52 protein-coding genes (2 of these 52 cut by a window edge) are annotated in these 57671 nt (G+C 57.1%); 26 read left to right on the forward strand and 26 right to left on the reverse strand.

Annotation, left to right across the window (positions count from 1 at the left end; all coding sequences use genetic code 11):
• Positions 1-622 carry the 5' portion of an alpha/beta fold hydrolase gene (locus AO242_RS24330; RefSeq protein ID WP_099270692.1) on the reverse strand. The gene continues 200 nt to the left of window position 1, outside the view, so the window shows 622 of its 822 coding nt (coding positions 1-622); the start codon lies at positions 620-622; the stop codon falls past the left edge of the window.
• A gap of 179 nt (positions 623-801) precedes the next feature.
• Here AO242_RS24330 and AO242_RS24335 point away from each other — a divergent pair, with 179 nt between their 5' ends.
• Positions 802-1800 carry a diaminopimelate epimerase gene (locus tag AO242_RS24335; RefSeq protein WP_099270694.1) on the forward strand — a complete coding sequence of 333 codons (999 nt, stop codon included), beginning with the start codon at positions 802-804 and terminating at the stop codon, positions 1798-1800.
• 218 nt (positions 1801-2018) lie between these two features.
• Here the strand turns inward: AO242_RS24335 and AO242_RS24340 are convergent, their stop codons facing one another.
• The 5 genes from AO242_RS24340 to AO242_RS24360 all read right to left on the reverse strand — a co-directional run bounded on the left by AO242_RS24340 (position 2019) and on the right by AO242_RS24360 (position 5592).
• Positions 2019-2456, reverse strand: coding sequence for a nucleoside deaminase (locus tag AO242_RS24340; RefSeq protein WP_099270696.1), 438 nt, complete (start codon positions 2454-2456; stop codon positions 2019-2021).
• Between the two features lie 42 nt (positions 2457-2498).
• Positions 2499-2990 (reverse strand): hypothetical protein, encoded by a 492-nt coding sequence (locus AO242_RS24345; RefSeq protein ID WP_027901888.1) that lies wholly within the window; start codon positions 2988-2990, stop codon positions 2499-2501.
• Positions 2987-3526, reverse strand: coding sequence for a GNAT family N-acetyltransferase (locus tag AO242_RS24350; protein ID WP_099270697.1), 540 nt, complete (start codon positions 3524-3526; stop codon positions 2987-2989). Before AO242_RS24350 ends, AO242_RS24345 begins: the two co-directional genes overlap by 4 nt.
• Before the next feature lie 45 nt (positions 3527-3571).
• The gene (locus AO242_RS24355) at positions 3572-4585 is read right to left on the reverse strand and encodes an ABC transporter substrate-binding protein (protein WP_027901886.1); all 1014 of its coding nucleotides are present in this window, start codon (positions 4583-4585) and stop codon (positions 3572-3574) included.
• 215 nt (positions 4586-4800) lie between these two features.
• Positions 4801-5592 carry a phosphate/phosphite/phosphonate ABC transporter substrate-binding protein gene (locus AO242_RS24360; RefSeq protein ID WP_099270699.1) on the reverse strand — a complete coding sequence of 264 codons (792 nt, stop codon included), beginning with the start codon at positions 5590-5592 and terminating at the stop codon, positions 4801-4803.
• A gap of 438 nt (positions 5593-6030) precedes the next feature.
• Between AO242_RS24360 and AO242_RS24370 the strand changes: the two genes are divergently transcribed.
• Positions 6031-6441 carry a GNAT family N-acetyltransferase gene (locus AO242_RS24370; RefSeq protein ID WP_099270703.1) on the forward strand — a complete coding sequence of 137 codons (411 nt, stop codon included), beginning with the start codon at positions 6031-6033 and terminating at the stop codon, positions 6439-6441.
• Between the two features lie 374 nt (positions 6442-6815).
• On the opposite strand, the gene def is transcribed toward AO242_RS24370, so the two are convergent.
• From def to AO242_RS24385, 3 genes are all read right to left on the reverse strand, one after another.
• The gene (gene def / locus AO242_RS24375; protein WP_099270706.1) at positions 6816-7355 is read right to left on the reverse strand and encodes a peptide deformylase; all 540 of its coding nucleotides are present in this window, start codon (positions 7353-7355) and stop codon (positions 6816-6818) included.
• Between the two features lie 48 nt (positions 7356-7403).
• Positions 7404-8366 (reverse strand): YihY/virulence factor BrkB family protein, encoded by a 963-nt coding sequence (locus AO242_RS24380; protein WP_099270708.1) that lies wholly within the window; start codon positions 8364-8366, stop codon positions 7404-7406.
• A gap of 222 nt (positions 8367-8588) precedes the next feature.
• Positions 8589-8780 carry a CsbD family protein gene (locus AO242_RS24385; RefSeq protein WP_099270710.1) on the reverse strand — a complete coding sequence of 64 codons (192 nt, stop codon included), beginning with the start codon at positions 8778-8780 and terminating at the stop codon, positions 8589-8591.
• A 249-nt stretch (positions 8781-9029) separates the two neighbouring features.
• Here AO242_RS24385 and AO242_RS24395 point away from each other — a divergent pair, with 249 nt between their 5' ends.
• The gene (locus AO242_RS24395) at positions 9030-9410 is read left to right on the forward strand and encodes a hypothetical protein (protein ID WP_099270713.1); all 381 of its coding nucleotides are present in this window, start codon (positions 9030-9032) and stop codon (positions 9408-9410) included.
• A gap of 223 nt (positions 9411-9633) precedes the next feature.
• Here AO242_RS24395 and AO242_RS24400 read toward each other — a convergent pair whose 3' ends face one another.
• Complete coding sequence (locus AO242_RS24400; RefSeq protein WP_099270714.1) at positions 9634-10035, reverse strand: DUF2177 family protein; 402 nt, start codon at positions 10033-10035, stop codon at positions 9634-9636.
• Between the two features lie 118 nt (positions 10036-10153).
• On the reverse strand, positions 10154-10990 hold the full coding sequence (locus AO242_RS24405; RefSeq protein WP_099270716.1) for a CvfB family protein: 837 nt from the start codon (positions 10988-10990) through the stop codon (positions 10154-10156).
• A gap of 362 nt (positions 10991-11352) precedes the next feature.
• Between AO242_RS24405 and AO242_RS24410 the strand changes: the two genes are divergently transcribed.
• The 4 genes from AO242_RS24410 to AO242_RS24425 all read left to right on the forward strand — a co-directional run bounded on the left by AO242_RS24410 (position 11353) and on the right by AO242_RS24425 (position 14028).
• Positions 11353-11541: a hypothetical protein gene (locus AO242_RS24410; RefSeq protein ID WP_027898056.1), complete on the forward strand. Its 189-nt coding sequence runs from the start codon at positions 11353-11355 to the stop codon at positions 11539-11541.
• 171 nt (positions 11542-11712) lie between these two features.
• Positions 11713-12225 (forward strand): hypothetical protein, encoded by a 513-nt coding sequence (locus AO242_RS24415; protein ID WP_099270718.1) that lies wholly within the window; start codon positions 11713-11715, stop codon positions 12223-12225.
• A 144-nt stretch (positions 12226-12369) separates the two neighbouring features.
• The gene (locus AO242_RS24420; protein WP_099270719.1) at positions 12370-13095 is read left to right on the forward strand and encodes a TorF family putative porin; all 726 of its coding nucleotides are present in this window, start codon (positions 12370-12372) and stop codon (positions 13093-13095) included.
• 63 nt (positions 13096-13158) lie between these two features.
• A complete protein-coding gene (locus tag AO242_RS24425) occupies positions 13159-14028 on the forward strand; it encodes a DUF6279 family lipoprotein (RefSeq protein WP_099270721.1) in 870 nt (289 codons plus the stop codon).
• Between the two features lie 178 nt (positions 14029-14206).
• On the opposite strand, the gene AO242_RS24430 is transcribed toward AO242_RS24425, so the two are convergent.
• On the reverse strand, positions 14207-14602 hold the full coding sequence (locus AO242_RS24430) for a transcriptional regulator (RefSeq protein ID WP_099270723.1): 396 nt from the start codon (positions 14600-14602) through the stop codon (positions 14207-14209).
• Between the two features lie 191 nt (positions 14603-14793).
• Positions 14794-16140: a DEAD/DEAH box helicase gene (locus AO242_RS24435; RefSeq protein WP_027898061.1), complete on the reverse strand. Its 1347-nt coding sequence runs from the start codon at positions 16138-16140 to the stop codon at positions 14794-14796.
• Between the two features lie 181 nt (positions 16141-16321).
• Between AO242_RS24435 and AO242_RS24440 the strand changes: the two genes are divergently transcribed.
• From AO242_RS24440 to AO242_RS24450, 3 genes are all read left to right on the forward strand, one after another.
• The gene (locus AO242_RS24440; RefSeq protein WP_099270724.1) at positions 16322-17575 is read left to right on the forward strand and encodes a mechanosensitive ion channel family protein; all 1254 of its coding nucleotides are present in this window, start codon (positions 16322-16324) and stop codon (positions 17573-17575) included.
• 91 nt (positions 17576-17666) lie between these two features.
• On the forward strand, positions 17667-17939 hold the full coding sequence (locus tag AO242_RS24445; protein WP_099270726.1) for a hypothetical protein: 273 nt from the start codon (positions 17667-17669) through the stop codon (positions 17937-17939).
• Positions 17936-18721: a Fic family protein gene (locus AO242_RS24450; RefSeq protein WP_099270727.1), complete on the forward strand. Its 786-nt coding sequence runs from the start codon at positions 17936-17938 to the stop codon at positions 18719-18721. The genes AO242_RS24445 and AO242_RS24450 overlap by 4 nt, the downstream gene beginning before the upstream one ends.
• A 53-nt stretch (positions 18722-18774) precedes the next feature.
• Here AO242_RS24450 and AO242_RS24455 read toward each other — a convergent pair whose 3' ends face one another.
• The 4 genes from AO242_RS24455 to AO242_RS24470 form a co-directional block, all read right to left on the reverse strand.
• Positions 18775-19641 carry an EamA family transporter gene (locus AO242_RS24455; RefSeq protein WP_099270729.1) on the reverse strand — a complete coding sequence of 289 codons (867 nt, stop codon included), beginning with the start codon at positions 19639-19641 and terminating at the stop codon, positions 18775-18777.
• A gap of 324 nt (positions 19642-19965) precedes the next feature.
• Positions 19966-21180, reverse strand: a complete 1215-nt coding sequence (locus tag AO242_RS24460) for an aldose 1-epimerase family protein (RefSeq protein WP_099270730.1) — start codon at positions 21178-21180, stop codon at positions 19966-19968.
• 255 nt (positions 21181-21435) lie between these two features.
• Complete coding sequence (locus tag AO242_RS24465; RefSeq protein ID WP_099270732.1) at positions 21436-22035, reverse strand: FMN-dependent NADH-azoreductase; 600 nt, start codon at positions 22033-22035, stop codon at positions 21436-21438.
• Positions 22036-22317: 282 nt separating this feature from the next.
• Positions 22318-22632 (reverse strand): 3-phosphoglycerate kinase, encoded by a 315-nt coding sequence (locus AO242_RS24470; RefSeq protein WP_099270733.1) that lies wholly within the window; start codon positions 22630-22632, stop codon positions 22318-22320.
• 59 nt (positions 22633-22691) lie between these two features.
• Between AO242_RS24470 and AO242_RS24475 the strand changes: the two genes are divergently transcribed.
• The 4 genes from AO242_RS24475 (at position 22692) to AO242_RS24490 (ending at position 27055) form a co-directional block, all read left to right on the forward strand.
• Positions 22692-23615, forward strand: coding sequence for a LysR family transcriptional regulator (locus AO242_RS24475; protein WP_027902948.1), 924 nt, complete (start codon positions 22692-22694; stop codon positions 23613-23615).
• A gap of 13 nt (positions 23616-23628) precedes the next feature.
• Positions 23629-24429 carry an alpha/beta fold hydrolase gene (locus AO242_RS24480; RefSeq protein WP_099270735.1) on the forward strand — a complete coding sequence of 267 codons (801 nt, stop codon included), beginning with the start codon at positions 23629-23631 and terminating at the stop codon, positions 24427-24429.
• A gap of 114 nt (positions 24430-24543) precedes the next feature.
• Positions 24544-25110, forward strand: coding sequence for a peptidylprolyl isomerase (locus tag AO242_RS24485; protein ID WP_027902946.1), 567 nt, complete (start codon positions 24544-24546; stop codon positions 25108-25110).
• Positions 25111-25222: 112 nt separating this feature from the next.
• Positions 25223-27055 (forward strand): ABC transporter ATP-binding protein, encoded by a 1833-nt coding sequence (locus tag AO242_RS24490; RefSeq protein WP_099270737.1) that lies wholly within the window; start codon positions 25223-25225, stop codon positions 27053-27055.
• A 209-nt stretch (positions 27056-27264) separates the two neighbouring features.
• Here the strand turns inward: AO242_RS24490 and AO242_RS24495 are convergent, their stop codons facing one another.
• A complete protein-coding gene (locus AO242_RS24495) occupies positions 27265-28386 on the reverse strand; it encodes a GNAT family N-acetyltransferase (RefSeq protein WP_099270738.1) in 1122 nt (373 codons plus the stop codon).
• A gap of 271 nt (positions 28387-28657) precedes the next feature.
• Between AO242_RS24495 and AO242_RS24500 the strand changes: the two genes are divergently transcribed.
• A complete protein-coding gene (locus AO242_RS24500; RefSeq protein ID WP_099270863.1) occupies positions 28658-29932 on the forward strand; it encodes a putative porin in 1275 nt (424 codons plus the stop codon).
• A gap of 217 nt (positions 29933-30149) precedes the next feature.
• Here AO242_RS24500 and AO242_RS24505 read toward each other — a convergent pair whose 3' ends face one another.
• Together AO242_RS24505 and hrpA are read right to left on the reverse strand one after the other, a co-directional pair.
• Positions 30150-31271: a beta-ketoacyl-ACP synthase III gene (locus AO242_RS24505; protein WP_099270740.1), complete on the reverse strand. Its 1122-nt coding sequence runs from the start codon at positions 31269-31271 to the stop codon at positions 30150-30152.
• 508 nt (positions 31272-31779) lie between these two features.
• Entirely contained in the window at positions 31780-35691 is a 3912-nt protein-coding gene (gene hrpA, locus AO242_RS24510) for an ATP-dependent RNA helicase HrpA (protein ID WP_099270742.1), read from the reverse strand.
• A 174-nt stretch (positions 35692-35865) separates the two neighbouring features.
• Between hrpA and AO242_RS24515 the strand changes: the two genes are divergently transcribed.
• Together AO242_RS24515 and AO242_RS24520 are read left to right on the forward strand one after the other, a co-directional pair.
• Positions 35866-36111: a type II toxin-antitoxin system Phd/YefM family antitoxin gene (locus AO242_RS24515; protein ID WP_027900067.1), complete on the forward strand. Its 246-nt coding sequence runs from the start codon at positions 35866-35868 to the stop codon at positions 36109-36111.
• Positions 36101-36382: a type II toxin-antitoxin system RelE family toxin gene (locus tag AO242_RS24520; protein WP_027900068.1), complete on the forward strand. Its 282-nt coding sequence runs from the start codon at positions 36101-36103 to the stop codon at positions 36380-36382. The genes AO242_RS24515 and AO242_RS24520 overlap by 11 nt, the downstream gene beginning before the upstream one ends.
• A 226-nt stretch (positions 36383-36608) precedes the next feature.
• Here the strand turns inward: AO242_RS24520 and fadD1 are convergent, their stop codons facing one another.
• On the reverse strand, positions 36609-38300 hold the full coding sequence (gene fadD1, locus AO242_RS24525) for a long-chain-fatty-acid--CoA ligase FadD1 (RefSeq protein WP_099270743.1): 1692 nt from the start codon (positions 38298-38300) through the stop codon (positions 36609-36611).
• Positions 38301-38995: 695 nt separating this feature from the next.
• Positions 38996-40684 carry a long-chain-fatty-acid--CoA ligase FadD2 gene (gene fadD2 / locus AO242_RS24530; RefSeq protein WP_099270744.1) on the reverse strand — a complete coding sequence of 563 codons (1689 nt, stop codon included), beginning with the start codon at positions 40682-40684 and terminating at the stop codon, positions 38996-38998.
• A gap of 220 nt (positions 40685-40904) precedes the next feature.
• Here fadD2 and AO242_RS24535 point away from each other — a divergent pair, with 220 nt between their 5' ends.
• Positions 40905-41849 carry an alpha/beta hydrolase gene (locus tag AO242_RS24535; protein WP_099270745.1) on the forward strand — a complete coding sequence of 315 codons (945 nt, stop codon included), beginning with the start codon at positions 40905-40907 and terminating at the stop codon, positions 41847-41849.
• A 41-nt stretch (positions 41850-41890) separates the two neighbouring features.
• Positions 41891-42361, forward strand: a complete 471-nt coding sequence (locus AO242_RS24540; RefSeq protein WP_099270746.1) for a MaoC family dehydratase — start codon at positions 41891-41893, stop codon at positions 42359-42361.
• Between the two features lie 499 nt (positions 42362-42860).
• Here AO242_RS24540 and AO242_RS24550 read toward each other — a convergent pair whose 3' ends face one another.
• Positions 42861-43022 carry a hypothetical protein gene (locus AO242_RS24550; RefSeq protein ID WP_049827014.1) on the reverse strand — a complete coding sequence of 54 codons (162 nt, stop codon included), beginning with the start codon at positions 43020-43022 and terminating at the stop codon, positions 42861-42863.
• Positions 43023-43242: 220 nt separating this feature from the next.
• On the opposite strand from AO242_RS24550, the gene AO242_RS24555 reads away from it, so the two are divergent.
• The 3 genes from AO242_RS24555 to AO242_RS24565 all read left to right on the forward strand — a co-directional run bounded on the left by AO242_RS24555 (position 43243) and on the right by AO242_RS24565 (position 45899).
• A complete protein-coding gene (locus AO242_RS24555) occupies positions 43243-44127 on the forward strand; it encodes a LysR substrate-binding domain-containing protein (RefSeq protein ID WP_099270747.1) in 885 nt (294 codons plus the stop codon).
• A gap of 90 nt (positions 44128-44217) precedes the next feature.
• Complete coding sequence (locus AO242_RS24560; RefSeq protein ID WP_027900993.1) at positions 44218-44688, forward strand: RidA family protein; 471 nt, start codon at positions 44218-44220, stop codon at positions 44686-44688.
• Entirely contained in the window at positions 44685-45899 is a 1215-nt protein-coding gene (locus tag AO242_RS24565; protein ID WP_099270748.1) for an aminotransferase class V-fold PLP-dependent enzyme, read from the forward strand. The genes AO242_RS24560 and AO242_RS24565 overlap by 4 nt, the downstream gene beginning before the upstream one ends.
• On the opposite strand, the gene AO242_RS24570 is transcribed toward AO242_RS24565, so the two are convergent.
• Entirely contained in the window at positions 45896-46234 is a 339-nt protein-coding gene (locus AO242_RS24570; RefSeq protein ID WP_027900995.1) for a hypothetical protein, read from the reverse strand. The genes AO242_RS24565 and AO242_RS24570 overlap by 4 nt on opposite strands.
• A gap of 215 nt (positions 46235-46449) precedes the next feature.
• Between AO242_RS24570 and rapA the strand changes: the two genes are divergently transcribed.
• On the forward strand, positions 46450-49296 hold the full coding sequence (gene rapA, locus AO242_RS24575; protein WP_027900996.1) for an RNA polymerase-associated protein RapA: 2847 nt from the start codon (positions 46450-46452) through the stop codon (positions 49294-49296).
• A 1029-nt stretch (positions 49297-50325) separates the two neighbouring features.
• Here the strand turns inward: rapA and AO242_RS24580 are convergent.
• On the reverse strand, positions 50326-51720 hold the full coding sequence (locus AO242_RS24580) for a spinster family MFS transporter (RefSeq protein WP_099270749.1): 1395 nt from the start codon (positions 51718-51720) through the stop codon (positions 50326-50328).
• 283 nt (positions 51721-52003) lie between these two features.
• Here AO242_RS24580 and AO242_RS24585 point away from each other — a divergent pair, with 283 nt between their 5' ends.
• A complete protein-coding gene (locus AO242_RS24585) occupies positions 52004-54238 on the forward strand; it encodes a bifunctional diguanylate cyclase/phosphodiesterase (RefSeq protein WP_099270750.1) in 2235 nt (744 codons plus the stop codon).
• Between the two features lie 369 nt (positions 54239-54607).
• Positions 54608-56677: a hypothetical protein gene (locus AO242_RS24590; protein WP_373562258.1), complete on the forward strand. Its 2070-nt coding sequence runs from the start codon at positions 54608-54610 to the stop codon at positions 56675-56677.
• A gap of 287 nt (positions 56678-56964) precedes the next feature.
• Here the strand turns inward: AO242_RS24590 and AO242_RS24595 are convergent, their stop codons facing one another.
• A complete protein-coding gene (locus AO242_RS24595) occupies positions 56965-57270 on the reverse strand; it encodes a DUF2288 domain-containing protein (RefSeq protein WP_027898121.1) in 306 nt (101 codons plus the stop codon).
• A gap of 326 nt (positions 57271-57596) precedes the next feature.
• Here AO242_RS24595 and AO242_RS24600 point away from each other — a divergent pair, with 326 nt between their 5' ends.
• Positions 57597-57671, forward strand: the beginning of a protein-coding gene (locus tag AO242_RS24600; protein ID WP_099270752.1) for a branched-chain amino acid ABC transporter substrate-binding protein. 1053 nt of this gene lie beyond the right edge of the window; the window shows 75 of its 1128 coding nt (coding positions 1-75); its start codon is at positions 57597-57599; the stop codon falls past the right edge of the window.

Below are 57671 nucleotides of genomic sequence, written 5' to 3' on the forward strand. Positions count from 1 at the left end.
TGGTCGGCAACTGCGCTACATCCTTACGGTTATCCGCCGTGAACGTGACGCGGGCAAACTGCTGGGAAACTTCCGGGTTGGTGCGACAGAAACTATGGGTCAATTCCTCGCCCAGCTCGGGTTGATCGGGGGCACCCATAATGGCCGGAGCCATGGTACTGGCCCACCCAAAATAGTTAGCTGCCAGCGTGCTGAGCAGGGTAACGATGTCTTGCCGGGTGAAACCGCCCACGTAGTCACCGTCGTTGATGTAGCACGGCGACGGGCCGACCATGACTTGCGCCGCGAAGTGGCCGGGGTCGCGCAGGTCTGCGAGCACGCCAATCATTGAGCCGACCGAATGGCCAACATGGATCACCGGGCCCGGCCCGGCGAATTCCTTGACGACCTCGAGCAAGTCACTGGCGTAGCCATCCAGAGAGTCGTACTTGCGCTTGTAGTAGGCAGACAGATCCGACTGGCCGTTACCAACCAGGTCGTAGACCACCACCTTGAATCGCTCGGCGAAATACGGGGCCATGAATCGCCACATGTTCTGGTCGCAACCGAAGCCATGGGAAAACACGAGGGTTGCAGGCCCCTCTCCCGTGACCCTGACGTTATTGCGTAACTGCACCGACATCCGTATGCCTCCAACACTGACCCAAAAGGTGATCAGATTGCCACTAATGAATTAAACGAGATTAGCATCGTTCCAGACAGGAACCTCTCATACGAAAGCATCTGTTCCATGAAAAAGCTTGCTTCGGCGCTCGGGGCTGCTTCTCAATAGCTGTTTTTTAAACAAACTGTGAACCGTTCATGAGTCAGACTTACGACGCACGCGGCAATATCTATATCGTCTGCACGCCTCAGAACTTGCGCGAACGGGGCATCGCGATTGCTGATAACGCAGCCGATGCTGCCTTGAATAGAGAACAATGGGCCGCCGCCGCAGTGCATGCCTTGTGCAACTGGCCACAGGGCACGCGCCCGGCAGGAGCAAAGGCGCACCGTTCAGATGGATTATTGGTCGGTCCTTTTCAGCAGGCAGCGCCATTTGACCTATTGATCGTCAATACAGACGGTACGCTGGCCGAACGCAGCGGCAACGGCATGACCATTTTTGCCCGCTTCCTGACTGACTCTGCTTATGTTGCTTCGCAAGGCTTTGAGCTGCGGGTTCATCACGATAATCGCGACACAGCGACGCCGGTCAGCACTCGGGTTGAGCCGACTACAGTCAATGGCGAGCATGGTTTCTGGCTGGCACTCGGAAATCCGTCTTTCGGCCCGCAAGCGGTTGGCGCGCTTGGCGAAAGCCTGGAGCCCGCGCAGCTCAATGGTCGCGCGGTTAATCGGGTAAAGCCTTTGGCGCAGATTGATGCCCAATGGGACCACAGCGTTTTCGTGCGCATTGGCAACCCTCATTGCGTCACGCTGGTGAGTGATGAAGCGGACTTACCGTCTTTCGAGGCGTTGCAGGAGTCAGCATTGAACGCGGCGTTGACGCGTATCGCCTTTGCCAAAGGTGAATCCGGCACAGGCGAACCTTGCCCAGCCGGGGTGAATCTGCAATGGGCGTGGGTGCAATCCGCCAATCAAATCGTGGCCAGGGTCTTCGAACGCGGCGAAGGCCCCACGGCATCTTCAGGCACCAGCGCCTGCGCCGTGGCCAGCGCAGCCTGGCATGCAGGGTTGGTGGAAGCAGGATTGGTTCATGTCAGCATGCCGGGCGGAACGGCACCGGTGAGGCTGGAAGAGCACAACGGAGAATTGCGGGTTTCGTTGTTCGGGGTGGCGAAGGTAGCAGGCGAGTAAACACCACTTCCCTGCGGGACATCCCCCGTCGCACAGCAAACATGGACCTGTAGGAGTGAGCTTGCTCGCGATTCGATTTCATGGCCGACGAATTCATCGCATGAACTGACTCTATCGCGAGCAAGCTCACTCCTACAGGGAGCCACGTTTGCTGCGCGACAGCGGTATGTCAGGGAGACTGGGCGACCTTCTACAGGTAAATCTTGTACAGCTACGCCCTACTCCCCAATATCCTCATTCCACAGTTCTGGCTTGCTGACGATGAAGCCTTTCATCATGTCGACGCAGGCATGATTGTCGATCACTTCGACGTCCACACCACGTGAACGCAGCAGTGCTTCTTCGCCCATGAACGTCTGGTTCTCACCGACAATGACCTTGCGGATGCCGTACAGCAGAATCGCCCCGCTGCACATCGAGCAAGGTGACAGTGTGGTGTAGAGCACGGCGTCGCGATAAACGCTGGCAGGCTGGCGGCCCGCGTTTTCCAGCGCGTCCATTTCCCCGTGCTTGATAGCGCTGCCTTCCTGAACCCGACGGTTATGACCGCGGCCGATGATCTGACCGTCATGAACGATGACCGAACCGATGGGAATACCGCCCTCGGCCAGCCCCAGTTGAGCTTCGTCGATTGCGGCCTGCATGAATGGGTCCATGGTTCTACCTCGTTTCCTGAGTCTGAAGAAAAGTAATGTGCATCATTGTGGCAGCCTCGCCATAGCGCTGTTCAGCGCTTGCGAAACAAACTCTTTGAGCAGGTCGGCCGAGCGCGCCTTCATGTCGGTACCGACGTCATTCTGTTTGGCCCTGAGTTTGTTGGCCAGTTGCGGTTCTTTGTCGCCGCGGTTGAGTGCGCGCAATTCATCAGCGCTGAAGGACTGCGCATAGGCGGCAGCCATGTTGCGATCCCATTGCGACTGGAACTGCGGCTGCAAACGCTGCAACTCATCTTTGACCAGTTCCTGCGCCTGCGTCTTGCCAACCGACTCGACGATGCTGCCAAACGTGGCAGTACGCGAAGCAACCTGATAGCCCAGCCAGCCAAGGCTTTCGCCCAGGTGCCGGTCTTCGACATACGCCAAGGCGCTGTCATCAACCTCTGAAGCCTGGACACTCTGCTCAACGCTTGTCCAAAGGCCAAGCAGCAAGGCAAAAAACAAGTTGCCGGTCACTGACTTGTGCAGGGTCATGAAGTCTCCTCCGCCAACCACTCATCCCGGTTCAAACGATAGATTTTCACGCCTAACCGGTGGTACTGGCTGTAAACAAATGCATTGAAACCCACCTTCTGAATCACGCGCACGGAAGCAACATTGGCGGGCTGAACGATGGCGATGATCGAGCGCAGCCCCAAGTGTTCAAAGCCGTAAGCCAGCGTCGCACGGACAATCTCCGTGGCCAGGCCTCGCCCCCAGAATTGCGGCGCCAGGCGATAGCCGATCTCCACTTCTTCAGCGCCGTCGACGCTCTCACGATTCAGAGCACAAAACCCCAACAGGACACCGCTGGCTTTTTCGACCACCGCCCACGGCCCGAAGCCGTTGCGCGCATAAGATTGCATAGACCAGTCAATGAACTCCGCCGTTGCGCGCTCGCTGAGGACGCCCCGCACCGAATAACGCATCACCTCAGGATTACTGAGGATCTGCGCCATTGGCAGCACATCGGCGCTGCTTAACTGGCGCAGAATCATGCGCTGCGTCTCGAGTACAACGTCAGTGGTCATGGCTCAACCATCAGCCTTTCAGGGTTCTGCCGGGAGCGCAGAGACTCACAAGCCGTTGCTGACTTTCCCGGCCACGTCGGCGGGCACCCAGGCCTTCCAGACTTCAGGATGCTGCTTGAGGAACAACTGGGCAACCTCTTTGGGCTGCTGACGTTTTTCACTCATCTGCCCCAGGGTCTGGTTAAGCAGGTCAATCGGCAGGTCGACCTTTTCGAAAAACGCGACAAGGTCCGGATACTGTTTGTGGAATGCATCCGAGACGCCGATGCTCAGGCGCGGCTCCAGTGAACGAGTGCCTCGTGGGTTCGGGTTATTGGCGTCGGCCAGGGTTTTCCAGGCTTCGGCGTCGAACGGCGGCTCTTCCAGCTTGATCAGTTTGAAGCGGCCCAGCAGCGGAGTCGGCGACCAGTAGTAAAACAGCACAGGTTTGCCACGATGAATCGAAGAACTGACCTCTGCATCCAGCGCCGCGCCCGAACCGGTCCGGAAGTTCACGTAGCTGTCATTGAGCTTATAAGCCTTGAGTTTCTGCGTGTTGACGATTTCTGACGTCCAGCCAGTGGGGCTGTTGAGGAAACGGCCCTTGTCCGGCGACTCAGGATCTTTGAAGACGTCTTTGTAGCGAGGCAAGTCAGCCACCGACTTGAGGTCAGGGGCCAGCGGTTTGATGCCTTTGGCGGGATCGCCCTTGATCACGAACTCCGGCACCCACCAACCTTCGGTCGCGCCTTTGACGATATTGCCAAGCCCATGGACCTTGCCTTCGGCTTCGGCCTTGACCCAGGCAGGACTACGGCCGGCCCACTCCTCGCCGATGACCTGAATATCGTTTTTCGCCAATGCGGCTTCGAGGCTCACCGTGCTGCCCGGCAGCTTATCGGTGGGGTAGCCATAACCTTTCTCGACGATGGTGCGCAGGATCTCCGTGATCAAGCTGCCGCTTTCCCAGGTGATGTCGCCGAAGTTGATCGGTGCCGCCTTTTCCGCCGCCACTGCGGGTTGCCCCAACAGGCCAAGGGCCAGGAGTGAACAGCCGAGCAGGGTTCTGATTGATGTCATGGTCACCTCTGGATGGCCGGGCCCGGCCTGATTGGGAAATTCGTTGTTAGATAGACTTGAAAGGTATCGACATCGGCAGACGGCGATAAGTTGTACTCATGCATAGGCGGCCTGCTTCTGGAGCGACACGTCAGAGCCTTCGCAATGCACGGGCAGGAGCGCGAAGTGCTTGAAGAACCGCGTCAGCCCATCTCGCCAACAAGTTGCCTCCTGTCTTAAAAAGCTAATGAAGGCAGCCCTTGCTCGGCCGCCTGACGTTCATAGTCGAGCAGTATCTGATAATCGTCTTGGTGGGCGGCCAACACCTGACTGATCGCCAGCGCCTGTGCGACATCCGGCAAGTCCGACAGAGCCTGATTCATGGCATGACGGATGACCTCTGCCTGAGCGACATCGATGCTCAACGACGTGATGAAAGGCAGGCATGGGCCATGAGCAGTGCGCGCCAGAATACGCAAACCGCGGACCTCCTCGCTGGCATCCCGGGCCAGATAGTCGAAGGTCACGCTGTCGATGGCTGCGATATCACCGCGCCGCTCCTTGAGCCAGCGCAGGCTGTGACGATGGCCGCCGGTAAGGGATACCTGCGAGAAAAACCGCCCGTTTTGCTGCAGCGGTGCAACGGTATGCCGCAACAGGTTCATACCGGAGTTGGAGTCTTCGCTGTTGACGAGGCCGTGGCTGCCGAGAAAGTCCGCGACTGATCGACGAGGGTCATCAGCCCGGATCACCAGCAGGCTGCAATGCAGACCATCGGCGCTGTTGGGCAACTCGTAAGCAGGCCGCCCGATCAGGCGAACCTTGCCACGCAACAGCGTCATCAACGGATAACCGCAGGTCTGTGCGAGCAGTAACTGATTGGATAGCCAGAGTTCTGGCAGATCGAGCGCGCCTTGCAAACGTTGCGCGCCGAGCACTTCGACGATCCGCGCAAGCCACGTCTCACTGGCCTGCGCGACGCGCTCTGGTGCGGTGTACATCGATAATTCGGCGAAACCCTGAATCATGGCAAATCCGGTCAAAACGGTTGAGCCAACCATAGATGAAAAATGCGTAGCATGCGCAGGAGCCCGTAAGACTTCGCGCAAGGTACCAAGCGGCACTTGTGGGAGCGAATTCATTCGCGAATGCGGTGGGTCAGACCCGGATATTTTTCAGGAAGGCACCCTTCGCGAATAAATTCCCACAGTGAATCCTGTTTCAGCCCAAATGCCAGGCTCCCTGAGATCAATGCCCAAAAAGCCCCGTATCGGATTTCTTGGCTTTTTTGTCGGCGCGTTTTTCGTCGGCGGTCTTGGCGGGCTTTTTCTTCGCGGCTTTCTTTGAATCCATACCTTTGCTCATGATGCGTGCTCCAGGGTCAAGGATCTGTTCTCTCTTATACACCCATTCGACGCTATGATACCCGGCCATTCCTGCTGCCCTTCTGAAGTGCACCCTGCCTGATGTCCGAGACTGAATTCTGCCCTCTACCGTCGCTCTGCCAGCCCCTGCTGGACAAGTTCTACCGCGCCCATCGCTCGCCAATGCGCTCGTCCGGAGCGGCACAGATGTGGGTGGCACGGCAGCAGGAAATCATTGGCGCACTGAGTCTTATGCCGGTGGCTGACGGGTATTGGTTGACCGGGCTGTTCGTAGCGCCGCAGTGGCGAGGACGGACCATTGCAGGACGACTGATCGCCAGCGCGCTCAAGGATCTGAACGGGCCGGTCTGGCTGTTTTGCCACCCGGATCTCGTGAGGTTTTACGAACGGTCAGCCTTTGCACTCACAACAGATTTGCCGCCGATGCTGGCGGACAAGCTGGCGCGGTATCAGAAGACAAAAGCACTGCTGGCGATGCGCTGGGAGCGGTGATTGACCTGGAGGAGTGTAGCGGTCGTCCAGACGCTGCGCTGTCGCTCAGCAAACATTGACCCTGCAGGAGTGAGCTTGCTCGCGAAAGCATTAGATCTGTTAAGAAGATGTCGTCTGACCTGACGCAATCGCGAGCAATGTGGATCGCCACCCCGGTCACTCCTACAGAAAAAGCATTTGGATTCTGTTGGAGCGAGGCTTTCCCGCGGAGAACGATGACGCAGTGGGGCTGGATGTACCGCGTCGTCTTCTTCGCGGGCAAGCCTCGCTCCAACAGATCCGTGTTTGCTGCATGACAGCGCGGAGTCTCGACGACGGGAATCTCCTACAAGAATGCATTCCAGCTCAAAGCATAAATGCACTCTGCCTAGGCGTTACTCATCCGCATTCGGATCCATATCCGGGAACATCACGTCCATGAAGCCGAACTTGCTGAAGTCGGTAATACGCGAAGGATAAAGGCGTCCAATCAGGTGGTCGCATTCATGCTGCACCACGCGGGCATGAAAGCCGTGGGCGTCGCGCAGGACCGGCTGGCCGTCCGGATCGAAACCTTCGTAACGGATACTTTGAAAGCGGTTAACCGCGCCACGCAAACCCGGCACAGACAGGCAGCCTTCCCAACCTTCTTCAACGGCCGGATGCAACGGCGTGATCACAGGATTAAGCAATATCGTCTGAGGTACGGCTTCAGCATCCGGATAACGCTCGTTGCGTTCAAAACCGAAGATCACCAGTTGCAGGTCTACGCCAATCTGCGGAGCCGCCAAACCAACACCGCCGACGCTTTCCATGGTTTCAAACATGTCGGCGATCAGGGTCTTGAGCTCAGCGCTGCCGAACATCGATTGAGGCACAGGTGGGGCGATGCGCAACAGACGTTCATCGCCCATTTTCAGAATGGGGTGGATCATGCGGGACGGGCTCCTTAGCGAAAAAACCTCATCCTGCCACACTCCGGCTCAGGATTCCCCGGCCTTGGCAGGCAGCGGCAGAGAATGGTCACGCCCCAGACCGGAAACGTGCTGTTTCTCTGTGGACTCGATTGCGCCATCACCTTCTACTTTCTCGCCCTTGTCCTTGCCTTCAACCGACATATGCTCGACTACGGCGTTCATCTCGGCACCCAGCAATAGCACCGCTGCCGAGATGTAGAAATACAGAAGCAAGACAATGATTGCACCGATGCTGCCGTACATGGCGTTGTAGTCAGCGAACGTCTTGACGTAATAACCAAAGCCCAACGAGGCGATAATCCACACCACGACCGCCAGCACAGAGCCTGGCGTGATAAAGCGAAACTCCTGCTTCACGTCCGGCATGACGTAATAAATCAATGCCACAGCCACCATCAGCAGCATGACGATCAGCGGCCAGCGCAGGATGGTCCAGAGCGTGACGATGAAATCTTCCATTCCTATTTGCGCGGCAATCCAGTTCATGACTTGCGGCCCGGTGACCATCAACGCGGCCACCGCCAGCATCATCATGGCGATACCGATGGTGTAAGCCACAGACAGCGGAATGCGTTTCCAGACCGGACGGGCTTCAACCACGTCATAGGCGGCGTTCATCGCACTCATCATCAAGCGCACACCCGCGGAGGCAGTCCATAGAGCGATGACGATACCAATCGAGAGCAATCCGCCTTTGGATTGCTGCAGTTGATCAATTACCGGGTTGACCTGCTCCAGTGCCTGAGGCGGCAAGACAAGCTCTGACTGCAACCGGAGCCAGGAAAAGAAATCCGGCAGATGCAGAAAACCGATCAGGGCAATCAGAAACAGCAGGAAAGGAAACAACGAAAACAACATCTGGTAGGCCAACGCCGACGCATAGGTGGACATCTCGTCATCGAGAAATTCGCTAACCGTACGGACCATCACCTTGCCCAGTGGCAGTTGGCGCAATTCCGGGAAAATCATGGCGTCTCCTTCGCTACATAACTGACGCAGCTTACACATTCACATTGATGGGTACTGCGCCTCTCACACAAGCTGTTCGCAGATACTGGCGTTTTACCTTAATTCAGTGGACTGAACGGCCTGAAAAAGGTTTCAAAACCTTGGTTTCCAGACACCGAAAATGACAACGGCCATCCGAAGATGGCCGTTTCTTAATACCAGGATTACCCCGGATCCTCAGGCTTATGCCTTATCGACGCCTTTTTTCACGGCGTCTTTGGTCTTGCCTACGGCTTGCTGCGCTTCGCCTTTGAGTTCTTGCGCCTTGCCTTCAGCTTTCAGTTTGGAGTTGTCGGTTGCTTTACCCACGCCTTGCTTGACGTTACCGACTGCTTCGTTAGCCATGCCTTTAACTTTATCGCCAGTGCTGCTCATAGGTCTTACTCCGCAGAATCAATGAGAGGTCATCGCCTCGACGTAATGATTGACCTGCCCCTTTTGCGCAGAGTTTCAAGTATTTTCATGAACGTGACAGCCGTTCGTCTGCTGCTCATGAGCTTGATAAAACCGCTCGGTAAAACTTTGGCTTTAAGTTTGCGCAGCAACCCACGAGAATGCGCAACGCAATCCGGCTGCGTCGGGCCAATGCCCGTCGCGCTGAATACAACGATCCGCAGGAACATTATGAAACTCGATAAAAAGCAGGCCATCGCACGCCGGAACCAGGAACTGGGCGGTGCCGTGCTGGGTACCAACAACACCCACTTTGCAACCTTGAATACCAACAAGAACATCTGGTGGTTCGACTTGCCCGTACCGCGTCTGGCGGTGGGTCAATACGAATGGATGCATCTACTGCTTTACACGCCGAGCAGCGACCAATTACTGCATTTGAAGGTCACCACTGTATTCCTGCGTGATCACATGGAAGGTCTGGTGATTCGTAATAAAGGCCAGCGCAAGTCCACCGTCAGCCTGGAGCTGAGCGCGGACAAGGATTCTTATCTGAAGGATGTGAGGCCGCTGGGTGCGGGATTGAGCTTTGCGGATTTTCAGCAGCCCTGATGCTTTGAACTGCGCAACTCTGTCGCGCAGCAAACGCGGGACCCTGTAGGAGTGAGCTTGCTCGCGATTCGGTCATAGGGTCTACGAATTTATCGCCTGAACCGACGTCATCGCGAGCAAGCTCACTCCTACAGGTCTTGTGGCTTCTGCGTTAGTGGGGGGGCCTTGGAGACTGCGCCATCCATAGACAGGAAGGCGTTCCAATCGAGTTATGCGCCAAGTATCAAGCAACCCGTCGAGCAACCAGAAACGCCACCGTCCCCGCCACCGCCGACGCAAACGTTCCCCACGCCAGATCCACCAACGCCAGCTGCGCAGGCCAGCCCTGGAGGGTGGCCCAGTTGGTAAGGTCATAGGTGCCGTAAGCAACCAGCCCCAGCAGCGCACTGCGCTTGGCCGCGTGGCTGACGCTGTCGCGACGCAACCCTGATTGCACCGCCAGGACGAGCAAGCCAAAGGCGTACAGCAGGTAGAAAACCACGGGGGGCGCAACCACCGGTTTGTCGGCCATCAACGGCCAAAGCCACGCCCGATAGCTCGGCCCCATCAACAAGCCCAGCCAGATGCCGTCCAGGACCAAAAAGGTCAGCAAGATGCTGAAGTAAGCAGTGAGGTTTCTTTTCATGGAAGGCGTCCTTGTCTGAGTGGGTCCGCATTGCGCGGAGCGACCTTGATGAGCATTGACGGGTTGGACCCCATGCCTGGCAGGAACGATCCATCGTCCCTGCTTTAACCGATGAACGTCAGACCAGTTCGATGCGGTCTGCGTGGATCACGATCTGGCCTTGCTTGTACAACGCACCAATGGCTTTCTTGAAATTGCCTTTGCTGACGCCAAACAGGTTGCTGATGACTTGCGGATCGCTCTTGTCGCTGACCGGCAGTACGCCGTTGTTTTCCTTCAGCTTGCCGAGGATCTTGTTGTTCAGGCTGCTGGCGGCTTGCTCGCCCACCGGTTGCAGGCTCAGGCTGATGTTGCCATCGCTGCGGACTTCCTTGATGTAGCCCTTTTCCTGCTTGCCGGCGCGCATGAACTTGAAGACCTCATTCTTGTGAATCAGGCCCCAGTGTTTGTTGTTGATGATCGCCTTGAAGCCCATATCAGTCGCTTCAGCCACCAGCAGGTCGACTTCCTGACTCACGCTGTAACTGGCAGGCGTCTTGTCCAGATAGCGGTCCAGGCGTGCAGTCGCGGTGATGCGACGGGTGTGTTTGTCCAGATAGACATGCACCACGCAGTAATCACCGGCCTGTAACGTGCGCTTCTCTTCGGAGTAAGGCAGCAGCAGGTCCTTGGGCAGGCCCCAGTCAAGGAACACGCCAATGCTGTTGACTTCAACCACCTTCAGGCTGGCGAACTCACCGACCTGAACCTTGGGTTTTTCTGTGGTGGCCAGCAGCTTGTCTTCGCTGTCCAGATAAATGAAAACGTTGAGCCAGTCTTCATCTTCGCTGGGAATATCTTTGGGAATATAACGATTGGGCAGCAGAATTTCGCCGTCCGCCCCGCCATCCAGATAAAGACCGAAGTTAGTGTGTTTAACCACTTGCAAGCTGTTGTAACGCCCGATTAAAGCCATGTGCAAATACCCTCATTACGTGGGCGGCATTCTACCCGAGTTTGCGGGCCATGAGGCTGACGCAGAATGTCGCTGCACCCGACATTCAAAAAGGCCAAAAAAATCAAATATTTGCTTGATGGCGATGGGCCCGTCATCCGCTCCATTCGTCTGATGCACGGGCGCTATAAATGCTTGTATATCAGGCGCTGAAAAATAACTGATGAAATAACTTATCAGTTAAAACAAACGGTTAGCCCGATATTGTTAAATATTTAGCTCCCACGGCCAGATTATTTCCCACGGGTTTAAGAGGATATTTCCCAAGCAATTGTCAAGCCATTCGTGTACCATTGCTGGCCGTATCAAGTTTATATAGGTTAATGGCAGCCATGCGTGTAAAAGCATCCAACTCGAAAGCAAAGCCAGCTCCAGCCGTTGAAACGAGCGACTCGATCAACGCCCAGATTGCTGCTTTCCTCAAGTCCGGTGGCGAAATCCAGCAGATTGCCAAAGGCGTCAGCGGCCAGACTTTCGGCCCGTCCAAACAGATCACCCTCGGCAAAAAGTAATTCCCCTCGTTCCAGTTTTCGATCTCTATGCGTCTTGACTCTCAAGGCGCCAGAGCTTGCTAATCTTCGTTGCACATACCCGTTTCATCCTGACTGCAAGGCCGCCATTGCCTAGTCGCTCGACGACGGGCAGGATGATGTCTTGAAGCCAGCCTTTTGCGGAATGCACGAATGAAGAACTGGATGCTGTTCGGCGCACTGATCTACCTGACAGGTTGCGCGTCTCACAATTGCAACACGGTCCCTGATGACGGCCACGCTTCTGGCAGCGACTGTCGCGCAGAGCATTTGCTGTATCAGAACGACATGCTGCAAGCCAAGCTGTTGATCAGTGAAGCCGATCGTGAGAATTACGAACTTGCCGAAGCCATGCTGCGCCGTGCAGGTGTGAATGACGCCACGGGCGAAGCCGAGTTTTACCTGGCGGTGCTGTTGATTCGTCAACAATCAGATCAGCCCAGGGTAATCGAATTGCTTGAAGATGCCGCGAGACACAAACACCCGCTGGCAATCGCGCTGCTTTCCCAGCAGCTCAGCATGACCGATCAAAAGAAGTCCGAAGAATACCGTGCCGAGTACGCTGACCTGGATGTCGCCAAGAGTGGCTATCCGTCGTTTGATCAGGCGTTGGTGGTCATTCGCGGCTTGATTATCCCTCCGGCTCAAGCGACCGCTTCGAACTGATTCCCCTGTGGATCGACGAACGGTCTTCGCTCTACGACTTTCGTAGGTATGCTGCGAGGCTCTAGATCGCGGCTCCCCTGTTTTTCCCGTTGGGCCTTTGGCCATTTCAACCTGCCCCCTCCGTAACATGAAGGAGTGAGCACGATGCTCAATTTTCGCCATTACGCGCTTTCCATAAGCGCCCTGCTTGTTTGTCAGCATGCATCCGCCCAGGTAATTGAGCGGGAGTTGGGGGACTTCAGCCTGAAATTGGGTACATCGCCCACGCGCAGCATGGCGCAAGGCCTGGTAACCCAGAGCGGCTCGGGGTCATTCCATGGCGGGCTGGACCTGACCCACGACAGCGGCTTCTACTTCGGCCAGTGGACGCCCAATGTTGGCGTTACCGAGGACAGCACGCTGGAGCTGGACTCCTACATGGGGTTCAAAAAGCCGTTCGATCAGACCCTCGGCTACGAGCTGGGCATGATCCGCTACAGCTACCCGGACACCAGTCAGATCGATACACACGAGTTTTACGCTGGCCTGCGCATTCTCGACAGCCGCATTGGCGCAGCTTTCAGCAACGATGTAGGGCGTCGTGACAGTACCCTGATCGTCGATCTGGGCGGAGTCGAACAGTTGGGCCTGGGCGTGCGCATGCAGTACGCCAACCATCAGTACGATGCGCCACAGCAAATCTCGGATGGCAGCATGGTCACCAGTTTCAATGACTGGTCGCTGAATCTGTCGCGCCCCTGGCTTGGGCTCGACATGAACCTGATCTACAGCGGCTCAAGCCTGACCGGTGACGGTTGCAGCGCTTACAGCGGTCACAATCCGAATTGCGAAGGCACTCTTACCCTCAAGGCTGTGCGTTCATTCTTCTGATGCAGTGAACTGCTACTCTTTGGCCCGCTCTACACAAACAAGCAGGTCCATCGAGGAGTCGTTATGCGTACCCCGTTCAAAGCCTTCATTTCATTGTTGATGGCCGTGTTCATTCTTGGCGGTTGTACGCGCGTTGGGCTGGCGTACCGCAATCTCGACATCATCATTCCCTGGTCGCTCAGCGACTATCTGGAGATGAACTCAGCGCAAAAAGACTGGTTCGATGAGCGCCTCAAAGAGCATTTGAGCTGGCACTGCACGACTCAATTGCCGGGCTATCTGGGATGGCTGGACCGCCTGCAACGCATGGTCGAAACCAATCAGGTCACGGCCGATGAACTGCAGGCACGCACCGATGAGGCCAAGCTGGCGATCGGGCAGATATCACGGCAGATCACCCCGTCTGCCGTCGAGTTGCTCGCCCAGCTGGACGACAAGCAGGTGCAGGAGATGCAGAATGCCTTTGCCAAGGACCAGCGCAAGCGTGAGAACGAATACCTCAAAGAGCCCCTGCCCCAACAGATCAGCGACCGTGCCGAGCGTATGGAAAAACGCCTGACCCCGTGGATGGGCAAACTCAACGCCGCACAGCTGCAGCGCATTCAGAGCTGGTCGCAATCGCTTGGCGAACAGAATCGGGCATGGCTTGATAACCGGGCCAGTTGGCAGAAGCGCTTCGTTGCGACGGTACAGGATCGCAAAGCGCCAGACTTCCCCTCGAAGATTGCCAAATTGCTGCAGGATCGCGAGACGTTCTGGACGCCTGAATATCGCGAGGCCTACGACAGGACCGAACAGGCGGCCATCTCGTTGCTGGTGGACCTGATGGCCCAGAGCACGCCTGAGCAGCGCCAGCGCCTGCTGAGCAAGATCGCCGACACCAGAAAAGACTTTACGGATTTGAGCTGTTTGAAGGCGGCTCAAGCAAGCTGAATCTGTCGATCATGCAAGAGGGAGCATGCACTCTATTCGCCATACCTGGGCCCTGTAGGAGTGAGCTTGCTCGCGATCGCGTTCATGTGGTCACGAAATACATGACAGGCGAAGCGCTATCGCGAGCAAGCTCACTCCTACAGGGATGCATTTCAATTCAGCAGCCTGCAGGCATTCCTCAAGCAATCTGCGCTTTGGCCGCAACCTCTTCAAAGGTTGCCGGATCCAGCGCATCCTGTTGTTCATCCAGCACCTGACGCGGGTGGTCATTGCCGGGGATGCTGCTGTCGATCAACGCCAGCAATTGTGCGCCGCGCGGGGTCAGGACAAAGTTTTCACCGTTGCCGCCCTCTGCTTCCGGACGTGACTGGATAAACCCGCGGTCCAGCAGCAGCTTCTCGTATTCACTGGCAACGACCTTCAGGTGATCCAGATTTGCTACCGGCTCTCCCACTGCAGCTGACGCGGCGGCGTGGTCCTCTGCGTACTCGCGGGGTTTGAAAGTGTCGTCGGCACTGTTCTGTACTTCGTGCAACAGGCGCTCAACGAGGTCCCAGTCATAAGGTTTGTCCATTGTTATTACCTCCAGTCAACATGGGTGAATGGCCCGTGACATCTGGCCATCAGGCTTGCAGCTGAAAATTGTGACAGGTGCTGAAGCGCCCCGTTCAGCCGAAGCCGCCCGATGGTGATCGAATGGAGATGAATCAGAGCTCTCAGCGCAGGAGCGGCTTTAGCCGGTCCTACGAGAGAATTGCGGGCTACTTACTCAGCCGCAGGCGTTTCGGTCTTGCGCTTTTTCAGCGGGGCCATGCCGTCTTTGCTGACCAGCGACAAGGCGTCGGTCTTCGGCCGGTTAGCGATTTTGCGCTTGGTTGGGGCCTTGGCACCGGTTTTCTTCTTGTCGCCCTTGGCGTCGGTCTTTTTCTTCTTCACGCCAACGGCTTTGCCTGAAGCCTTGACCTTCTTCGGCCCGCCGTAGCTGCCTTTGACTTCCTTGATGGTACGACGCTCGAAGGTCTGCTTGAGGTAGCGCTCGACACTGGACATCAGGTTCCAGTCGCCGTGGCAGATCAACGAGATAGCCAGGCCTTCGGCACCCGCACGGCCGGTACGACCGATACGGTGAACATAGTCATCGCCACTGCGCGGCATGTCGAAGTTGATCACCAGATCCAGACCTTCAACGTCCAGGCCACGAGCGGCGACGTCAGTAGCAACCAGCACCTTGGTGCCGCCCTGCTTCAGACGGTCGATAGCGGCCTTGCGGTCTTTCTGATCCTTGTCGCCGTGCAACACAAAAGCTTTGTAGTCCAGCGCTACCAGACGGCCATAGAGGCGGTCGGCCAAGGCTTTGGTATTGGTGAAGATGATCGCCTTCTGATACGTCTCGTTAGCCAGCAGCCAGTGGACGATCTGCTCCTTGTGGCTGTTGTGGTCAGCGGTGATGATCTGCTGACGCGTACCGGAAGCCAGCTCGCTGACGCTGTTGACTTGCAGGTGCTGCGGATTATTCAGCACCTTGCCAATCATTTCGCGCAGACCGGCACCGCCGGTGGTAGCCGAGAACAACAAGGTCTGTTGGCGGTTGGCGCACTCATTGGCCAGACGCTCGACGTCTTCGGAGAAGCCCATGTCCAGCATGCGGTCAGCTTCGTCGAGGACCAGCACTTCAACGTTTTTCAGGTCCAGGTTGCCGGCGTTCAATTGCTCCAGCAAACGGCCTGGAGTGCCGATCAGGATATCCGGCACCTTGCGCAGCATGGCGGCCTGGACCTTGAAGTCTTCGCCGCCGGTGATCAAGCCGGACTTGATGAACGTGAACTGCGAGAAACGCTCGACTTCCTTGAGCGTCTGCTGCGCCAGTTCACGGGTCGGCAGCAGGATCACGGCACGAATGTCGACGCGAACCTTGGCCGGGCCCATCAGACGATTGAGGATCGGTAATACAAATGCAGCAGTCTTGCCGCTGCCGGTTTGCGCCGTCACCCGCAGATCACGCCCTTCCAGCGCCAGAGGTATGGCGGCAGCTTGCACTGGCGTCGGCTCGACGAATTTAAGCTCGGCCACGGCTTTTAGCAGGCGTTCATGCAGGGCGAATTGGGAAAACACGGGTGTTACCTCGACGAAATACAAAAATACGGCGCATAGCGTAACGGTTTCGGCCGCCCGAGCCGAGTTTCTTTACTACCAATGGCTGATTTTGTTACGCAATTTGCCAAGGTGTCCCCTTATCTGCGCCATGAATGTTCTAATTGCGGCGCTTTTCTCTACCGGATTTTTAAGATCATCTATGGATATTCAATCGTTATGGCGCCGCGCCCAGGATCTCTGGGCAGTTCTTGATCAACATCCCGTCCTGCATGCGAGCCTCGGCCTGTTGTTGCTGTTGGTCGTCGCGCTGGTCGCCGGGCGACTGGCGCGCTTTCTGATTCTGCACGCTACAAAAATACTGGGCCGTCAGCCCGCACTGCACTGGGTCAATGACTTACGCCACAACAAGGTCTTTCATCGGCTGGCGCAAATGGTCCCCTCACTGGTGATCCAGTTCGGCCTGAACCTGGTACCTGACCTCAGCAAAACCGGGCAGAACGTCATCGGCAACATCGCACTGGCGTTCACCATTCTGTTCATGACGCTGGCAATAGGGACGCTGCTGAACGCCCTGCTCGATATCTATGCCCGCACCACCCACGCCCGTACCCGCTCGATCAAAGGCTATGTACAGCTGGCGAAGATGATTCTGTATATCTTTGCCGCGATCATCATCGTCGCCACCTTGATCGACCGCTCGCCGTTACTGCTGCTTTCGGGTCTGGGTGCCATGTCGGCGGTGATTCTGTTGGTCTACAAGGACACCCTGCTCTCGTTCGTGGCCAGCGTGCAACTGACCAGCAATGACATGCTGCGGGTGGGCGACTGGATCGAAATGCCACAGGTCGGCGCCGACGGCGATGTCGTCGACATCACGCTGCACACGGTCAAGGTGCAGAACTTTGATAAGACGATTGTATCCATTCCAACTTGGCGCCTGATGTCAGAGTCGTTCAGAAACTGGCGTGGCATGCAGCAATCCGGCGGACGACGCATCAAGCGCAGCCTGTTCATCGACGCCAGCGGCGTGCGTTTCGTGCGTGACGATGAAGAGTTGCAGCTCAGCCAGGTGCACCTGCTGACCGACTATATCAGCCGTAAACAGGCGGAATTGCTCGCCTGGAATGAGGCTCAGGGCAACGTCGCAGCGCTATCCGCCAACCGCCGACGCATGACCAACATCGGCACCTTCCGTGCCTATGCGCTGGCCTACCTGAAAAGCCACCCCGACATTCACTTGGACATGACCTGCATGGTCCGCCAACTGGAAGCCACGTCCCAAGGCGTGCCGCTGGAAATCTACTGCTTCACCCGCACCACCGTATGGGCCGACTACGAGCGCATTCAGGGCGATGTTTTCGATTACCTGCTGGCCGTGCTGCCGGAGTTCGGGCTTGGGGTTTATCAACAGCCGAGCGGGTCGGATATGCGGGTGGGGTTGGCGGGTAAATGATGCCTTTCTGAATCTTCCGCGCAATGACTCCAACCCCCGTCCATACTCAGTTTTGCTACACTGCGGCAACTACAGAAGGAGGCCCTTCGACATGGCAACCCTGAATATCCCCGAGAAGAACGTATCCGGATTCATTCGATCTCTAGCGGAACGCAACGGTGTTCACTACACCGAATCCAGGCTGGATAAGGTGTCTCGTGTAGTCACCCGCCTGGCTGGCGACGAAGTAAATCCAGACGATATCGAGGGCTTGCTCATCAGCCTCAGCCGGAAAGGCTTCATCGCTGGTCCGGACATGATGAAACTGCACTCGCGTTATCTGGATGAGCTCAAGGCGAACGTAAAGTATCCAGTAGCTCGATGAGCAGCCGACGTCACGCCGTTTTCGACCCATTTGGTACTTTTAAAACAAAGGGATATCTGGAGAACGCTACTGCCGAGAAGGATCTCGAAAAAGTTAAACGTATGGAGCATGTTGCCTTTACCTCTCGAATCGAGTCGGCACTGGATATGCTCGCTATGACTGATGAAATCTCCTATCAAACAGTTTTGGAGACGCACAGGACACTTTTTCAGGACTTCTATCACTGGGCCGGTCGCGATCGGCTTTCCACGGCCCCCGACAAAGAAATCTCGAAGGGCGACGTAGACTCGCCTTTCCGCACTGAATTCGAAAGACCCGAGCAGATAAAACTCGCCGTCGACTATGCCCTGCGCCTGGCTAGCGACAAAAATAAAATGAAAGAAAAAGCCGGGACCATCATGGGCCTGTTTGCTTTCGCCCATCCTTTTCTCGACGGCAACGGTAGAGCGATCTTACTCGTGCACATGGAGCTATGCTTCCGCGCCGGATTCTCAATCGCCTGGGCTGCGACTGAGAAAAATGCTTACCTCCAAGCGCTGAGCCAGGAAATTGATTCGCCCGAACTGGGAATTCTCGACCGCTATCTGAGCAACTTTATTCGCCCGGTTACTAGCCGTGACGATTGGCTTGATCAGATCGTAAGCATTCAAGGCCTGGATGGCGCGCATCCTGTCAACGCAATGGACGATGAAGTCTACGTTGCAGGAGCCGCCGATACGCCAGAAATGCTAGAGCGCTACAGGGCCCAAGCCGCCAAAAAGCGATACCGGACAGATCCCTGAAAGAAGCGTCACTCAACAGAAGGTTTCAGAATCTGTAACCTTCTGTTGAGTCTTCAAGATGCGGATCTCCGCCCCATCGAACCAAGCCGACTAACCCACAACGACACCAGAATCAGCACCCCGCCAAAAGCCAGGCGCTCCAGTGGTTCGTTCTGGTTCCAGATCAGCAGATTGATCAGCAGCCCGACCGGCACATGCAGGACGTTGAAGACCGCCAGGGTGCCGCCGTTGACCAGACACGCGCCCTTGTTCCACCAATACATGCCAAGCGCCGTGGAGCAAAACCCGAGGAACAGCAGCACTGCCCACTGATCCGCTGCGTCCGGTAACCTTTGCGGGTTACCGAACATCAGGAACGCGGGCAAGGCGATGATCAGCGCACCCAGGTAGAAGTAACCGAAGCGCCGGTAGTGCGGCAGGTCACTGGGGTAGCGGGCGACCAGATGTTTGTACAGCACCTGACCTGCGGCGTAGGTGAAGTTGGCCACTTGCAGCAACAGGAAGCCGCCAAGGAAGTTGCCATCGATACCGTCCCAACGAATCACGCCTGCGCCCAGCACAGCAACCAGTGCGGCCACGAGGGCCCAAGGGTTGAAGCGTCGATTAAGCGCGTCTTCGATCAGGGTTACGTGCAGTGGCGTGAGGATAGTGAAGAGCAGGACTTCCGGCACGGTCAGCACCCGGAAGCTCAGGTACAGGCATACATAGGTGATGCCGAATTGCAGCGCACCGATGACCAGCATGCCACGCATGAAGCCCGGCTCCACCCGACGCCACTGGGTCAGCGGGATGAAGACCAGCCCGGCCAGCACGACGCGGATCAGCACAGCGAAGTAGCTGTCGACATGCCCTGCCAGAAAAACACCGATCAGGCTGAATGAAAACGCCTGGATCAGCGTCACGATAAGTAGATAACCCATGAGCACTCCCCCGTTGAAGGCGGCGACCTTAACGGGTTGGGGGATTAGGTGTCTATTTCAATCATGGTTGTGACTAATCGCGAGCAAGCCAACCACCGCATACGCGTGAGACCGCATCCTCTGTTGGAGCGAGGCTTGCCCGCGAATCAGTCAACGCGTTAATCCAGGCAGACCGCGTTATCGTTCTTCGCGGGCAAGCCTCGCTCCAACAGAGGAATGTAGCCCGCGTGCGGTGTTTGTTCTGGGCTGCATTCGGACGATTCAGGCACTGTGGCCTTTCGGCTCGACCGTTCCGGCACAGTTGGTTTGCTTGAAGCCAGTCAACTACTCCTTACTCAAATCCACCAACGGCTCTTTACGCACCTCGGTCGCACGCCCGGCCTGGATATCTTTGACCTTGCCCAGCGCGGTATCGACTGCTGCTTTATCAGCTAACAAGCTGTAGCTGATCTCAAACTGGCGTTGCTCCTTGGGACCAATGGTCGGCACAAGATTCAGCGGGCGTTGGTAACGGCGGTTGTAGGAGAAGCTGGTGCCCGGCTCCAGACCCGTCACGTAACCCTGGCCTTTGGTGTCAGTGTTTTTCCACAACGAGAAGACTGGCAGCTGCTGGGTATTGAAGCCCAGCGACACACCCAGGCTGCCGCCTTTGTTATGCAGGACCGCAAGGGTCTCACCCTTGGCATCGCCATACGGCACCACGTTGTAAACGGTTTCGTCGTAGTCGGGTGTTGGCGCGCGATAGGTTTGCCAGTCCCCAAGATCACCTTTGGCCTTCTCGTTGAACGGTGAAACCTGCTTCACCGGCGCTTCGAAACGAGCGCCCTGCTCCAGGAACGGCGTGCTGAAGTTACTGTGATACAGCGCCTGATATTCCTTCGCGTAGTCCCCGTTATTGGTCAACGTGTCGTTGAGGGTGAAGCGCGTGCTGCCGGCATCAGTCACCAGCTCGGTCTGCACCGAGAAGTCGACCTTCTTGAACGCCTGTTCTTTCAATTCACCTTTGAGACGGATGGCAAACGGCGGCTTCTCATCGATGTGCAACGTCACTTTACTGGCCGGAATGTTCGCGGCGCGACCATGAAGGGTCAGTAACTCGCCGTTATCCATGCCCGGGTGCCCGACCCATTCATAACCGCAGCGGGTCACCAACTCGTTGAACCCTTCCAGCCAGCCCAGACCGCCACGGCCATTGAGTTCGATAAACGCTGGATTGACGATGTCCTTCACCGGCGAATCCCAGCCCATGCGCACATCGCCCACAGACGCTTGCAGCACGTTCATGCCGCGGGTGGGCACCACCGTAAGCTTCATCGTGCCGTTGTCGATATCAATTACGCTCACGCCTTCCTGCCGACCGCCATGCAGCGTGCGCATCGTGATGGAGAACGGTTTGTCGGTCTTGACCCCGAGTTGGGCGCTGGTGATTTGCTGGTTCTGGGCGGGCTTGTCGGTATCGAGCAACACGTAGTCCCAGGCGGCAGCCTGTGTAGCGACGGCAATTGCGCTGAGGCCGAAAAGCCAGGCAAGAGGTTTCATTGGGGTAGTCCTTATTGGAATTATTGGATTCGCAGCAGCATCAGGCTGAATCGGATTAATCGATTCAGCTACCAACCGAGTCTAGTCAAAATGCAGACAAACAGGAAATGCAATTCAGACGAAGTCGTCGCTGAAATACACAAAAGAAAAAAGCCCGATAACCCGCCAAAAAAGGGGATCTATCGGGCCATGCACCCAGAAGCGGGAGGTGCCAAGGGGAAGTCGATTCAGTAGAGCGCGCAGCAATGCTTCAGATCAGGCCACCTGAGCCAGTTTGGCGATGGCCTGGTTCATACCCTTCTCGACGAAGTCACCGCCCATATTCAAGCCTTCAGCGTGGATGAAGGTAACGTCGTGAATGCCGATGAACGCCAGTACCTGACGCAGGTACGGTTCCTGATGGTCCAGGCTGCTGCCAGCGTAGATACCGCCGCGAGCCGTAAGAACGATGGCGCGTTTGCCGACCAGCAGACCCTGCGGACCGGTTTCGCCATATTTGAAGGTCACACCGGCACGCAATACATGATCCAGCCATGCCTTGAGGGTGCTCGGGATTGCGAAGTTGTACATCGGTGCGGCGAGTACCAGAACGTCCGTTGCAACCAGCTCATCGGTCAGTACATCAGAGCGCTCCAGTGCGGCTTGCTCTAGAGCCGAGCGCTGATCGGCGGGCTTCATCCAGCCACCCAGCAATGTCGAATCCAGATGCGGCACAGGGTCTGCGGCCAGATCACGAACCGTCACTTGATCAGCAGGATGCGCGGTTTGCCACTGGCCGATGAACTGTTGAGTCAATTGGCGGGAAACCGAACCTTGCTGACGGGCGCTGCTTTCGATGACGAGAACGTGGGACATGATCTGTGGCTCCAACGAAGAAAATGTGTTCGATGGAGTGAAGGTTAAATGTGAACATATCGATTAAAAAGCGTAAAAACCTGCTACAAAATATCTAATAACTTGTTTTGTCCTAGCGCTCGTTTACCCTGATACCTGCCATGTCAGGCTCTGTAGGAGCTGACGAGCACCGCGAGGCTGCGATTGCGGTGTGTCAGGCGAATCGCTATCGCAGCCTCGCGGTGCTCGTCAGCTCCTACAAGGCGCGAATCAATCCAGAAAAACGGCACACGGCTACCAGCATCATTCGGTTTTACAGGTAAGACTGATGCGCAGTTTGATAATGCTGCGGTTGAATTTGGCGGTCACGTCCGCGCTTTTTTTTGCGGCCACGGTAATGCGCCGGGTACGGGGAGCTTCGGGGCCGTTGCGAAACACCACGCTGCATTTGGCGTCGACGTCGCCGTAGTTGTTCACGGTGATGGAGCCCATGTCGTGAAAACTATCGTGAGCGGTGTAGTCGACTTGAACGCCCTCGTAGCTTTTCTCAACCTCGATGGGGTACGCCCAAGCCGTCAACGGCAGCAGCGCCAGCAATACACAACAGATTCTGTTCATCGGCAGTCTCCAGAAGGGATTGCAGATTAGGATAAAGCGCAGCAAAAGAGGAGCATCACATGAAAGCCCCCCGCGTCACTCTCGATCAATGGCGAACCTTGCAGGCCGTGGTCGATCACGGCGGCTTCGCCCAGGCAGCCGACGTGTTGCACCGCTCGCAATCGTCAGTCAGCTACACCGTGGCGCGTATGCAGGAGCAACTTGGCGTGCCGCTGTTGCGCATCGACGGGCGCAAGGCGGTGCTGACCGAAGCGGGTGGCGTGCTGCTGCGCCGCTCCCGTCAATTGGTCAAACAAGCCAGCCAGCTTGAAGACCTTGCCCATCACATGGAGCAAGGCTGGGAAGCCGAAGTGCGTCTGGTGGTGGACGCCGCGTATCCCAACGCAAGACTGGTCCGGGCACTGACCGCCTTCATGCCGCAAAGCCGTGGCTGCCGCGTCAGGCTGCGCGAAGAAGTGCTGTCAGGGGTAGAAGAAGTCTTGCTCGAAGGCGTTGCCGATCTGGCGATCAGTGGCTTCAGCATTCCTGGTTATCTGGGCACTGAAATGAGCACCGTGGAGTTCGTCGCCGTCGCCCACCCGGAACATGCACTGCATCAATTGCACCGAGAACTGACCTTTCAGGATCTGGAAAGCCAGTTGCAAGTGGTGATCCGCGATTCCGGCCGTCAGCAACCCCGAGACGTCGGCTGGCTGGGCGCTGAGCAGCGCTGGACGGTCGGCAGCCTGCCGACCGCCGCGACATTTGTCAGCAGTGGTCTAGGCTTTGCCTGGTTGCCGCGTCACCTGATCGAACGCGAACTGCGTGAAGGTGTACTCAAGGCATTGCCGATGGACAAAGGTGGCAGTCGTAACCCGACCTTCTATCTTTACTCCAGCAAAGACAAACCACTGGGGCCAGCGACGCAGATTCTCATCGAACTGATCCGCACCTTTGATACCGCACCGCTGACCGCTGCTTTCGCCGCGCCTCAACAAGCCTGACAAGGACCTGTCCATGGCCCATTTCGAACATGACGGCTGCTCGTTGCATTACGAAGAATATGGCCAGGGCCCACCCTTGCTATTGCTGCATGGCCTGGGCTCAAGCTGCCGGGACTGGGAGTATCAGATCCCGGCATTCGCCGCCCGTTATCGGGTCATCGCCATGGACATGCGCGGCCACGGGCGCTCCGACAAACCCCGGGAGCGCTACAGCATTCGTGGCTTCAGTGCCGATGTCGAAGCGCTGATCGAGCACCTCAATCTGGGCCAGGTGCATGTACTGGGGCTGTCCATGGGTGGGATGATCGGTTTCCAGTTAGCGGTGGATTATCCTCATTTGCTGAAAAGCCTGTGCATCGTCAACAGTGCACCCCAGGTCAAAGTGCGCAGCGCCAACGATGTCTGGCAATACACCAAGCGTTGGGTGCTGGCGCGGCTGCTGGGCATGCGTACCCTGGGTAAAGCGGTGAGTCACAATCTGTTCCCGAAACCCGAACATGCACATTTACGCCATCTCATGGCCGAACGCTTTGCGAGCAATGACAAACGCGCTTATCTGGCCAGCTTTGATGCAATCGTCGGGTGGGGCGTCGAGCACAAGCTGTCGCGCATTACCTGCCCTACACTGGTGATCAGTGCCGATCGGGATTACACACCGGTCGCGCTTAAAGAAGCGTACGTGGGACTGATCCCGAATGCTCGACTGGTGGTCATCAAAGACTCGCGTCACGCTACGCCGCTTGAGCACCCGGAGCAGTTCAACCGTATCGCCCTGGAATTCATCGATGCCGTACAGGCGGACGTGAACGTCTAAAGCGCTTTCACGCTGGGCAAAAAAAGCCAAACGTGATTACCTTGCAGCCTGCATCGCTTCATGTGTCTGCATTATCGATCGCAGTCGAAACCATCAATCAGGATCAACTGACCCATGCTGAAAAAAATCGTCATCGCCGCCTGCTCCGTGTTGTTCGCCGCCAACCTCATGGCTGCAACACCTGCCAAGCCGACCCGCGTCGTGCTCGACACCAGCTTCGGCGCGATTGAAATCCAGCTCGAAGACCAGAAGGCTCCGATCAGCACTGCGAACTTCCTGGGCTACGTCGACAGCAACTTCTACAACAACACGATTTTCCACCGTGTGATCCCGGGTTTCATGGCCCAGGGCGGCGGTTTCACTGCGCAAATGCAGCAGAAGCCGACCAAAGATCCGATCAAGAACGAAGCGAACAATGGCCTGCATAACGTGCGTGGCACCGTTGCCATGGCCCGTACCTCGCAAGTCAATTCGGCCACCAGCCAGTTCTTCATCAACACGGCCGACAACGCCATGCTCGACAACGGCGTGCGCGACTTCGGTTACGCGGTGTTCGGCAAAGTGGTCAAGGGCATGGACGTAGTCGACCAGATCGTCAACGCCCAGTCCGGCAACAAGCAAGGCATGCAGAACGTCCCTCTCGACCCGATCTACATCAAGTCCGCCAAGCGAGTCGAATAAGCTAAACGTGTCCGCATGAAATCAGTTTAAGCATTCTTGATTTCATGCGGTCCGATCAAGGGAATATCCGCTCAGTAAGGAGAGCCCGCCTAACTCGTGGGCATCATTGCCAATGTTCTATCGTCGTTTCGAAAAACTGATCGATATCTTCCGTGACGCTCCCACCGACGCCCCGCCCAATACCGTTCTAGCTTTCTACATCTACTACCTGCGTCAGGTCTGGCCAAGCTTCGCAGCCTTGCTGGTAGTCGGCCTGGTTGGCGCGTTGATCGAAGTCGCGATGTTCAGTTACCTGAGCCGTATCATTGATCTGGCCCAGGGCACGCCCGATAAAGACTTTTTCAGTATCCACGCCAACGAGCTCATCTGGATGGCCGTGGTTGCCCTGTTGTTACGTCCGATATTCGTTGGCTTGCACGACCTGCTGGTGCACCAGACCATCAGCCCCGGCATGACCAGCATGATTCGCTGGCAGAACCACAGCTATGTGCTCAAGCAGAGCGTGCGGTTCTTCCAGAACGATTTCGCCGGGCGCATTGCCCAACGCATCATGCAAACCGGTAACTCATTGCGCGACTCGGCCGTTCAGGCTGTGGATGCGCTCTGGCACGTGTTGATCTACGCCATCAGCGCCCTGGTCTTGTTCGCTGAAGCAGACTGGCGCCTGATGATCCCGCTGCTGGCGTGGATTGCTTCATATATTGCCGCGCTCTGCTACTTCGTCCCCCGTGTGAAAGAACGCTCGGTGGTGTCCTCGGATGCGCGCTCCAAACTCATGGGGCGTATCGTTGATGGCTACACCAACATCACCACCTTGAAGCTGTTCGCTCATACCAATTACGAACAACAGTACGCCCGCGAAGCGATTATCGAACAGACCGAAAAAACCCAGCTGGCCGGTCGCGTGGTGACCGCCATGGACACCGTGATCACCACCATGAACGGGGTGCTGATCGTCACCACTACCGGTCTGGCGTTGTGGCTGTGGACCCAGTCCCTGATCTCGGTGGGCGCCATCGCCCTGGCCACTGGCCTGGCGATCCGTATCGTCAATATGTCTGGCTGGATCATGTGGGTGGTCAACGGCATCTTCGAAAACATCGGCATGGTGCAGGACGGTCTGGCGAGCATTTCCCAACCGGTCAGCGTCACCGATCGCAAGCCTGCACCGCGCTTGAACGTGGACAAGGGCGGCGTGAAGTTCGACGGTGTGGATTTCCACTATGGCAACGGTAACGGAATCATTCACGGCCTGAACCTGGACATCAGACCGGGCGAGAAAATCGGTCTGATTGGTCCATCAGGTGCGGGCAAGTCGACGCTGGTCAACCTGCTGTTGCGCATGTACGACGTACAGGGCGGACAGATCCTCATCGACGGTCAGGACATTTCCCATGTGTCTCAGGAAAGCCTGCGCGAACAGATCGGCATGATCACTCAGGACACGTCGCTGCTGCACCGCTCGATCCGTGACAATTTGCTCTACGGCAAACCGGAGGCCACCGACGAGCAGTTGTGGGAAGCCGTGCGCAAGGCTCGGGCGGATGAGTTCATCCCGCTGCTGACAGACTCCGAAGGACGCGTGGGCTTTGACGCTCAGGTGGGAGAACGCGGCGTGAAGCTGTCTGGTGGGCAACGCCAGCGTATCGCCATCGCCCGTGTACTCCTAAAGGACGCGCCGATTCTGATCATGGATGAAGCCACTTCAGCGCTGGATTCGGAAGTCGAAGCAGCCATTCAGGAAAGCCTGGAAACCTTGATGCGAGGCAAAACCGTGATCGCCATCGCCCACCGCCTGTCGACGATTGCCCGAATGGACCGGCTGGTCGTGCTGGAAAACGGCCGCATTGCTGAAAGCGGTACCCACGCTGAACTGCTGGCGCATGGTGGCTTGTATGCACGGCTGTGGCAGCATCAGACCGGTGGGTTTGTGGGGATTGATTGATTCTGTTAGACCCTACAACTGATGGGTTGGAATACCCCCTGTGGGGCTCTGGACCTTGTAGGACTGGCTTTAGCCGGGAGGGCGGTATTTTTGGCGATGGATATTTAGCGAAAGGTCCGACGTCCTCCCGGCTAAAGCCAGTCCTACGGGATTGTGTAAGGGCATGAGGAACGTGATTGGTATAGTCCCCACGTTGAACCGCGCAAGACTCAAACCTGCCGATACGGCAGCGCTCCTTTGGCATCTTCGGCATACGCCAGGATGCCAACCCTTTCCTGGTCAAGAAAATCACTGACCGCGTCCTTCAGCCCGGCATGGGTCAAGTAGTGCCATGAACGGGTGATGACCGGCTCGAAGCCGCGAATCAATTTGTGCTCGCCTTGCGCCCCGGCATCGAAACGCTTCAGGCCATGGGCGATGGCGTAATCCATGCCCTGATAGAAACACGTCTCGAAATGCAGGCGGTCGAACTCCGCGAGACATCCCCAATAGCGCCCGTAAAAACTGTCCCCCCCCAACAAGCTGAACGCCATGGCCACCGGCCGTGAACCTTGTCGTGCCAGCACCACCCGGATGGCCTCAGGCATGCGCTCGGCCAACAGACTAAAGAACTCACGCGTCAGATACGGCGATTGCCCACGCACCTCGTAGGTATTGGAGTAACAGGCATATACGAAATCCCAGAGCAGCTCGCTTAGCTGATGGCCTTCGAGCCAGTCGAACTCGATGCCCTGCCCCGCTACCTGCTCGCGCTCCTTGCGCATCTGCTTGCGCTTGCGCGAACTCAAGGCATCGAGGAAGTCCTGAAAATCCCGATAGCCACGGTTTTGCCAATGAAACTGGCAACCATAACGCTGTAGCCAGCCTGGCTGCTCGTCCAGAAACGCATCGGCCAAGGGGTCGGTGAAATTAACGTGTGCGCTTGAGAGTTCCTGGTCCTGAAGATAACCGGGCACAGCATTGAGCAACTCAATGCCGGCCTCAGGCGACGCCGACAAAATCCTTGCGCCACTCACCGGACTGAACGGCACCGCCACCAGCAGTTTGGGGTAATACGCGATGCCCGCGCGACGGCAAGCATCAGCCCAACTGTGATCGAACACGTACTCGCCGTAAGAGTGCCACTTGCGATACGCAGGCATCGCCGCGACCAGCTCACCATTCTGATAATTGAGCAGGTGTTCAGCCTGCCAGCCCGAGCGTGGCCCGAGGCTACCGCTGTCTTCCAGCGCACTGAGAAACGCATGGCGCACGAACGGCTGCCCCCCCGGAACCAGTGCGTCCCATTGGGCAGGCACGACGTTATCAAGGGTAGATATCTGGACGGGCATGCGGACTTCCCCAACTGAATCGAGCGACGCAGCAGTATCCCCCATCAGTCGACAATGGTCACCCGTCTCGGCTTCGAAGGCTCTAGCTCAAGGCTTACAGACTTTTAAATGTCACCGAGACGCCATCGTTGTGCCACCTTTTTGTCATAACCCATCGTGATACTGGCGCCTGTTTTTAGAACCGGGGGTACTAACCCTCAGACGCCCTGCCTGTGGGGCGGTTTCCCCAGGATGACCTGATGTCGTCCTTATTCACGTTATGGAGATCAACATGCGTCTTGTTTCTACACGTACTGCTTCGGCCCTGTGTGGTGGCCTGGTATTGGCAATGGCTATTCCTGCCAATGCCGCAGTCGACGCTAAATTGCTGGACATGCTGAAGGCTAACGGCTCTATCAACGCAGCCCAGTACGCTGAACTGCAGACCGAACTGGCCAAAGACCAGGCAGCACAGAAACAAGCACTCGCAGATGTGCAGAACACCAAGACAGCCTCCCAGGCCGAGTTCGAGAAAAAAGTCGCCTGGGCGACCAAGACTCAGTTCAAGGGTGATGTGCGTGTTCGCCAGGAATTCGTCAACGTCGAAGGGCAGAGCAACAGTCAGGACCAGAGCCGCCAGCGTATCCGGGCAAGACTGGGTGCCTATACCGAAATCAACCCGCAAGTGAACACGGGTATTCGCATCGCCACCGGCGGCACCAGCGGTGATGGTCGCTCTACCAACGCGGATCTGGATAACAAGTTCGCCAAGAAAAACCTGTGGCTGGACCTGGGCTACATCGACTACGCCCCGACAGCCATCAAGAACCTGCACATCATCGGCGGCAAGATGAACCAGCCGTGGGTCAGCATGGGCGATATCATCTGGGACAGCGACCTCAACCCTGAAGGCCTGGCAGCGACCTACAGCTTGCCACTGGGCGGCAAAACCGAGTTGTTCGGCAGCGCGGGTCATTACACCCTCAACAACAATATCGACGGTGAAGGCACGCAATTCCGTCATGACCTACGCATGTATGCCGGTCAGTTGGGTGCCAGGTTCGCGCCGACAGACAACCTGAAAGTTACCTTGGGCGGTAGCGTCTACGGTTTCGACAACGATGACGATGAGGGCGCAGCCGGTCTTGCAGTCAACGGTAATACACCGACTGAGTTCCAGTTATACGAAGGTTTCGGTCAGATAGATATCAGCGGCCTGGCTGTACCACTGGGTGTGTATGGTCAATACGTCGTCAACGACAAAGCCTCTGACGGCAATGACACGGCCTGGCTGGCGGGTGTGAAAACCAAGGTGTTCGGTTTCGGTCTGGACTACAACTACCGCGATGTACAACGCAATGGCGTGGTCGGCGCGTTCACCGACTCGGACTTCGCCAACGGCTTCACCGGCTCACGCGGTCACAAGTTGAAAGTTGGTTACGAAATCGACAAGAACTTCACGATTGGTGCCACTTACCTGTTGGCCGATGCTGACCACATCCCTAACGCCGGGCGCACCGACGCAGATGCAAAAACCCTGCAGCTGGATCTGGAAGCGAAGTTCTAAAGAGCACCGCGACACGTTTCAGGCTTCAAGCGGCACAGCTCCCGTCGCTTGACGTCGCAAAGACCTTACAGCTCGACGTTGCCCTGGCGATCCCCATCATCCGTTCGCCAGGGCAAGGTCGGGCTTTTTTTTCGATACCACTTCGTCGGAGTTCCGAAGGCTGTGGCGGCTTTTCATCTGACGCCCCAACATCGTCGCCTCTGGAAGCCCGCCGCCCTCAACGCTTGCGCAGAATCACGCTGCCAATCGAATAACCTGCGCCAAACGAACTCAGCACGCCCAGCGCGCCGCTTGGCAGGTCATCCTGATAGGTGTGAAACGCGATCACGGACCCCGCCGAACTGGTGTTCGCATACGTGTCGAGAATCACCGGTGCTTCTTCGACCGAGGCGTCGCGGCCCAAGAGCTTTTTGACGATCAAATGGTTCATGCTGAGGTTGGCCTGATGCAGCCAAAAGCGCTGCACATCGCTGACGTTCAGGCTATTTTCATGCAGGTGCGTACCCACGAGTTCGGCGACCATCGGACAAACTTCGCGAAACACCTTGCGGCCTTCCTGGACGAACAATTTGTCGGGCGCGCCTTCGCCCTCTTCTGCTGTGCGGTTGAGAAAACCGAAGTTGTTACGGATGTTGTTGGAAAAGCTGGTCAGCAACTTGGTGCCGAGAATATCGAACTGATGCGCCGACGTGGCCAGATCGGCACGCTCAACCAGCACAGCCGTGGCGGCATCACCGAAGATGAAGTGGCTGTCGCGGTCACGGAAATTCAGGTGTGCAGTGCAGATTTCCGGGCTGACGACCAATACTGCGCGGGCCTGGCCCAATTGCACGCTGTTGCTTGCTGCCTGAATTCCGAAGGTTGCCGATGAACAGGCGACGTTCATGTCAAAGCCGAAACCCTGAACACCCAATGCTGCCTGAATTTCGATGGAAATCGCCGGGTAGGCGCGTTGCAGGTTCGAGCAGGCGACGATGACGCCATCGACATCGGCAGCGGTCTTGCCTGCACGTTGCAAGGCTTGCTCAGCAGCAGCGACACCCATCTGGCAGAGGATCGACCATTCATCATTGGAGCGCTCGGGCAAGCGCGGCTTCATGCGGTGCGGATCAAGAATACCGTCCCTGTCCATGACAAAACGGCTTTTGATGCCCGAGGCTTTTTCGATAAAGGCGGCATTGGATTCAGTCAGCGCCTGGACTTCGCCACGCTCGATGGCGGCAGCGTTCTCGCTGTTGAATTGAGCAACGTAGGTATTGAAAGACTGCACCAGCTCTTCATTGGAAATGCTGTTGGCCGGGGTGTACAGGCCTGTGCCGCTGATGACGACGTTGTGCACGGTCGTTCCTCTCTTATTGATCAATGCAGGTAACGACCTGCTCGGGCATCGCGGCGGCCCCACTTTTTTGGGACCGACGTACCAATGCAAAACGGTAAAACACCCTTGGTGCGGACAAGCTTTGGCAACGCTCAGGGGTTCAAGGGCCGAAGTGTGCCATATCGGCCCCTATATTGGGGAGTTTGAACAGAAGACCTGTAGGTGCTCGTGCGATCAGGTGAGTACGTATATCTGAGCGGTGCCTGGGCCGAGCCGCATCCGGACGATAAAGGATAACGCGGTGTGTCTTCCAGCCGCGTCTCATGTATCGCGGGCAAGCCTCGCTCCCACACGTTTTGCGCATGACCCACGCACTGGGTGCTGTATCAAACCTGTGTGAGATTCTATGTTCGCCTGTAAGCCTGTGGGAGCGAGGCTTGCCCGCGATGCAGACGACTCGGTTTGTCAGCCATTACCGTGTCATCGTTCATCGCGAGCAAACTCACTCACAGATATCCGTTTGAACGGCCTACCCCTCCACTTGGCTCCATTGCTTGCTCAAGCGCTTGTCGGACACCGGCATTCTGGTCCCCAGTTGCTGGGCGAACAGCGACACGCGGTATTCCTCCAGCCACCAGCGATAGGCGGTCAGCTCCAGATCCCGCTTGCCCTCCTGAGCGTGTTTGCTGGCGCGGGCCTGGTATTGAGCCCAAAGCCCGGCCAGTTCGATGCTCCAGACCCGGTCCTTCTGCACCTGGCTTGGGAGTTTCTCCAAACGCATTTCGATGGCTTTCAGGTAACGCGGTAACTCTTTGAGCCATTGCGCCGGAGTTTCGCGGACGAAGCCCGGATAGACCAACTGCCCCAGCTGCGACTTGATGTCGTTGAGCGCGACCGCCTCGGCCAGATTGATCTTGCCCTTGAAGCGCTTTTGCAGGCCGTGCCAGAGCTTGAGGATATCCAGTGTCAGCTTCGCCAGACGTTCGGCGTGTTCTGTCCATGCGCCACGCTTGCGTTCGGCCAATGCCAGCAGCCCGGCACCGTCACGGGGCAAGCTCTCCTCGCCCTCCAGCACACAGCTGTCGAGGCTGGCCAGCAGAATGTCTTCGACCAGCGCGTCGATGCGCCCCAACTCGCGATACAGCAATGCCAGTTCGGTCTGGCCCGGCAGTTTACTGCGCAGGAACTTGGCCGGTTCAGCCAATTGCTGCAACAGCAAACGTTGCAGGGCACGGCGATGCTGGTATTCAGCTTCGGCGGAAGTCGAGAAGCGCCCCTCCTTGACCGTACCTGATTCTTCGACCAGCGCAGGGTAAACCGTCATGGAAAGCCCGGCGATGTTCTGCTGGGTTTTTTCCGCCACCGGCGCGAAGACTTTCGCCTCCACGGGCTGCTGACCTTTCGCTGACTGCGGAACCGCCAGGGCAGCCTGACTGGCTTCGGCAAAGCGTGCCGTCAATTCGTCCAGCTCGCGGCCTTCGCCGAGGAATTTGCCGTTGCCGTCGACAATTTCCAGATTCATTTTCAGATGACTTTCAAGCTGCTGCGCGGCTTCAGCCCAGGCTTCGTCACTGACTCGCGCACCGGTCATGCGCAGCAATTCGCGGCCCAGCGCCTGGGGCAACGAACCTTCGCCAAACGTAATGCGCTGCAACGCTGCCTTGATAAAGTCCGGGACCGGCACGAAGTTCTTGCGAATTGCCTTGGGCAGGTTGCGGACCAGCGCGATGCACTTGGTTTCCAGCAAGCCCGGCACCAACCATTCCAGCCGCTCGGCGGGCAACGACAGCAACAACGGCGCAGGTACGCGTAAGGTCACGCCATCGCGAGGATGATTGGGTTCGAAGTGATAAGTCAGCGGCAGGGTCAGATCGCCCAGCTTTAGGGTATCCGGGTAATACGCTGCGGTGACTTCATTGGCCTCGCGGGCCAACACGTCTTCTTCGCGCATGATCAACAGTTGCGGGTTCTTCTGACTCTCGGTTTTGTACCAGTGATCGAAGGTCGCAGCCTGATGAATCTCGGCGGGAATTCGTGCCTCGTAAAAGCCGTAAAGCGTGTCTTCGTCGGCGAGAATGTCGCGGCGACGCGCCTTGGCTTCCAGTTCGTCGAGGGTTTCCAGCAATCGGGTATTGGCGCTCAGGCACTTGGCGCGAGAGTTGATCTCGCCACGCACCAACCCTTCGCGGATGAACAGTTCTCGGGAGACCACCGGATCAATCGGCCCGTAGTGCACCGGACGACGGCCGACCACGATCAGGCCAAACAAGGTGATCTGTTCGAACGCCACGACCTGGCCGCGCTTCTTTTCCCAATGCGGCTCGAAGTGGTTCTTCTTGATCAAATGCCCGGCCAGCGGCTCGATCCAGTCTGAATCGATCTTGGCGACCATGCGCGCATACAGTTTGGTGGTTTCCACCAGCTCAGCGGTCATCAACCATTGCGGCCGCTTCTTGCCCAACCCTGACGACGGGTGAATCCAGAAGCGCCGTTGCCGTGCGCCGAGGTAATCGCCTTCGTCGGCTTTCTGCCCGATTTGGCTGAGCAGACCGGAGAGAATCGCTTTGTGGAATTTCGGGTAGTCGGCGGGCTCTTTGTTGACCGTCAGTTGCAGGTCTCGACAGATCAAACCCAACTGCCGGTGGGAGTCACGCCACTCCCGCAGCCGCAGGTAGTTGAGGAAGTTACGACGGCACCAGTTGCGCAGCGGGCTGGCGGTCAGGGCCTGACGCTGCTCTTCGAAACCACGCCACAGATTGACCAGTCCGGCGAAGTCCGAATCGGCGTCCTTCCATTGTGCGTGCGCCTGATCCGCCGCTTGCTGACGCTCCGGCGGACGCTCGCGCACATCCTGCACGGACATGGCGCTGGCGACGATCAGGACTTCCTGCAAACTGCCCTGCTTCGCCGCTTCCAGCAACATGCGCCCCATGCGCGGGTCCACCGGCAAGCGTGCCAACTGGCGGCCCAGCGGTGTCAGCTGATTTTCGCGGTTAACCGCCGACAGTTCCTGCAAGAGGTTGAAACCGTCGCTGATGGCTTTGCCATCTGGTGGCTCAATGAACGGGAAGTCCGTGATCTCGCCCAGGCGCAGATGCAGCATCTGCAGGATCACTGCGGCGAGGTTGGTGCGCAGGATTTCCGGATCGGTAAACTCCGGCCGCCCGTTGAAGTCTTCTTCGCTGTACAGCCGCACACACAGGCCCGGCTCAACCCGGCCGCAACGGCCTTTACGCTGGTTGGCACTGGCTTGGGAAACGGCCTCAATGGGCAAGCGCTGTACCTTGGCGCGATAGCTGTAGCGGCTGATGCGCGCGGTCCCGGTGTCGATCACGTAACGGATGCCCGGAACGGTCAACGAAGTTTCAGCAACGTTGGTTGCCAGTACCACACGCCGTCCCGGATGCGACTGGAAAATCCGCTGCTGCTCGGCAGGCGACAGGCGCGCATACAGCGGCAGGATTTCCGTATGTTTGAGCTGCGCCTTACGCAGCATTTCTGCAGCGTCACGGATTTCACGCTCGCCGGGCAGGAACACCAGCACATCGCCAGGGCTCTTGCGTTCACTGCGTTCGAAAGCGGCCAGCTCGTCCAGCGTCGCGAGAATCGCCTGATCAACCGTCAGGTCATCTTCGACGCTGCTGCCCTCTTCGTCCTGCTGGGAGGTCAGCGGGCGATACCAGGTTTCCACCGGGAACGTCCGACCGGAAACCTCGACGATAGGTGCGTCATTGAAGTGCTCGGAAAACCGCTGCAAGTCGATGGTCGCCGACGTGATGATGACTTTCAGGTCCGGGCGACGTGGCAGCAGGGTTTTCAGGTAACCCAGCAGGAAGTCAATGTTGAGGCTGCGCTCGTGGGCTTCGTCGACGATGATCGTGTCGTAGCGCTCAAGAAAGCGGTCGTGCTGGGTTTCCGCCAGCAGGATACCGTCGGTCATCAGCTTGATCAGGGTGCTGCTGTCGCTCTGATCTTCGAAGCGCACCTGATAACCGACCAGCGCGCCCAATGGCGTTCCCAGCTCTTCTGCCACGCGACTGCCGACGCTGCGCGCTGCGATTCGACGTGGCTGGGTGTGACCAATCAGACCGTGTTGCCCGCGACCGATTTCCAGACAGATCTTCGGCAACTGGGTGGTTTTACCCGACCCGGTTTCACCCGCAATGATCAGCACCTGGTGCTTGAGCAGCGCCTCTTTGATTTCGTCACGCTTGGCAGCGATCGGCAGGCTGTCGTCGTAACGAATCAGCGGCACGCTATCACGCCGCGCAGTGACCTGAGCACACGACGCCTGCACCTTCGCCACCCACTGCGCCAGCTTCGCCTCATCAGGCTTCTTGCGCAGCTCATGCAACTGGCGGCGCAAGCGATGACGATCGCTGATCATCGCGTGGTCGAGGTTCTTCAGGAGTTGGTCAATCGAGGGCGTTTGATCGGTCATCAGGTGCGCAGGGTCTTTTTGAAAGGTGCAAAGGCGGGGATTGTCGCAGATTGAGGTTACTTGTGACGACCTCCCATATCCGACGCGAAATTCATAATAAGCAATGGCCCACTTGGATGGTTGCGAAAGCCCATTAAAAAGACCAAAATATCGCCCAAAATGGAGCACCAAATAATGCAAAGTATCTTGGCCGACATCGCCGTCAGCGTATCCGAATTGAAGAAAAATCCCTCAGCGGTATTGAGTGGTGCCCATGGATTGCCAGTCGCAGTTCTTAACCATAACAAGGTGATGGGCTATATGGTCCCCGCAGAGGTCTTCGAGGCCATGATGGAGCGTCTTGACGATCTCGATCTCGCCGACCTTATCAAGTCGCGCCAGCATGAAAAGCCCGTGCCGGTAGACATTGATGACCTTTAAGCTTGAGTTTCTGCCATCAGCATTGAAAGAGTGGGAAAAGCTGGGCCATACAATTCGTGACCAGTTGAAGAAGAAGCTTCAAGAGCGACTCAGCCTGCCAAGAGTTCCGGGTGATGCTTTGCATGGCATGCCGGACCACTACAAGATCAAACTGCGCAGCGCAGGTTATCGACTGGTGTATCGGGTCGAAGATGACCGAGTGGTCGTTACTGTGGTCGCGGTTGGTAAGCGGGAGCGTGGCGATGTGTACGCCGCAGCCGGGAACCGATGAGGTTCTTGCGTGAGACTCTACTGGGCCGCATTCGAACCTAGAACGATAATGCGTTCGCGGAGAAGCACAGCTCCAACAGACGATCACAAAACCTGTGGGAGCCGGGCTTGCCCGCGATAAGAACACCGCATATATCAGGTCTGTCGCGTCCAGCCTTATCGCGGGCAAGCCTCGCTCCCACAGGTTTTTTGATCACCTGTAGGAGCGAAGCCTGGCAGAAGAACTTTTACTTCTTCAACCCCAACTTCTTCAGTTCCTCATCGCGCAACTCACGCCGCAGGATCTTGCCGACGTTTGTAGTAGGCAGTGAGTCGCGGAATTCGACGCTACGCGGGACTTTGTAGCCGGTCAGGTTGGCACGCATGTGTTCCATGACTTGATCCTTGGTCAGGGTCATGCCCGGTTTGACCACCACGAACACCTTGATCGCTTCGCCGGATTTATCGTCTGGAACGCCAATGGCCGCACACTGCACCACGCCCGGCAAGGTCGCCAGCACGTCTTCGAGCTCATTAGGGTAAACGTTGAAGCCGGAGATCAGGATCATGTCTTTCTTGCGATCGACAATCCGCATGTAGCCGTCGGGCTGGATTATTGCGATATCGCCGGTCTTGAGCCAGCCATCCGCGTCGATCATTTCATCGGTCGCGTCCTGACGCTCCCAATAGCCTTTCATCACCTGTGGGCCTTTGATGCACAGCTCGCCAACTTCACCCAGCGGCAAATCGTTGCCTGCGTCGTCGATGACTTTGCACAACGTCGAAGGCGCCGGAATGCCGATGGTGCCAACCTGAATATTCTGGTTAGGGTTGCAACTGGCTACCGGGCTGGTTTCGGTCATGCCGTAGCCTTCGCAAATGGCGCAGCCAGTCACTTCTTTCCAGCGTTCCGCGGCGGCCAGTTGCAAGGCCATGCCGCCGGACAGCGTCACTTTAAGGCCCGAAAAATCCAGATTGCGGAACTCGGGGCTATTGCACAGCGCCACGAACAACGTATTGAGGCCGACAAACCCAGTGAACTTCCACTTGGAAAGCTCCTTGACCATGGCGGGCAGGTCACGCGGGTTGCTGATCAGGATGTTGTGGTTGCCGATCAACATCATCGACATGCAGTGAAAGGTGAAGGCATAGATGTGATAAAGCGGCAGCGGCGTGATCACCACTTCGCTGCCTTCATTCATGTTCGAGCTCATCAAGGCCTTGCACTGCAACATGTTGGCGATCAGGTTGCGGTGGGTAAGCATCGCGCCTTTGGCCACGCCGGTGGTGCCGCCGGTGTATTGCAGCACCGCAACGTCATTGCTGGCCGGTACGGCCTCGGTGAACGAAAGGCCACGGCCTTTTTTAAGCACTTCATTGAATTTGACTGCCGCCGGCAGGTGATAAGCCGGAACCATCTTCTTCACGTACTTGATAACGCTGTTGATCAGCAGGCGCTTGAGCGTCGGCAGCATGTCCGCCACTTCGGTGACAATCACATGCTTGACGCCGGTCTTGGGCACGACCTTTTCAGCCAGATGCGCCATGTTCGCCAGGCACACCAGGGCCTTGGCACCGGAATCCTTGAACTGGTGTTCCATTTCCCGCGCGGTATACAGCGGGTTGGTATTGACCACGATCAGACCGGCGCGCAAGGCACCGAATACGGTGATGGGGTATTGCAGGACGTTGGGCAACTGCACGGCGATACGATCACCGGGTTGCAAATCGGTATGGTGCTGAATCCAGGCGGCAAAAGCGCCCGACTTTTCATACAGCTCACCATAGGTGAGGGTCTGGCCCAGATTGGTGAACGCCGGCTTGCTGGCGAAACGCTCGCAAGACTGCTTCAATACGGCCTGGACGTTGGGGTATTCGTCAGGATTGATCTCGGCAGGTATGCCAGACGGATACTTGTCCTTCCAGAAGTTTTCAATCATGGAAGCCGGGCTCCTCAGCGACAGCGAATTCTTCACACCGCTTGAATGCGATGATTTTTTTGTGTTTTGGAATTGTGCAGTTCACGCTTTGTTGCTTAATGACGGGTCAAAAGCGGGCCGAGAGTAGCAGCTTTGCAAATGGCCGCCTAGAGGCAAGGAAGGCCTCTTCAGTCACTTAAATGACTCAAGAATTAATAGCAGTCACGTTTAGAGTTTTAATTCTATTTATTGTGGATCTGGCTGGAATGGCCGGGTTAGAGCTGCTGATAGAAATCCCACTTTGAAATACATTCTGTGGGAGCAGAGCTTGCTCGCGATAAGGCTGGACGCGATTCACTTCAGATCCCGTCCAGCCTTATCGCGAGCAAGCTCTGCTCCTATCAAACAAGAAAATAACTACCTGATCTGGAATGCATTTTCTGTAGGAGTGAGCTTGCTCGCGATAGCTTCAGCACAGGCAATATATTCATCGACCAACAGATCGAATCGCGAGCAAGCTCACTCCTACAGGTCCCGTGTTTGCTGCGCGACAGCGTGGTGTCAGGGACACCGGGGCAGCTCCCACAGGAATCACTGATGATGTGGGGCTGGCTTTAGCCGGGAGAGCACCCTTTCAGCCGATAAAATGCATCGACCTAGTGGCCTCCTCCCAGCTAATGCCGGTCCTACGGAAAATCCAGCAATCTACGTATTGCTCAAGCGAGATCCCGCAACTCCCTCCTGAGAATCTTGCCCACCGGCGTCATCGGTAAGGACTCGCGCAGCACGATCTGTTTGGGTACTTTGTAGCCGGTGAAGTTTTCTTTGCAGAACAGCTTCAGTTCTTCAACGCTGACGCCGCCTTCGCGAGGCACCACAAACAGTTTCACCGCCTCCCCCGAGCGCTCGTCCGGTACACCAATCACGGCGCAGTTGGCGACGCCCGGATGCCCCATCACCACATCTTCAATTTCATTCGGGTAGACATTGAAACCCGACACGATGATCAGGTCCTTCTTGCGATCGACGATGCTGACAAAGCCATCGGCTTCGATCACTGCGATATCACCGCTCTTGAACCAGCCATCAGCATCCAGCGCTTCGGCGGTTGCTTCCGGACGTTGCCAGTAACCGAGCATCACCTGCGGGCCTTTGATGCACAGCTCGCCGCGTTCGCCTGACGGCAACTCGTTACCCGCATCATCAATGACCTTCATCAACGTGCCTGGCACGGGAATGCCAACCGTACCTAGACGCGCATGCTCGCCATAAGGATTGGCGCTGGCCACGGGCGAGGTTTCGGTCAAACCATAGCCTTCGACAATTCGGCAACCGGTCATCTGCTCCCAGCGCTCCGCCGTGGCCTTGACCAGCGCCGTGCCGCCGGAGTTGGTGCTTTTCAGGCTGGAGAAATCCAGCGACTTGAAGTCCGGGTGATTCATCAAGGCCACGAACAGCGTGTTGAGGCCGATCATCGCCGTGAATCGCCACTGGCCAAGCTCCTTGATGAAGCCGCCAATGTCTCGGGGATTGGTGATCAGAATGTTGTGATTGCCGCTGACCATCATGCACATGCAATTCGCTGTGAATGCATAGATGTGATAAAGCGGCAGCGGCGCGATCATGATCTCCTTGCCTTCCTGGAACACTGGTTGCCCGTCGCTGCCATGCTGCGACATACAGGCGTAAACCTGCTGCATGTTGGCGACGAGATTGCCATGGCTGAGCATCGCGCCTTTGGCCAGGCCGGTGGTGCCGCCGGTGTATTGCAGCACCGCGATGTCACTGAGTTGCAGGGCCACTGGATTCAATCGATGGCCTTGCCCCTGATGCAGTGCAGCTTTGAAACGGGTTGCCTGCGGCAAGTGATAGGCCGGGACCAGCTTCTTGACCTTGTCGACGATGGTGTTGATCAGCCAGCCTTTGGCGGTCGACTGCATGTCGCCCATCTTCACTTCGATCAGGTACTGAATATCGGTATCGGGCAGCACTTCCTGGACGAGCTTGCCGAACATGTTCAGATAAACCAGCGCCCGGGCGCCGGAATCCTTGAACTGATGGCGCATTTCCCGAGCGGTGTACAAAGGGTTGGTGTTGACTACGATCAGGCCGGCGCGCAAGGCACCGAATACGGTAATCGGGTATTGCAGCAAGTTGGGCATCTGTACCGCGATGCGATCACCGGGTTTGAGGTCAGTGTGCTGCTGCAGCCATGCCGCAAAGGCGGCGGAATGACGATCCAGTTCAGCATAAGTCAGGGTCACCCCCATGTTGCTGAACGCCGGGCGGTCGGCAAACTTGCGACAACTGCGTTCGAATACCTCAACAACCGACGTGTACGCCTGCAAATCCACTTCAGACGGGACGCCTGCCGGTCGCTTGTCGCTCCAGAAATCAGGTTGCATTGTTTTTATCCTCTTACCTGAGATTACCTGAGACTGTCTGGCCCACGATGATGGCGCGGGGACTTCGCGGACGTTAGCAGCTAAAACAGGGAAGGCAAACAGAGAAGGACGCGACATCATTACCATGAATTACAGAGCTGGCCGGTCTGCAATTCTTCAGTCACTCTACACTCCACAAACAGAGCGTTTTAACGCCGTTCCTACCGTTTCCGGAGTTGTCATGAAACATCAGCCGTTCTGGCTCGACGCCAGCGACCGAAGCCGTCTGTACGTCAACGTATGGTTACCTGAGGTCGAGCCAAAAGCGGTGGTCATGCTGTCTCACGGCATGGCCGAACACAGCGGCAGATATGCGCGCCTGGGCATGGCACTGGGCGAAGCCGGGTATGCACTGTATGCCCACGACCAGCGCGGCCATGGCAAGACCGCTGATCAAGGCATGCTCGGCCATTACGCTGACGAACAGGGCTGGGCGAAAGTAGTCGGTGATCTGGCCAGCGTTGCTCAAGCCATTGGCCAGCGCCATCCTGATGTACCGGTTTTCCTGCTGGGCCACAGCATGGGCAGCTACATCGCTCAAGCCTATTTACAGCACCACGGCGCCGGCCTGCAGGGAGCGATCCTCAGTGGCTCCAATTTCCAGCCAGTCGCTCTGTATCGCGGCGCTCGCGTGATCGCCCGTCTGGAGCGCTTTCGCCAGGGCAACACAGGCCGTAGCCGACTGATCGAATGGCTTTCGTTTGGCTCATTCAACAACGCGTTCAAACCGGCACGTACCTGTTTTGACTGGCTCAGCCGCGATCCTGATGAGGTCGACAAGTATGCGCTCGACCCATTGTGCGGCTTCCGCTGCACCAATCAACTCTGGGTGGACATGCTTGGCGGCCTGCAGCAAATCAGCAAGCGGTCGAATCTGGCGCAGATCGATCCGGGCTTGCCGTTGCTGGTAATTGGCGGCGAATGTGATCCGGTGAGTGATGGCAAGCGTCTGAAAGATCTTGCCGACGCATTGGTCGCGGCAGGCCACCAGATGTTACAACTGAAGATCTACCCGCAGGCGCGGCATGAACTGCTCAACGAAACCAATCGTGATGAAGTCACCCGTGATCTAATCGACTGGCTGGAACAGGCAATGCATCAGCCGAGACCGCGTCGGGCGGAATAAACGCTGCGTTTGACATCAATATTCAATTTTCAGGATCACTCATGACCCAGGTTACCAACACGCCGTACGAAGCCCTCGAAGTCGGTCAGACCGCCTCATACAGCAAGACTGTCGAAGAACGTGATATCCAGTTGTTCGCCGCGATGTCGGGCGACCACAACCCGGTCCACCTCGACGCTGAATACGCGGCCTCGACCATGTTCAAAGAGCGCATCGCCCACGGCATGTTCAGCGGCGCATTGATCAGCGCTGCAGTGGCCTGCGAGCTGCCTGGGCCGGGCACGATCTATCTCGGTCAGCAGATGACCTTTCAGAAGCCGGTCAAACTGGGCGATACCCTGACTGTGCGTCTGGAGATTCTGGAAAAGCTGCCTAAATTCCGCGTGCGCATCGCGACCCGCGTGTTCAATCAGCGTGATGAGTTGGTGGTAGACGGCGAAGCCGAAATTCTTGCGCCACGCAAGCAGCAGACCGTGACGTTGACGACGTTGCCAACGATCAGCATCGGCTGATACGGACCATTGTAGGAGCTGCCGAAGGCTGCGAAGGCGGTGTATCAGACCCACCTTTTTCGCAGCCTTCGGCAGCTCCTACAGACATAGCCAATCAAAAAAGCAAAAAAATGGGCGACCGAAGTCGCCCAAAATGCCTTGCGTGCTCTTTTTACTGGAAGGCCTCTGCTCGAGTCCTTCCAGATGAATAGTCCCTGTTCAATAGGACTAGATTAACCAGATGCGCACGGACAGGAATTGACCCAGATCAATAGCACCGCACGCTTTGTTCTAGAGCGCATGGATATCTGATTGGGTCAAAGATATTAGAGGGTTCAGCGGATCACTGTTGGAGCGAGGCTTTGCCCCGAAGCACGATATTGCGGTGTGTCTGACCTACCGAATCGACTGCTTCGCGGGCAAGCCTCGCTCCAACAGGACTGTGTTTGCTGCGAGACAGGGCGGTGCCATGGACAACGCAGTCTCTCCTACACAAAATGTACTCGGTGCGGACAGGCGCCTAGCGTTTCTTGGGCTTGTTTTTCGATTTTTTCTTGCCCTTGGCCAAAGGCATCGCCTGTTCGAATGCATCGCGCATTTCGTTGAGGCGTTTATCTTTCAGATCGTGTATCCGCTTGGCGCGCTCTGCGCCCAGGTCGATCAGGTTTTCATCTGCGCTCATGGACAACAACTCTCGAACACTGGGAAGTGGGCCAATAATGCGCAATCGCAGTGGCTATGACCAGTGGCTATCCGACAAGAAAAACCACCTTTGTTCACGCCAATCCTTTTTTGACGGCACAATTGCCGGTCAGCGCTGCTTATCAAAGGACCGAATACTCGTGCACTCAACCTATTCAGCCCCCTTGCCATTACCGGCATTGCATGGCGACCTGCCGCCGATGCTGACGCTGCGTGCCTTCGAGGCCGTGGCGCGGCATCTGAGTTTCATCAATGCAGCCCGCGAGTTGTCAGTGACGCAAAGCGCTTTAAGTCATCAGGTTCACAAACTGGAAGAGTTTCTCGAGTGCCGCCTTTTTATCCGTCGCACTCGCGCCATCGAACTGACCGAGGCAGGACGCGCTTATCAGCTACAGGTTCGACAGGCACTGGAAGGCATTGCCGCAGCGACGCGCATTATTCGCCATACTGCGCCCGCGCCCAGCGTATTGCGCATCGGCCTGCTCGCCTCGTTTGCAACGATGTGGCTGGCACCGCGTTTGTCCAGCTTCATCTCGGCCAATCCCGATATCCGCGTCGAACTGGTGCCGTCCTATGACCTGGCCGATGTGGCCGGTGGCGAAGTGGCGCTCGCGATCCGCTATGGCAAAGGTGGCTGGCCCAACGTCAATGCAACGCGCTTGATGAACGAACGTCTTTTCCCGGTGTGCAGCCCACAGTACAAAGCGGATTGGCTCGCAGCGCAACAGGTTGTCAAACAGCCTGGACTGGCGCCAGGCCCTTTGCTTACTGCTCAGGCGACCATTCCGTTCGAATGGCTGGACTGGGCCAGACAGGTGCGTATCGATATCAGCCAGCTGTCGAGTCTGATGCTGCACGACTACAACATCGTGGTTGAGGCAGCGGTCTCCGGACAGGGCATCGCCATGGGGCGTGATCGACTGATCAAGCGGCGTTTGCTGGATGGCTCGTTGGTGCAGTTGCTGACCGACGCCGTATATGAAGGGGAGATCGGCTACTGGCTGGTAACCGGCGACGAGCCACTGAATAGCGCCGCACAACGATTCGCCGACTGGCTGATCGCAGTGAGCCGCGAGAATGATTGAGCAATATCGATACGTAGGGTGAAATCTTTCAGTTTGTCGGACTGATCGCCGCCTTTCATTGTGCGCCCATCTTTATAGGGAGAGCGCCCAATGAACAACAGCCTGCGCGAGCAACTCGAAAAACTTGACCTGCAGCTTCCGACTCCGGACAGCCCGGCCGGCAACTACGTCAGCACAGTGGTCAGCCAGAACCTGCTGTACGTGTCGGGACAGATCCCCATGGTTGACGGTCAGCCCGCTTTCATCGGCCGGGTGGGTGACACGCTGAGCGAAGAGCAAGGCATCGCCGCAGCGGAACTGGCAGCCCTGGGTTTGCTGGCCCAACTGGACTCAGTGATCGGCGACGATCTGTCGAAGCTGGTGCAAATTGTGCGGCTGGGCGTGTTCGTCGCATGCCCCAGCGACTTCACGCGACAGGGCGCCGTGGGCAACGGCGCCTCGAATCTGCTGGTCAGTGTGCTTGGCAAAGCCGGTCAACACGTCCGCACCTCGGTAGGGGTTTCCAGCCTGCCGGTCGGTGTAGCGGTCGAAGTGGACGCCATCTTCGAGCTAAGACCATGAGTCAGACGTTGACCGAAGCGCACATCCAGACGCTGCGTGCCGCGACGCCTGGCTGCCAGCAAGTGATCCATTTCAATCATTCCGGGGCGTCGCTGCCGAGTCAGGCAACCGTGACGGCAATGATCGAGCACATGAACCGCGAAGCCAGCCAGGGTCCGATGGAAGCCGCGGCACAGGGCGAGATGCTGCTGGAAAACGCCCGCAACACCGCTGCGCGGTTGATCAACTGCGCGTCCTCCTCCATTGCATTTCTGGGCAGCGGCTCTGCGGCGTGGGGCATGGCTTTCAGCGCACTGGGAGCATGGCGTCGCGGAGACCGCATTCTCGTCGGGCGTCACGAATGGGGCGGCAACCTGGCTTGCATGGCCCAGGCCTTCGCCGCCGGAGCCAGCCTGGAAGTGATCCCGTGCGATGAGAGTGGTGCGGTGTCGGTGTCCGCGCTGGAAGCGATGATCGATGAGCGTGTGCGTTTGATTTCTCTGACATGGCTACCGGCCAACGGTGGCCTGATCAACCCGGCTGCCGCCATCGGCACAATAGCGAAACGGTACGGTATTCCTTACTTCATCGATGCCGGTCAGGCATTGGGACAAATCAGCGTTGATGTGCAGGCGCTGGGCTGCGATGTGCTCAAGGGTGCCTGCCGCAAGTTCCTGCGCGGTCCTCGAGGTACGGCCTTGCTGTACATCCGCGAGGGTTTCGTCGAACAACTTCAGCCGCCATTCGTTGACGTTCTTTCCGCGCCCCGAAACGGCGAAAGTTTTACTCCGCGCAACGACGCTCGACGTTTTGAAACCAGCGAAATGTCGCTGACGCTGATCGCCGGTTTGAATAACGCACTGAGCGAAGTGGAAGCATTGGGCGTAGCGCCTGTCCGCCAGCGTATTCGGCAATTGTCGTCATTGTTGAGGAAGCGCATGGCAGAAGTCGCAGGACTGAAGCTACAGGACCTTGGCGAAGCGCATGATCACTCGGGGCTTGTTTCATTCACGCTGGAGGGCTGGGACGCCCTGGAGATAAAAAAGGAATTAGCCATGAACGGGATAAACATCGGCGCCAATGGCGTGGCTTATACGCCGCTGGACATGCAGGCCAGAGGGCTGGTGAACATCGCGCGGATTTCAGTCAGTCATTTGAACACTGAAAGCGAGATAGAGACGTTGCTCACGGCATTGCGCGAAATGAGCAACGGACAGCAGAAAACAGCCTAGACCTGAACGTCGACCCAAAGCCCCTGGCGCGGCTCATCATCAATCAGTGGCACAACCGGAACGGTGTTGTCGGCATTCAGCGCAACACCGGGGACGGCCAGATGTTCAGGCTCGTCGTAACCTTCTTCGCGGCGACGCTGCTGTTCTTCGTGGCGTTGCTGCTCTTCGCGCAACAGCCATGCGTTGCGCTGCTCTTCTTCGTTACGCAAGTCGATATTGGTTTCGCCAGAACTGGCCTGCACCGGCGCCACAGGAGGAATGTCAGGTACCTGCCGGGCCGGATCCAGTTGCGACGTCACGGGTACCACACTCAGGGGAAGCGTCGGCTGCAACATTATTAGTTCTCCTTTTGAGTGGATGTCGGCCAAGTGTCTACCGACTTGACCCCGTAAATGAGAAACTTTCGACTCTGTTTTTGGTAACTAGTGCCTTTAACAGGCTTAAATTGTTGCAAGGGCGTTTAAATACAGGTGTTTTGTCACTGTACCTTTGGCCTGGGCAGCGTGTTCCGTTAACATAGTCGGCTTTTTCAAAGCGGGAGACAGGCAGCATGGCGCAGCAGTATCAACCGGGGCAACGCTGGATTAGCGACAGCGAAGCCGAGCTGGGTTTGGGCACCGTTCTGGCACAGGACGGCCGCTTGTTGACCGTGCTCTACCCGGCCACTGGCGACACACGTCAGTACGCACTGCGAAATGCACCTTTGACGCGCGTGCGCTTCTCTCCAGGCGATGTGATCACTCACTTCGAAAACTGGAAGATGACCGTCCGTGAAGTCGATGACGTTGATGGCCTGCTGGTCTACCACGGCCTGAACGCGCAAAACGAAGCCGTCACCCTGCCGGAAACCCAGCTGTCGAACTTCATCCAGTTCCGTCTGGCGACCGACCGCCTGTTTGCCGGGCAAATCGACCCGCTGGCCTGGTTCTCTCTGCGCTACCACACCCTGGAACACACCAGCCGCCAATTGCAGTCCTCTCTCTGGGGCCTGGGTGGCGTGCGTGCGCAACCCATCGCGCACCAGTTGCACATCGCCCGTGAAGTGGCTGATCGTATTGCGCCGCGGGTTCTGCTGGCGGACGAAGTGGGTCTGGGTAAAACCATCGAAGCCGGCCTTGTTATCCATCGCCAGCTGCTTTCGGGCCGCGCCAACCGCATTCTGATTCTGGTGCCGGAAAACCTTCAGCACCAATGGCTGGTGGAAATGCGCCGCCGTTTCAACCTGCAGGTCGCCCTGTTCGATGCCGAACGCTTCATCGAAAGCGATGCCAGCAACCCGTTCGAAGACACTCAACTGGCGCTGGTTGCGCTGGAATGGCTGGTCGAAGACGAGAAAGCTCAGGACGCACTGTTTGCTGCGGGCTGGGACCTGCTGGTCGTCGACGAAGCTCACCATCTGGTCTGGCATGAAGACAAGGCGAGCCCTGAATACTCGCTGGTCGAGCAACTCGCTGAAGTCATCCCGGGCGTACTGCTGCTGACCGCCACTCCGGAACAACTGGGCCAGGACAGCCACTTCGCGCGTCTGCGCCTGCTTGATCCAAACCGTTTCCATGATCTGCATGCGTTCCGCGCCGAGAGCGAAAACTATCGCCCGGTCGCTGAAGCCGTGCAGCAACTGCTCGACAAGGGCCGCCTCTCACCTGAAGCGCACAAGACCATCCATGGTTTCCTGGGTGCTGAAGGCGAAACCCTGCTGGCGGCCGTCAATGACGGCGACGAAGAAGCCAGTGCGCGCCTGATCCGCGAATTGCTTGACCGCCACGGCACTGGCCGGGTGCTGTTCCGTAATACCCGTGCCGCAGTGCAAGGTTTCCCGGAACGCAACCTGCACCAGTATCCACTGCCCTGCCCGGCTGAATACCTGGAACTGCCGCTTGGCGAACACGCAGACCTGTATCCTGAAGTCAGCTTCCAGGCACAGCCGGACGCCAGCGAAGAAGAACGCTGGTGGAAGTTCGACCCGCGTGTCGACTGGCTGATCGATACCCTGAAAATGCTCAAGCGCGTCAAGGTACTGGTGATATGTGCTCACGCCGAGACCGCTATGGATCTGGAAGACGCCCTGCGCGTGCGATCCGGCATTCCGGCCACGGTTTTCCACGAAGGCATGAACATCCTCGAACGCGACCGAGCTGCTGCGTACTTCGCTGACGAAGAGTTCGGTGCTCAAGTACTGATCTGTTCGGAAATCGGCAGTGAAGGTCGCAACTTCCAGTTCGCTCACCATCTGGTGCTGTTCGATCTGCCTGCACATCCGGACCTGCTGGAACAGCGTATCGGTCGTCTGGACCGGATCGGCCAGAAACACACCATTGAACTGCACGTGCCGTTCCTGGAAACCAGCCCGCAAGCGCGTCTGTTCCAGTGGTATCACGAAGCGCTGAACGCCTTCCTTAATACCTGTCCGACCGGCAATGCCCTGCAACACCAGTTCGGCCCACGTCTGCTGCCGTTGCTGGAGAGCGGTGACGACGATGAGTGGCAAGCGCTGATTGACGAAGCACGCACCGAGCGCGAGCGACTGGAAAGCGAACTGCATACCGGCCGCGACCGTCTGCTGGAACTCAATTCCGGCGGCGCGGGCGAAGGTGAAGCGCTGGTCGAAGCTATTCTGGAGCAGGACGATCAGTTCACTCTGCCGATCTACATGGAAACCCTGTTCAATGCGTTCGGCATCGACAGCGAAGACCATTCGGAAAACGCCCTGATCCTGCGCCCCAGCGAGAAGATGCTCGACGCCAGCTTCCCGCTCGGCGATGACGAAGGCGTGACCATCACTTATGACCGCAACCAGGCGCTGTCTCGTGAAGACATGCAGTTCATCACCTGGGAACACCCGATGGTGCAAGGCGGCATGGACCTGGTGCTGTCCGGCTCGATGGGCAACACCGCCGTGGCGCTGATCAAGAACAAGGCGCTCAAGCCCGGCACTGTCTTGCTGGAGTTGCTATATGTGAGTGAAGTGGTTGCACCGCGCTCGCTGCAACTGGGTCGCTACCTGCCACCGGCCGCCCTGCGCTGCCTGCTCGATGGCAACGGCAACGACCTGTCGGGTCGCGTGTCCTTCACCACGTTGAATGACCAGTTGGAAAGCGTGCCACGTGCCAGCGCCAACAAATTCATTCAGGCTCAGCGCGACACGCTGAACCCGCAGATAAACGCCGGTGAAGCGAAGATCGCCCCGAAACATGCCGAACGCGTTGCTGAAGCCCAACGTCGTCTGGCAGCGGACACCGACGAAGAACTGGCCCGTCTGACCGCGCTGCAAGCCGTTAACCCAACCGTGCGCGACAGCGAACTGGTTGCGTTGCGCGAACAGCGCGAGCAAGGACTGGCCATGCTGGACAAGGCAGCGTTGCGCCTTGAAGCGATTCGGGTGTTGGTGGCTGGGTAATGGCCTGGCGATAGATCACAGCGACCCAATCGCGAGCAAGCTCAGCTCCTAAGATCATCACCGGTCCTGTGGGAGCCGAGCTTGCTCGCGATAAACGATAACGCGGTGTATCTGCCTACTGCGCTGGCCTTATCGCGGGCAAGCCCGGCTCCCACAGAAGATCGCATACCCTGTTGGAGCGAGGTTTGCCGCGAAGCCGTCAATGCAATCCACTTATTCGCTCTTCGCGAACAAGCTCAGCCCCCACGATCACCACCGGTCCTGTGGGAGCCGAGCTTGCTCGCGATAAACGATAACGCGGTGTATCTGCCTACTGCGCTGGCCTTATCGCGGGCAAGCCCGGCTCCCACAGAAGATCGCATACCCTGTTGGAGCGAGGTTTGCCGCGAAGCCGTCAATGCAATCCACTTATTCGCTCTTCGCGAACAAGCTCAGCCCCCACGATCACCACCGGTCCTGTGGGAGCCGAGCTTGCTCGCGATAAACGATAACGCGGTGTATCTGCCTACTGCGCTGGCCTTATCGCGGGCAAGCCCTGCTCCCACAGAAGATCGCATACTCTGTTGGAGCGAGGTTTGCCGCGAAGCCGTCAATGCAATCCACTTATTCGCTCTTCGCGAGCAAGCTCAGCCCCCACGATCACCACCGGTCCTGTGGGAGCCGAGCTTGCTCGCGATAAACGATAACGCGGTATATCTGCCTACTACGCTGGCCTTATCGCGGGCAAGCCCTGCTCCTATCAAACAAAATATAACTATCTGATTTGGAATGCTTGTTACTGAAGGAGTGACCGGGGTGGCGATCCACATTGCTCGCGATAGCTCCAGTACAGGCAGTATATTCATCGACTGACAGGCCGAATCGCGAGCAAGCTCACTCCTACAGGGTCCGTGTTTGCTGCGCGACAGCGTGGTGTCAGGGACACCGGGGCGACTCCCACAGAAGATCGCATACTCTGTTGGAGCGAGGCTTGATCTGGGCGGCATTCCGACGAAGCCGTCAATGAGGTGATTCAGATAAACCGCGTATTCATTCTTCGCGGGCAAGCCTCGCTCCAACAGAAGCCTCATCGCATTCATTCTCGCCCGGCTCATCCGCCACCATCCCCGCCTTCATCCTCGCTGCATCCCGACTGAAACAACGCGACGCCAGGTACAAAAACACCAGCGTCATGAACAGCGCCACCGGGATGAGATACATCGCGTCGTGCAGACCAACCGCCTTGTAAACCTCGCTCATCTGCTCAGCGCCCGCTGCAGCCATGGCCGAATGGGCGAAGTGGTCTGACAGCAAACCGACCACCACCGGGCCCAGCCCGCCGCCCAGCAAATACAGCCCCGCGAAAAACAACGCCATCGCCGTCGCCCGCAACCTGGGCTCGACCACATCCTGAATCGCGGTGTAGACGCAGGTATAGAAGTTGTATGCAAACAGCCAGCCCAGGCTGAAAACGCCCACGAACACACCGATTTCAATGCGGCCCGCATGCAACGCATAGCCGGTCGCCAGCGTCGCAATCAACATGCTGCCCGCCGCGAACAACAGCCGGCCGTTGGCGAAACGTTGATGCAATTTGTCAGCAACCCAACCGCCCAGCGTCAACCCGATCAACCCCGTCACACCGACAATCATCCCGGTCGCCACCGCAGCGTCGTGCAAGGGCAACAGAAAGTAACGTTGCAGCATCGGCACCATGAACGAGTTACACGCGTAAGTCGCAAAGTTGAACGTCAGCCCGGCCAGCACCAGCCAGCCAAAGGTCGGCACCGAGAGCACGCGACGAATCGGCTTTTCGATTTTCTCCTCGGACATACGCACACTTTCCGCAGCACCCCGCTTGGGTTCACGAATGAAAAACATGAACACCGCCAGCACCAACCCCGGCACGGCCGCAATGAAAAACGGGGCCCGCCAGCTATCGAAGGCTGTAACCATCGCACCGATGGTGAAGAACGCCAGCAGCAACCCTAATGGCAGCCCCAGCATGAAAATACCCATGGCCCGGGCGCGTCGATGAGCGGGGAACAGATCACCGATCAGCGAGTTGGCCGCCGGTGCATAGCTGGCCTCGCCAATACCGACGCCCATTCGCACCAATAGAAAAGTCCAGAAACTGCCTGCCAGGCCGTTGACCGCCGTCAGCCCGCTCCACACCGCCAAGCCCCAGCCCATGATTTTCCTGCGCGAGCCGTTGTCGGCCATACGCCCCAGCGGCAGGCCCGCAATGGCGTAGACCAGTGTGAACGCGGTGCCGATGATTCCCAGCTGGAAATCACTCAAGTGCCACTCCTTGCGAATCGGCTCAATGATGATTGCAGGAATGGTACGGTCGAAAAAATTGAACAGGTTGGCCAGAAACAGCAAAAACAGAACACGCCAGGCATTGGACGCCTGCGGAGACAAAGGCTGCGGAGTGCCTTGCATGGTGGAGCTCCTTTTTTATTGTTATTACAAAGCGCGTGAAGCTGGACGTCGCTAGTCAATCTAGGACGCCTTCGAATACCTGTCTGTAAACATTCGTGAAAGAGATGACCTGGCATTGAGGCACAGGCGGCGTCTTATAACCAATCGCTATTACGTTAATTCCAAATTGATTGAACCCCTCAGCCCTTTCCAGTTGGCACACTTAGCGCAACTCCTATACTGACATCGACTCGCCACCATTCATGGATTTGGCGACCCTGGCATTGAATACATGGGGCCCGCTATGGAATGGCTTGGTTTGCACTTGATGTCCGGTCAATCCCACGACGGGATGCTGCTACTGGACTGTACGCATAACCTTTTTCTCATGGCGCTGTCCTTCGGCGTCATTTCAGCTGCATGCCTGGCGACGCTGGATATCGGCGAACGCATCATTCATTCGGAAAACCAGCAGAGTCGGCAACGCTGGCAAGTGCTCGGCGCGCTGTGCCTGGCGGGCGGCGCATGGGCCATGCACTTCATTGGCATGCTCGCGTTCGAAACCCCGATGAAGGTCAGCTACGACCTTCCTACAACCATTGCTTCGCTGTTTATTGCAGCCATTGCTGGCGCGTTCGCGATCAAAGCCATCAGCCACGAAGTCATCGGACCCGGCCAATGGCTGCTCAGCGCCATTGGTATTGGCCTTGGCGTGGTCATCATGCATTACGTCGGCATGTCGGCGTTGCGCTCACCCGCCGTTCAGTACTATCAGCCCGGTCCGTTCGGGCTTTCGATTCTGATGTCCATTCTGTGTGGCGCAGTGTTTCTGCTAATGCCCAGCTATCTGCGTCAGGGCAGCGGCATGTTCCACCAGATGCTCAAATACGGTGCCAGCATGTTGCTCGGGGCGGGCTTGCTGGGTACCCATATGATCGGCATGTGGTCGCTGAATCTGGTGCTTCCCGAAAATATTCCACTCGAATCGGCAGCTCCCGAAAACGCCATGCAACTGGGCCTGACTATCGCGATCATCGCCCTGCTGATTATCGCGGGCAGCCTCAGCGCGTCGATGGCTGACAAGAAACTGCAAAGCAAGGAACACGACCTGCGCCGCGTGAACGCATTGCTCAGCCAACTGGATCAGGCACGCATGTCGCTGCAGCAGGTGGCGCATTACGACGCACTGACCAACCTGCTCAACCGCCGTGGTTTCAACCAGACTTTTGCCGAGAAACTGACCGACCATCACGCCAGCGGCGGAATGATGGCGGTGATGTTCCTCGACATCGACCATTTCAAACGTATCAACGACAGCCTTGGGCATGATGCGGGCGATGATCTTCTCAAGGCGATCGCCGAGCGCATTCGCAGTGCGACACGTGGCGATGATGTGGTGTCCCGCTTTGGCGGCGATGAGTTCTGCATTCTGATCAGCCTGCACAACTACGAAGAAGCCGAGCAACTGGCCAATCGGGTCATGCAAAAGATGAAAGAACCGATCGCCCTGGCCGGGCGGCATATGGTCATGACCACCAGCATCGGCATCAGTATCTTCCCGCAGGACGGCCAGACTTGCGACGAACTGCTCAAGCACGCCGACCTGGCGCTCTATCAATCCAAAGGCAACGGCCGCAACCGGGCGCACTTTTTCAGCCCCAACCTCAAGACCAAAGCCAGTCTGGAGCTGCAACTGGAGGAGGAACTGCGCAACGCGCTGCTTGAAGAAAACGGCCTGCAGGTCTATTACCAGCCCATCGTTGATCTCAGCACCGGCCAGGTGTCCAAGCTCGAAGCACTGGTGCGCTGGGAGCACCCGCAGCATGGCTTGCTGACGCCGGACCGTTTTATCGAGATAGCCGAGACCAACGGCCTGATCGCCGATCTTGATAACTGGGTGCTGCGCCGCGCATGCCTGGACCTTGGGCAACTGTCCGGCAATGGTCTCGACGATCTGATTATTGCGGTCAATTGCTCCGCGCTTAACCTGACCCGGGAAACGCTGATCGATGACATTCAGCGCGCCTTGCGACAAGCCAATGTGCCTGCACGGCGTCTGGAGCTGGAGGTCACCGAGAACGCACTGATGGGCAATATCAGCACCACCATAGGCTTGCTCAAGCAAATCCGATGCCTGGGTGTCTCGCTGTCCATTGATGACTTCGGCACGGGCTACTCATCCCTGGCCTACCTCAAGCGCCTGCCGCTGGATACGGTCAAGATTGATCGCTCTTTCATTCTCGATATTCCGGGCTCCGCTCAGGACATGGAAATCGTTCAGGCAATCATCGTGATGGCCCATACCCTGCGATTGAAGGTCGTGACCGAGGGCGTGGAAACGTCGCAGCAGAAGGAGTTTCTCAGCAAGTATGGCTGCGATTATATTCAGGGCTATCTGGTGAGCCGGCCACAGCCCCTTGAGCAAATCCTGCCGCTGGTGCAGAAGCTTAACCAACGTAAAACCGTTAGCCAGAACGCCTCGAAGACTGTTCAGCAAAACCCCATGCCGGAAAAGTGGAGTCACGGACCCGCGCGCTAACTGAATGGTACGGGAAAGGCGGGACAGCAAAAAACTGACCGGGTTCAATTCTTGAGCCTGAAATAGCTAAAGGTTCCCGCACGCTCGCCGATCTATTTACTGGACCAGACCGAGCGTGCCCTTTTCTTGAATAGGGGTTTCCCTATCGTTCTTGAAAAAACCGCACTGCAACGTCGTGATTTCTCTATCAGCGACGGCGCGATGACAGCTGCTGCATCGCCGCCCTCCCCAGGCTAATGGCGCACGATGACCAATAAGAATGATTCTGCTGGTGCGATATACGGACCATTAAATGCACTCGCTGCCGAAAAGGCCACCGGCCTTCCGGGCACCTACTATCAGCCCAAGCCAGTTCCCGCTCAGCAGTACATGTATTTCACGGAAACCGACACAGATCGCATCCTGGATAACCTTGATGGTCTGCGCGATTCGGTTTTCCCGCAACCTGCCCATATCGAAGACAACGTCCTGCGCAGCGAACAGCAGTTCCCCTCGGTATGCCTGATCGGTCTGGGGCGCTGCGGTTCCAACATTGCTCTGGATGTTGCCGAACTGGTCTACAACGCACGCAAGTTCTATCTCAATCAGTTCGAAAATGAAGACCGTCTGAGCGAAGACAAGCGCTATAGCCCGGTCCGCTGGATCCGCAACAACCTGCGACTGGTGCAAAACAAAGCGAGCAAGCCAGTTTTTCTGGTCGAGCCACTGGTTATGCTCGGCGACCTGGACAAAGACATTGCCGGTCGCATCCGTTTCTCGCGCAAGGGCGAGAAAAGCGGGTTCATCAACGACTACAGCAAAATGAAGATCATGGACCTTTCAGAGGTTCATGCCGGTGGTGCGGGCAACGCCCCGATTCTCGGTCAGTATCTGGCCAAGATCATCCTGAACAAGGACACCAACCACTTCTCCAGCGCTGACTGGAAACTGATTCACTCGTACCTGATCGACTCGTGCGGCATCAAGGCCAACCAATCGCGGCTGTATTTCTACATCTTCAGTGCGGGTGGCGGTACCGGTTCAGGCATGGCCTCCGAGTTCGGTCTGGCGCAACAGTTCTCGTACATGAACAAGACGTTCGACACCCGGCCGACTGACGAAAACGACAGCAAGCGTGGCCGGTCCTTTGTGTTCGAGCCGATCTTCACCAGCGGCATTTGCGTGCTCCCGAACATTTCCGATCACCGCAGCGAAATGTCCGAAGCCTTGCACATCAACGCTGGCCGCCTGCTGTGCAAATACCTGTCGGAAGAATGGGACTTCTCATACAACTTCGAAAACGAAGACAGCAGCGAAGCCAGCGTCATGGGCCGTATTCGCCCCTGGAACGCCATGATGCTGATCTCCAATGACATCATGCGTTACGCCGAAGCCAGCGACGACGGCAACATCGAGAACATTGACGTGAACGCCATGGAGCGCCACGCCAACCAGTACATCTCGCAGCAGATCTTCAACATTCTTACCGCTCAGGCGGTGACGACTGACTACGACCAGAACTACTTCCGACGCGCAGGCATCGATATCGGCGAGACGATTCGTCTGGATGCCAACGACCTGTTCATGAGTCTGGCGGGCCCCGTGGCGATTGCCTATGCCGAATCGGTGGTCCCGGAAAGTCCGGCGCCAGGTTCCGACAAGTTCAAGGTGTTCGAAAAAGAACCGCCACGCCTGAACATCGATGACTTGTTCTTCCGCTCCATTGACCTGCCGCACTTCAACAAAGTGACCCAGGCCATTGAAGGCATCAGCCTGTTGCCGATCGAGTCCAAGCGTTATCGTGCGGCACTGGATCAGTACAAGACTTCGGGCTATGACGCCGCAGCACTGCACGACCTGCACTTCTTCAAGAACTGCTCGTCGGTGGTGTCCATCGTCTCCCTGCCCAAAGACTACAAGCTGTCCTATATGGACCTGAACCGGTTGAAGACGCACCTCAACAGCCTGTTCCCCAACACCACGCTCAAACGTTATGCGTTGGTGATCGGCGCGTCGGCCAACTTGTCGCTGACGACGTTGATCGCGAAAAGTCCGTGCCTTTCGGATGACTTCCTGACCCTGATCGTGGCGTTCATCAAGCGCTGCTTCGCGAAAAACCAGTACCGTTTCGACGACACACTGGACAACGCGATTCTGGACTTCATCGTCAGCGAAGAATTTGACGAAGACCGCGTTGATGAATTGCTGAACGAATACGAGAACCCGGCCAAGATCCTCGACACCAACTGGTACGCGATCAAGCCGATGTACGAGAAGAAGTACCGTGAGTTGATCGAAGACAAATCCAGGTTTGTCTCGATCAATGACATCCGCATCTCCCGCGAGAGCGTGAAAAAGGCCGTCAAATACCTGCGCGAAATTTATCGTCACCGCATCGGCAAGACCCGGGTCATTTCACTGAATCAGCATACGGGCAAGACGGATTACGGGGTTAAGTAAGACGCGGTGTTTTTTAGGCGAGCAACGATTCTGTGGGAGATTCTATGTTTGCCTGAAACCCCGTAGGACTGGCTTTAGCCGGGAGGGCAGTATATCTGACGAAGTAAATGTATCGCATGTACCGACGTCCTCCCGGCTATGGCCGGTCCTACGAGCTCAATTGAACCTGTGGGTGCTCCCACAGGATCCGGGCAACCCTGTTGAGATATTTCGCTACCCCGAACTCCCCGGCGCAGTTACCAGACTTCCCACTTGAACCCGCGATTCGCACCAAAAAAGATCGCTAACTAAGCGGGCGCCCTGTCCTGGACCAGAACCCAGGGAGCCACCACGACGGCCCAGAGCACCGGATCACGCTCCACAAGCTCTAGCGCCTTGGCTTCAGCCACCTTGCCGACTTCACCACTGGCAAGCCATGCACTGACTTTATCCGCTTCGTTCTGCGCAACCGCCTGTGCCACCTCGATCAAATCCAGCGTCGGCTCGACCCACAACAGGGCACCTCGCGCAAAGAACGGCTGAAGCTCGGTCCAGGTAATTGATGCCGTTTCGCCGAGCAGTTTGGCATAGAGGGTGCTTGGTTCTTCGCTCATGGGTTTCACCGAAAAGAAAATCGACGCGAATGATAGCGCCGAGTCCGCTCAAGACAAACCCAGATACAAGTAATTGATTGCAGGGAAGATCAGGAAAACCAAGGGTTTAGAGGTCGATTGGACAGGTCGAACCGCATGATTCTGTATCTTTCTTACGATTAAGCGACATTGATCGTTTTTGCCCCCTGCGGCTAGCTATTCAAGCCATTGACCGGCGCTCTAAACTGTTCCGGTACAGTTTGCCGGGGGGCTGATCGGTGTTTAAAATCCGGTCCCGCTGCCTAGGCATCAGGATTATAAAAATTAAAACACAAGAGTGGAGCATCATGACTAAGGGTACCAAGAAGCTTTCCAGGCTGTTTGCCGCATTGGTTATGGCGGGGGTTGCCAGCCATTCGTTT

This window comes from Pseudomonas sp. ICMP 561, assembly GCF_002699985.1.
GTDB classification, from domain to species: domain Bacteria; phylum Pseudomonadota; class Gammaproteobacteria; order Pseudomonadales; family Pseudomonadaceae; genus Aquipseudomonas; species Aquipseudomonas quasicaspiana.

Bases quoted from the DNA above. Each gene is read 5' to 3' on its own strand.
- AO242_RS24335 (WP_099270694.1), top strand. From the start codon at position 802: ATGAGTCAGACTTACGACGCACGCGGCAATATCTATATCGTCTGCACG.
- AO242_RS24340 (WP_099270696.1), bottom strand. From the start codon at position 2,456: ATGGACCCATTCATGCAGGCCGCAATCGACGAAGCTCAACTGGGGCTG.
- AO242_RS24345 (WP_027901888.1), bottom strand. From the start codon at position 2,990: ATGACCCTGCACAAGTCAGTGACCGGCAACTTGTTTTTTGCCTTGCTG.
- AO242_RS24350 (WP_099270697.1), bottom strand. From the start codon at position 3,526: ATGACCACTGACGTTGTACTCGAGACGCAGCGCATGATTCTGCGCCAG.
- AO242_RS24355 (WP_027901886.1), bottom strand. From the start codon at position 4,585: ATGACATCAATCAGAACCCTGCTCGGCTGTTCACTCCTGGCCCTTGGC.
- AO242_RS24360 (WP_099270699.1), bottom strand. From the start codon at position 5,592: ATGATTCAGGGTTTCGCCGAATTATCGATGTACACCGCACCAGAGCGC.
- AO242_RS24370 (WP_099270703.1), top strand. From the start codon at position 6,031: ATGTCCGAGACTGAATTCTGCCCTCTACCGTCGCTCTGCCAGCCCCTG.
- def (WP_099270706.1), bottom strand. From the start codon at position 7,355: ATGATCCACCCCATTCTGAAAATGGGCGATGAACGTCTGTTGCGCATC.
- AO242_RS24380 (WP_099270708.1), bottom strand. From the start codon at position 8,366: ATGATTTTCCCGGAATTGCGCCAACTGCCACTGGGCAAGGTGATGGTC.
- AO242_RS24385 (WP_099270710.1), bottom strand. From the start codon at position 8,780: ATGAGCAGCACTGGCGATAAAGTTAAAGGCATGGCTAACGAAGCAGTC.
- AO242_RS24395 (WP_099270713.1), top strand. From the start codon at position 9,030: ATGAAACTCGATAAAAAGCAGGCCATCGCACGCCGGAACCAGGAACTG.
- AO242_RS24400 (WP_099270714.1), bottom strand. From the start codon at position 10,035: ATGAAAAGAAACCTCACTGCTTACTTCAGCATCTTGCTGACCTTTTTG.
- AO242_RS24405 (WP_099270716.1), bottom strand. From the start codon at position 10,990: ATGGCTTTAATCGGGCGTTACAACAGCTTGCAAGTGGTTAAACACACT.
- AO242_RS24410 (WP_027898056.1), top strand. From the start codon at position 11,353: ATGGCAGCCATGCGTGTAAAAGCATCCAACTCGAAAGCAAAGCCAGCT.
- AO242_RS24415 (WP_099270718.1), top strand. From the start codon at position 11,713: ATGAAGAACTGGATGCTGTTCGGCGCACTGATCTACCTGACAGGTTGC.
- AO242_RS24420 (WP_099270719.1), top strand. From the start codon at position 12,370: ATGCTCAATTTTCGCCATTACGCGCTTTCCATAAGCGCCCTGCTTGTT.
- AO242_RS24425 (WP_099270721.1), top strand. From the start codon at position 13,159: ATGCGTACCCCGTTCAAAGCCTTCATTTCATTGTTGATGGCCGTGTTC.
- AO242_RS24430 (WP_099270723.1), bottom strand. From the start codon at position 14,602: ATGGACAAACCTTATGACTGGGACCTCGTTGAGCGCCTGTTGCACGAA.
- AO242_RS24440 (WP_099270724.1), top strand. From the start codon at position 16,322: ATGGATATTCAATCGTTATGGCGCCGCGCCCAGGATCTCTGGGCAGTT.
- AO242_RS24445 (WP_099270726.1), top strand. From the start codon at position 17,667: ATGGCAACCCTGAATATCCCCGAGAAGAACGTATCCGGATTCATTCGA.
- AO242_RS24450 (WP_099270727.1), top strand. From the start codon at position 17,936: ATGAGCAGCCGACGTCACGCCGTTTTCGACCCATTTGGTACTTTTAAA.
- AO242_RS24455 (WP_099270729.1), bottom strand. From the start codon at position 19,641: ATGGGTTATCTACTTATCGTGACGCTGATCCAGGCGTTTTCATTCAGC.
- AO242_RS24460 (WP_099270730.1), bottom strand. From the start codon at position 21,180: ATGAAACCTCTTGCCTGGCTTTTCGGCCTCAGCGCAATTGCCGTCGCT.
- AO242_RS24465 (WP_099270732.1), bottom strand. From the start codon at position 22,035: ATGTCCCACGTTCTCGTCATCGAAAGCAGCGCCCGTCAGCAAGGTTCG.
- AO242_RS24470 (WP_099270733.1), bottom strand. From the start codon at position 22,632: ATGAACAGAATCTGTTGTGTATTGCTGGCGCTGCTGCCGTTGACGGCT.
- AO242_RS24475 (WP_027902948.1), top strand. From the start codon at position 22,692: ATGAAAGCCCCCCGCGTCACTCTCGATCAATGGCGAACCTTGCAGGCC.
- AO242_RS24480 (WP_099270735.1), top strand. From the start codon at position 23,629: ATGGCCCATTTCGAACATGACGGCTGCTCGTTGCATTACGAAGAATAT.
- AO242_RS24485 (WP_027902946.1), top strand. From the start codon at position 24,544: ATGCTGAAAAAAATCGTCATCGCCGCCTGCTCCGTGTTGTTCGCCGCC.
- AO242_RS24490 (WP_099270737.1), top strand. From the start codon at position 25,223: ATGTTCTATCGTCGTTTCGAAAAACTGATCGATATCTTCCGTGACGCT.
- AO242_RS24495 (WP_099270738.1), bottom strand. From the start codon at position 28,386: ATGCCCGTCCAGATATCTACCCTTGATAACGTCGTGCCTGCCCAATGG.
- AO242_RS24500 (WP_099270863.1), top strand. From the start codon at position 28,658: ATGCGTCTTGTTTCTACACGTACTGCTTCGGCCCTGTGTGGTGGCCTG.
- hrpA (WP_099270742.1), bottom strand. From the start codon at position 35,691: ATGACCGATCAAACGCCCTCGATTGACCAACTCCTGAAGAACCTCGAC.
- AO242_RS24515 (WP_027900067.1), top strand. From the start codon at position 35,866: ATGCAAAGTATCTTGGCCGACATCGCCGTCAGCGTATCCGAATTGAAG.
- AO242_RS24520 (WP_027900068.1), top strand. From the start codon at position 36,101: ATGACCTTTAAGCTTGAGTTTCTGCCATCAGCATTGAAAGAGTGGGAA.
- fadD1 (WP_099270743.1), bottom strand. From the start codon at position 38,300: ATGATTGAAAACTTCTGGAAGGACAAGTATCCGTCTGGCATACCTGCC.
- fadD2 (WP_099270744.1), bottom strand. From the start codon at position 40,684: ATGCAACCTGATTTCTGGAGCGACAAGCGACCGGCAGGCGTCCCGTCT.
- AO242_RS24535 (WP_099270745.1), top strand. From the start codon at position 40,905: ATGAAACATCAGCCGTTCTGGCTCGACGCCAGCGACCGAAGCCGTCTG.
- AO242_RS24540 (WP_099270746.1), top strand. From the start codon at position 41,891: ATGACCCAGGTTACCAACACGCCGTACGAAGCCCTCGAAGTCGGTCAG.
- AO242_RS24550 (WP_049827014.1), bottom strand. From the start codon at position 43,022: ATGAGCGCAGATGAAAACCTGATCGACCTGGGCGCAGAGCGCGCCAAG.
- AO242_RS24555 (WP_099270747.1), top strand. From the start codon at position 43,243: ATGCTGACGCTGCGTGCCTTCGAGGCCGTGGCGCGGCATCTGAGTTTC.
- AO242_RS24560 (WP_027900993.1), top strand. From the start codon at position 44,218: ATGAACAACAGCCTGCGCGAGCAACTCGAAAAACTTGACCTGCAGCTT.
- AO242_RS24565 (WP_099270748.1), top strand. From the start codon at position 44,685: ATGAGTCAGACGTTGACCGAAGCGCACATCCAGACGCTGCGTGCCGCG.
- AO242_RS24570 (WP_027900995.1), bottom strand. From the start codon at position 46,234: ATGTTGCAGCCGACGCTTCCCCTGAGTGTGGTACCCGTGACGTCGCAA.
- rapA (WP_027900996.1), top strand. From the start codon at position 46,450: ATGGCGCAGCAGTATCAACCGGGGCAACGCTGGATTAGCGACAGCGAA.
- AO242_RS24580 (WP_099270749.1), bottom strand. From the start codon at position 51,720: ATGCAAGGCACTCCGCAGCCTTTGTCTCCGCAGGCGTCCAATGCCTGG.
- AO242_RS24585 (WP_099270750.1), top strand. From the start codon at position 52,004: ATGGAATGGCTTGGTTTGCACTTGATGTCCGGTCAATCCCACGACGGG.
- AO242_RS24590 (WP_373562258.1), top strand. From the start codon at position 54,608: ATGTATTTCACGGAAACCGACACAGATCGCATCCTGGATAACCTTGAT.
- AO242_RS24595 (WP_027898121.1), bottom strand. From the start codon at position 57,270: ATGAGCGAAGAACCAAGCACCCTCTATGCCAAACTGCTCGGCGAAACG.